General features: G+C 67.8%; 55 protein-coding genes, 3 tRNA genes and 1 rRNA gene (1 of these 59 cut by a window edge). 39 read left to right on the top strand and 20 right to left on the bottom strand.

Features of this window, described 5'->3' with window-relative positions; genetic code table 11:
• The 19 genes from AAEX57_RS05480 to AAEX57_RS05390 form a co-directional block, all read left to right on the top strand.
• A tRNA-Gly gene (locus AAEX57_RS05480) sits at positions 1-20 on the top strand; it begins 53 nt to the left of the window's first position.
• Between the two features lie 44 nt (positions 21-64).
• Positions 65-135, top strand: a tRNA-Cys gene (locus AAEX57_RS05475).
• A 1-nt stretch (position 136) separates the two neighbouring features.
• Positions 137-211, top strand: a tRNA-Val gene (locus AAEX57_RS05470).
• Positions 212-398: 187 nt separating this feature from the next.
• Entirely contained in the window at positions 399-2,417 is a 2,019-nt protein-coding gene (gene thrS, locus AAEX57_RS05465; protein WP_342091508.1) for a threonine--tRNA ligase, read from the top strand.
• 2 nt (positions 2,418-2,419) lie between these two features.
• Positions 2,420-2,995, top strand: a complete 576-nt coding sequence (locus AAEX57_RS05460; protein ID WP_342091509.1) for an HIT family protein — start codon at positions 2,420-2,422, stop codon at positions 2,993-2,995.
• A 7-nt stretch (positions 2,996-3,002) separates the two neighbouring features.
• On the top strand, positions 3,003-3,719 hold the full coding sequence (gene pgsA / locus AAEX57_RS05455) for a phosphatidylinositol phosphate synthase (RefSeq protein ID WP_342091510.1): 717 nt from the start codon (positions 3,003-3,005) through the stop codon (positions 3,717-3,719).
• Positions 3,720-3,724: 5 nt separating this feature from the next.
• The gene (locus AAEX57_RS05450) at positions 3,725-4,555 is read left to right on the top strand and encodes an LpxL/LpxP family acyltransferase (protein ID WP_342091577.1); all 831 of its coding nucleotides are present in this window, start codon (positions 3,725-3,727) and stop codon (positions 4,553-4,555) included.
• Positions 4,556-4,565: 10 nt separating this feature from the next.
• Entirely contained in the window at positions 4,566-5,816 is a 1,251-nt protein-coding gene (locus AAEX57_RS05445; protein WP_342091511.1) for a glycosyltransferase family 4 protein, read from the top strand.
• Positions 5,813-6,442: a CDP-alcohol phosphatidyltransferase family protein gene (locus AAEX57_RS05440; protein ID WP_342091512.1), complete on the top strand. Its 630-nt coding sequence runs from the start codon at positions 5,813-5,815 to the stop codon at positions 6,440-6,442. The genes AAEX57_RS05445 and AAEX57_RS05440 overlap by 4 nt, the downstream gene beginning before the upstream one ends.
• The gene (locus AAEX57_RS05435) at positions 6,439-7,236 is read left to right on the top strand and encodes a DUF881 domain-containing protein (protein ID WP_342091513.1); all 798 of its coding nucleotides are present in this window, start codon (positions 6,439-6,441) and stop codon (positions 7,234-7,236) included. Before AAEX57_RS05440 ends, AAEX57_RS05435 begins: the two co-directional genes overlap by 4 nt.
• Positions 7,237-7,284: 48 nt before the next feature.
• A complete protein-coding gene (locus tag AAEX57_RS05430) occupies positions 7,285-7,617 on the top strand; it encodes a small basic family protein (RefSeq protein ID WP_342091514.1) in 333 nt (110 codons plus the stop codon).
• Positions 7,610-8,353, top strand: a complete 744-nt coding sequence (locus tag AAEX57_RS05425) for a DUF881 domain-containing protein (RefSeq protein ID WP_342091515.1) — start codon at positions 7,610-7,612, stop codon at positions 8,351-8,353. Before AAEX57_RS05430 ends, AAEX57_RS05425 begins: the two co-directional genes overlap by 8 nt.
• A 108-nt stretch (positions 8,354-8,461) precedes the next feature.
• Positions 8,462-8,848: a glycine cleavage system protein GcvH gene (gene gcvH / locus AAEX57_RS05420; RefSeq protein ID WP_342091516.1), complete on the top strand. Its 387-nt coding sequence runs from the start codon at positions 8,462-8,464 to the stop codon at positions 8,846-8,848.
• Between the two features lie 121 nt (positions 8,849-8,969).
• On the top strand, positions 8,970-9,479 hold the full coding sequence (locus AAEX57_RS05415) for an FHA domain-containing protein (RefSeq protein WP_342091517.1): 510 nt from the start codon (positions 8,970-8,972) through the stop codon (positions 9,477-9,479).
• On the top strand, positions 9,479-10,192 hold the full coding sequence (gene ftsR / locus AAEX57_RS05410; RefSeq protein ID WP_342091518.1) for a transcriptional regulator FtsR: 714 nt from the start codon (positions 9,479-9,481) through the stop codon (positions 10,190-10,192). Before AAEX57_RS05415 ends, ftsR begins: the two co-directional genes overlap by 1 nt.
• Before the next feature lie 35 nt (positions 10,193-10,227).
• On the top strand, positions 10,228-10,707 hold the full coding sequence (locus AAEX57_RS05405) for a bifunctional nuclease family protein (protein ID WP_342091519.1): 480 nt from the start codon (positions 10,228-10,230) through the stop codon (positions 10,705-10,707).
• Between the two features lie 216 nt (positions 10,708-10,923).
• Positions 10,924-11,517: a MerR family transcriptional regulator gene (locus tag AAEX57_RS05400; RefSeq protein ID WP_446721101.1), complete on the top strand. Its 594-nt coding sequence runs from the start codon at positions 10,924-10,926 to the stop codon at positions 11,515-11,517.
• A 61-nt stretch (positions 11,518-11,578) separates the two neighbouring features.
• Complete coding sequence (gene gcvP / locus AAEX57_RS05395; RefSeq protein ID WP_342091520.1) at positions 11,579-14,443, top strand: aminomethyl-transferring glycine dehydrogenase; 2,865 nt, start codon at positions 11,579-11,581, stop codon at positions 14,441-14,443.
• A 234-nt stretch (positions 14,444-14,677) separates the two neighbouring features.
• Positions 14,678-15,742 carry a YhjD/YihY/BrkB family envelope integrity protein gene (locus AAEX57_RS05390; RefSeq protein WP_342091521.1) on the top strand — a complete coding sequence of 355 codons (1,065 nt, stop codon included), beginning with the start codon at positions 14,678-14,680 and terminating at the stop codon, positions 15,740-15,742.
• A 262-nt stretch (positions 15,743-16,004) separates the two neighbouring features.
• Here AAEX57_RS05390 and AAEX57_RS05385 read toward each other — a convergent pair whose 3' ends face one another.
• On the bottom strand, positions 16,005-17,237 hold the full coding sequence (locus AAEX57_RS05385; protein WP_342091522.1) for a pyrophosphate--fructose-6-phosphate 1-phosphotransferase: 1,233 nt from the start codon (positions 17,235-17,237) through the stop codon (positions 16,005-16,007).
• Positions 17,238-17,371: 134 nt separating this feature from the next.
• Between AAEX57_RS05385 and AAEX57_RS05380 the strand changes: the two genes are divergently transcribed.
• The 5 genes from AAEX57_RS05380 (at position 17,372) to AAEX57_RS05360 (ending at position 22,344) form a co-directional block, all read left to right on the top strand.
• On the top strand, positions 17,372-17,773 hold the full coding sequence (locus tag AAEX57_RS05380; RefSeq protein WP_342091523.1) for a hypothetical protein: 402 nt from the start codon (positions 17,372-17,374) through the stop codon (positions 17,771-17,773).
• A 63-nt stretch (positions 17,774-17,836) separates the two neighbouring features.
• Complete coding sequence (locus tag AAEX57_RS05375) at positions 17,837-18,757, top strand: hypothetical protein (protein ID WP_342091524.1); 921 nt, start codon at positions 17,837-17,839, stop codon at positions 18,755-18,757.
• Positions 18,750-19,622 (top strand): hypothetical protein, encoded by an 873-nt coding sequence (locus tag AAEX57_RS05370; RefSeq protein WP_342091525.1) that lies wholly within the window; start codon positions 18,750-18,752, stop codon positions 19,620-19,622. The genes AAEX57_RS05375 and AAEX57_RS05370 overlap by 8 nt, the downstream gene beginning before the upstream one ends.
• Positions 19,623-19,641: 19 nt before the next feature.
• Positions 19,642-20,265, top strand: a complete 624-nt coding sequence (locus tag AAEX57_RS05365) for an L-threonylcarbamoyladenylate synthase (RefSeq protein ID WP_342091526.1) — start codon at positions 19,642-19,644, stop codon at positions 20,263-20,265.
• Positions 20,266-20,289: 24 nt separating this feature from the next.
• Positions 20,290-22,344, top strand: a complete 2,055-nt coding sequence (locus AAEX57_RS05360; protein ID WP_342091527.1) for a M3 family metallopeptidase — start codon at positions 20,290-20,292, stop codon at positions 22,342-22,344.
• Positions 22,345-22,469: 125 nt separating this feature from the next.
• Here AAEX57_RS05360 and AAEX57_RS05355 read toward each other — a convergent pair whose 3' ends face one another.
• Both AAEX57_RS05355 and AAEX57_RS05350 read right to left on the bottom strand, forming a co-directional pair.
• Positions 22,470-23,345, bottom strand: coding sequence for an HpcH/HpaI aldolase/citrate lyase family protein (locus AAEX57_RS05355; protein WP_342091528.1), 876 nt, complete (start codon positions 23,343-23,345; stop codon positions 22,470-22,472).
• Between the two features lie 98 nt (positions 23,346-23,443).
• Positions 23,444-24,091 carry a cation transporter gene (locus AAEX57_RS05350; protein ID WP_342091529.1) on the bottom strand — a complete coding sequence of 216 codons (648 nt, stop codon included), beginning with the start codon at positions 24,089-24,091 and terminating at the stop codon, positions 23,444-23,446.
• A 32-nt stretch (positions 24,092-24,123) separates the two neighbouring features.
• Between AAEX57_RS05350 and AAEX57_RS05345 the strand changes: the two genes are divergently transcribed.
• On the top strand, positions 24,124-25,062 hold the full coding sequence (locus tag AAEX57_RS05345; protein WP_342091530.1) for a GNAT family N-acetyltransferase: 939 nt from the start codon (positions 24,124-24,126) through the stop codon (positions 25,060-25,062).
• On the opposite strand, the gene AAEX57_RS05340 is transcribed toward AAEX57_RS05345, so the two are convergent.
• On the bottom strand, positions 25,055-25,459 hold the full coding sequence (locus AAEX57_RS05340; RefSeq protein ID WP_342091531.1) for a DUF4870 domain-containing protein: 405 nt from the start codon (positions 25,457-25,459) through the stop codon (positions 25,055-25,057). The two genes, AAEX57_RS05345 and AAEX57_RS05340, sit on opposite strands and share 8 nt — an antisense overlap.
• A 135-nt stretch (positions 25,460-25,594) precedes the next feature.
• Here AAEX57_RS05340 and AAEX57_RS05335 point away from each other — a divergent pair, with 135 nt between their 5' ends.
• Entirely contained in the window at positions 25,595-25,771 is a 177-nt protein-coding gene (locus tag AAEX57_RS05335) for a hypothetical protein (protein WP_342091532.1), read from the top strand.
• A 1-nt stretch (position 25,772) separates the two neighbouring features.
• Here AAEX57_RS05335 and AAEX57_RS05330 read toward each other — a convergent pair whose 3' ends face one another.
• From AAEX57_RS05330 to AAEX57_RS05310, 5 genes are all read right to left on the bottom strand, one after another.
• Positions 25,773-26,528: a tyrosine-protein phosphatase gene (locus tag AAEX57_RS05330; RefSeq protein WP_342091533.1), complete on the bottom strand. Its 756-nt coding sequence runs from the start codon at positions 26,526-26,528 to the stop codon at positions 25,773-25,775.
• 92 nt (positions 26,529-26,620) lie between these two features.
• Entirely contained in the window at positions 26,621-26,944 is a 324-nt protein-coding gene (locus AAEX57_RS05325; protein ID WP_342091534.1) for a hypothetical protein, read from the bottom strand.
• A complete protein-coding gene (locus AAEX57_RS05320) occupies positions 26,910-27,809 on the bottom strand; it encodes a DUF4031 domain-containing protein (RefSeq protein ID WP_342091535.1) in 900 nt (299 codons plus the stop codon). The genes AAEX57_RS05325 and AAEX57_RS05320 overlap by 35 nt, the downstream gene beginning before the upstream one ends.
• Positions 27,809-28,228, bottom strand: coding sequence for a hypothetical protein (locus AAEX57_RS05315; RefSeq protein ID WP_342091536.1), 420 nt, complete (start codon positions 28,226-28,228; stop codon positions 27,809-27,811). Before AAEX57_RS05315 ends, AAEX57_RS05320 begins: the two co-directional genes overlap by 1 nt.
• On the bottom strand, positions 28,225-28,914 hold the full coding sequence (locus AAEX57_RS05310; RefSeq protein WP_342091537.1) for a hypothetical protein: 690 nt from the start codon (positions 28,912-28,914) through the stop codon (positions 28,225-28,227). The genes AAEX57_RS05315 and AAEX57_RS05310 overlap by 4 nt, the downstream gene beginning before the upstream one ends.
• A 111-nt stretch (positions 28,915-29,025) precedes the next feature.
• Between AAEX57_RS05310 and tpx the strand changes: the two genes are divergently transcribed.
• Positions 29,026-29,523 (top strand): thiol peroxidase, encoded by a 498-nt coding sequence (gene tpx, locus AAEX57_RS05305; protein WP_342091538.1) that lies wholly within the window; start codon positions 29,026-29,028, stop codon positions 29,521-29,523.
• Between the two features lie 75 nt (positions 29,524-29,598).
• On the opposite strand, the gene AAEX57_RS05300 is transcribed toward tpx, so the two are convergent.
• The gene (locus AAEX57_RS05300) at positions 29,599-30,456 is read right to left on the bottom strand and encodes an acyl-CoA thioesterase (RefSeq protein ID WP_342091539.1); all 858 of its coding nucleotides are present in this window, start codon (positions 30,454-30,456) and stop codon (positions 29,599-29,601) included.
• 66 nt (positions 30,457-30,522) lie between these two features.
• Positions 30,523-32,010: an Hsp70 family protein gene (locus AAEX57_RS05295; protein ID WP_342091540.1), complete on the bottom strand. Its 1,488-nt coding sequence runs from the start codon at positions 32,008-32,010 to the stop codon at positions 30,523-30,525.
• 287 nt (positions 32,011-32,297) lie between these two features.
• Here AAEX57_RS05295 and AAEX57_RS05290 point away from each other — a divergent pair, with 287 nt between their 5' ends.
• Positions 32,298-34,628, top strand: coding sequence for a hypothetical protein (locus tag AAEX57_RS05290; protein ID WP_342091541.1), 2,331 nt, complete (start codon positions 32,298-32,300; stop codon positions 34,626-34,628).
• 4 nt (positions 34,629-34,632) lie between these two features.
• Here the strand turns inward: AAEX57_RS05290 and AAEX57_RS05285 are convergent, their stop codons facing one another.
• Complete coding sequence (locus AAEX57_RS05285) at positions 34,633-35,364, bottom strand: NAD-dependent protein deacylase (RefSeq protein ID WP_342091542.1); 732 nt, start codon at positions 35,362-35,364, stop codon at positions 34,633-34,635.
• A gap of 217 nt (positions 35,365-35,581) precedes the next feature.
• Between AAEX57_RS05285 and AAEX57_RS05280 the strand changes: the two genes are divergently transcribed.
• Positions 35,582-36,706, top strand: coding sequence for a calcium:proton antiporter (locus tag AAEX57_RS05280; RefSeq protein WP_342091543.1), 1,125 nt, complete (start codon positions 35,582-35,584; stop codon positions 36,704-36,706).
• 33 nt (positions 36,707-36,739) lie between these two features.
• On the opposite strand, the gene ppk2 is transcribed toward AAEX57_RS05280, so the two are convergent.
• On the bottom strand, positions 36,740-37,645 hold the full coding sequence (gene ppk2, locus AAEX57_RS05275) for a polyphosphate kinase 2 (protein ID WP_446721102.1): 906 nt from the start codon (positions 37,643-37,645) through the stop codon (positions 36,740-36,742).
• A gap of 209 nt (positions 37,646-37,854) precedes the next feature.
• Here ppk2 and AAEX57_RS05270 point away from each other — a divergent pair, with 209 nt between their 5' ends.
• Entirely contained in the window at positions 37,855-39,072 is a 1,218-nt protein-coding gene (locus tag AAEX57_RS05270; protein ID WP_342091545.1) for a globin domain-containing protein, read from the top strand.
• Positions 39,073-39,177: 105 nt separating this feature from the next.
• On the opposite strand, the gene AAEX57_RS05265 is transcribed toward AAEX57_RS05270, so the two are convergent.
• Complete coding sequence (locus tag AAEX57_RS05265) at positions 39,178-40,581, bottom strand: DUF445 domain-containing protein (protein ID WP_342091546.1); 1,404 nt, start codon at positions 40,579-40,581, stop codon at positions 39,178-39,180.
• A 132-nt stretch (positions 40,582-40,713) separates the two neighbouring features.
• Between AAEX57_RS05265 and AAEX57_RS05260 the strand changes: the two genes are divergently transcribed.
• From AAEX57_RS05260 to ligD, 4 genes are read left to right on the top strand one after another with little or no spacing between them, the layout of a single operon-like run.
• Positions 40,714-42,459 (top strand): oleate hydratase, encoded by a 1,746-nt coding sequence (locus tag AAEX57_RS05260; RefSeq protein ID WP_342091547.1) that lies wholly within the window; start codon positions 40,714-40,716, stop codon positions 42,457-42,459.
• 13 nt (positions 42,460-42,472) lie between these two features.
• Positions 42,473-42,655 carry a hypothetical protein gene (locus AAEX57_RS05255; protein WP_342091548.1) on the top strand — a complete coding sequence of 61 codons (183 nt, stop codon included), beginning with the start codon at positions 42,473-42,475 and terminating at the stop codon, positions 42,653-42,655.
• Between the two features lie 10 nt (positions 42,656-42,665).
• Entirely contained in the window at positions 42,666-43,046 is a 381-nt protein-coding gene (locus AAEX57_RS05250; protein WP_342091549.1) for a hypothetical protein, read from the top strand.
• Positions 43,043-44,008: a non-homologous end-joining DNA ligase gene (gene ligD, locus AAEX57_RS05245; RefSeq protein WP_342091550.1), complete on the top strand. Its 966-nt coding sequence runs from the start codon at positions 43,043-43,045 to the stop codon at positions 44,006-44,008. The genes AAEX57_RS05250 and ligD overlap by 4 nt, the downstream gene beginning before the upstream one ends.
• A gap of 60 nt (positions 44,009-44,068) precedes the next feature.
• Here the strand turns inward: ligD and treS are convergent, their stop codons facing one another.
• From treS to AAEX57_RS05230, 3 genes are all read right to left on the bottom strand, one after another.
• Complete coding sequence (treS, locus tag AAEX57_RS05240; protein WP_342091551.1) at positions 44,069-46,396, bottom strand: maltose alpha-D-glucosyltransferase; 2,328 nt, start codon at positions 46,394-46,396, stop codon at positions 44,069-44,071.
• A 62-nt stretch (positions 46,397-46,458) separates the two neighbouring features.
• A complete protein-coding gene (locus AAEX57_RS05235; protein WP_342091552.1) occupies positions 46,459-47,274 on the bottom strand; it encodes a hypothetical protein in 816 nt (271 codons plus the stop codon).
• A 10-nt stretch (positions 47,275-47,284) separates the two neighbouring features.
• Positions 47,285-48,046 (bottom strand): DNA alkylation repair protein, encoded by a 762-nt coding sequence (locus tag AAEX57_RS05230; protein WP_342097759.1) that lies wholly within the window; start codon positions 48,044-48,046, stop codon positions 47,285-47,287.
• Between the two features lie 73 nt (positions 48,047-48,119).
• Between AAEX57_RS05230 and AAEX57_RS05225 the strand changes: the two genes are divergently transcribed.
• The 4 genes from AAEX57_RS05225 to AAEX57_RS05210 all read left to right on the top strand — a co-directional run bounded on the left by AAEX57_RS05225 (position 48,120) and on the right by AAEX57_RS05210 (position 51,996).
• Positions 48,120-48,497 carry a PAS domain-containing protein gene (locus AAEX57_RS05225; protein ID WP_342091554.1) on the top strand — a complete coding sequence of 126 codons (378 nt, stop codon included), beginning with the start codon at positions 48,120-48,122 and terminating at the stop codon, positions 48,495-48,497.
• Between the two features lie 395 nt (positions 48,498-48,892).
• Positions 48,893-50,161: an extracellular solute-binding protein gene (locus AAEX57_RS05220; protein WP_342091555.1), complete on the top strand. Its 1,269-nt coding sequence runs from the start codon at positions 48,893-48,895 to the stop codon at positions 50,159-50,161.
• Positions 50,162-50,164: 3 nt separating this feature from the next.
• Positions 50,165-51,124 (top strand): carbohydrate ABC transporter permease, encoded by a 960-nt coding sequence (locus tag AAEX57_RS05215; protein ID WP_342091556.1) that lies wholly within the window; start codon positions 50,165-50,167, stop codon positions 51,122-51,124.
• Positions 51,121-51,996 (top strand): carbohydrate ABC transporter permease, encoded by an 876-nt coding sequence (locus AAEX57_RS05210; protein WP_342091557.1) that lies wholly within the window; start codon positions 51,121-51,123, stop codon positions 51,994-51,996. The genes AAEX57_RS05215 and AAEX57_RS05210 overlap by 4 nt, the downstream gene beginning before the upstream one ends.
• A gap of 28 nt (positions 51,997-52,024) precedes the next feature.
• Here AAEX57_RS05210 and AAEX57_RS05205 read toward each other — a convergent pair whose 3' ends face one another.
• On the bottom strand, positions 52,025-52,396 hold the full coding sequence (locus AAEX57_RS05205) for a GntR family transcriptional regulator (protein WP_342091558.1): 372 nt from the start codon (positions 52,394-52,396) through the stop codon (positions 52,025-52,027).
• A 151-nt stretch (positions 52,397-52,547) separates the two neighbouring features.
• On the opposite strand from AAEX57_RS05205, the gene AAEX57_RS05200 reads away from it, so the two are divergent.
• Entirely contained in the window at positions 52,548-53,108 is a 561-nt protein-coding gene (locus AAEX57_RS05200) for a hypothetical protein (RefSeq protein WP_342091559.1), read from the top strand.
• A gap of 46 nt (positions 53,109-53,154) precedes the next feature.
• Here the strand turns inward: AAEX57_RS05200 and mqo are convergent, their stop codons facing one another.
• Both mqo and rrf read right to left on the bottom strand, forming a co-directional pair.
• The gene (gene mqo / locus AAEX57_RS05195; RefSeq protein WP_342091560.1) at positions 53,155-54,705 is read right to left on the bottom strand and encodes a malate dehydrogenase (quinone); all 1,551 of its coding nucleotides are present in this window, start codon (positions 54,703-54,705) and stop codon (positions 53,155-53,157) included.
• A gap of 403 nt (positions 54,706-55,108) precedes the next feature.
• Positions 55,109-55,225, bottom strand: a 5S ribosomal RNA gene (gene rrf, locus AAEX57_RS05190).
• Between the last annotated feature and the right edge of the window lie 3 nt (positions 55,226-55,228).

Here is a 55,228-nt window from a genome sequence, read left to right as displayed (position 1 = left end):
TTCGAATCCCGTCGTCCGCTCGGAGAGGCTCTCGCCCCATCCATCGGTGAGGACTCATCTTCACGGTGGAGTGGCCGAGAGGCGAGGCAACGGACTGCAAATCCGTGTACACGGGTTCAAATCCCGTCTCCACCTCGGGCGGCTGGCGCAGTGGTAGCGCGCTTCCCTGACACGGAAGAGGTCACTGGTTCAAACCCAGTGTCGCCCACCAGCACGAAATGGCTCCTGCCAAGTTGAGAGACTTGGCAGGAGCCATTTCGCATCACCCGCCGGGAGTCCAGGGCCGCCCGGCGGGGCTGCGACGAGCACTCGTCGGGATCGGGCAGAATGAGCACGTCCGAATTCCGGCGCCCGTCCCCAGTCTGGGCGTGCGTCACCGCTGAAAGGAAGTACCCCCCGTGTCAGTCACCATCACCGTCGAGCGAGCAGGTCAGCGAGCCGAGCAGGTGATCGAGACCACCACCACGGGGCTTGACCTGTTTGGTGAGGACCGCTCGATCGTCGCCATGCACGTCAATGGGGAGACCAAGGATCTGGCCGCCCAACTGAACGACGGCGACGTCGTCGAGCCGGTCGAGATGACCAGCGACGAGGGCCTGTCGATCGTGCGGCACTCCTGCGCCCACGTCGCCGCCCAGGCCGTGCAGAACCTCTTCGTCGACGCCAAGCTGGGCATCGGCCCGCCCATCACCGACGGCTTCTACTACGACTTCCAGTGCGATCCGCTCACCCCGGAAGATCTGAAGGCGATCGAGAAGCAGATGCAGCGGATCGTCAAGGAACGGCAGAAGTTCGTCCGTCGGGTGGTCACCGAGGACGAGGCCGTCGAGGCGGAGAAGCGCGAGCCCTTCAAGCTGGAACTGATCCAGGACAAGGGCGGCAGCAATGACGACGATGGCTCGTCGGTGGAGGTGGGCGGCGCCGAGCTGACCATCTACGACAACGTCCGACGCGACGGCAGCGTCGCCTGGTACGACCTGTGCCGTGGCCCGCACGTGCCGCACACCGGCTACATCAACGCCTTCTCGCTGACGAAGTCCAGCGCCGCCTACTGGCGCGGTGACCAGGCCAAGGCCCACCTGCAGCGCCTCTACGGCACCGCGTGGGCAAGCAAGGAAGATCTCAAGGCCTACCAGCACCGGATGGAGGAGGCCGCCAAACGGGACCACCGCAAGCTGGGCGCCGAACTGGACCTCTACTCCTTCCCGGAGACCTTGGGCGCCGGCCTGCCCGTCTTCCACCCCAAGGGTGGCGTGATCGTGCGGGAGATGGAGGACTACGTCCGCCAGGCGCACATCGAGAACGGCTTCCAGTACGTCAAGACGCCGCACATCACCAAGGAAGACCTCTTCTACACCTCCGGCCACCTGCCCTACTACGCCGAGGGCATGTTCCCGGCGATGGACGACGACGGCACCCAGTACCGCCTCAAGGCGATGAACTGCCCGATGCACAACGAGATCTTCCGCAGCCGCGGCCGGTCCTACCGTGAACTGCCGCTGCGCCTGTTCGAGTTCGGCACCGTCTACCGCAACGAGAAGTCCGGCGTGCTGCAGGGCCTGACCCGGGTGCGCTCCATCACCCAGGACGACTCGCACAGCTATGTGGCCGCCGAGCAGGCCCCCGACGAGATCAAGCACCTGCTGAACTTCGTGCTGAAGCTCCTGCGCGACTTCGGTCTGGACGACTTCTACCTGGAGTTGTCCACCCGCGACGAGGATGGCAAGAAGAAGGACAAGTTCATCGGCTCGGATGAGCAGTGGGCCACCGCCACCGAGATCCTGCGCCAGTGCGCCGAGGAGTCGGGTCTGGAGTGCGTGCCGGATCCGGGTGGCGCCGCCTTCTACGGCCCGAAGATCTCCATCCAGGCCAAGGATGCGATCGGCCGCACCTGGCAGATGTCCACCATCCAGTACGACTTCAACCAGCCGGAGCGCTTCGGCCTGCAGTACACCGCCAGCGACGGCAGCCACCAGCAGCCGGTGATGATCCACTCGGCCAAGTTCGGTTCGATCGAGCGCTTCCTGGGCGTGCTGGTGGAGCACTACGCCGGGGCCTTCCCGGTCTGGCTGAGCCCAGTGCAGGTGATCGGTATCCCCGTCGCCGCCGAGTTCAACGACTACCTCTCCGGTGTGCTCGCGGAGCTGGAGCAGCGCGGCGTGCGGGTGGAGATGGACGCCTCCGACGACCGTTTCCCGAAGAAGATCCGCAATGCGACCAAGCTGAAGGTGCCCTTCATGCTGATCGCCGGCGGGGAGGATCGCGACTCGAATGCGGTCAGCTTCCGCTTCCGTGACGGCTCACAGCGCAATGGCGTGCCGGTGGCCGAGGCCGCCGACGAGATCGTGGCGTGGATCTCCTCGCGTCGCAATGACAGCCCGACGGCTGCCGAACCGGCAACGGACGAGCAGGCCTGATCATGGCCGAGGATCCCCGGCTGACGGATGCCCGGCTCGAGTTCTCGGACTCGATGTCGGGCGTCCCCGACGCCTTCCAGCGGCTCTGGACGCCGCACCGGATGGCCTACATCAAGGGCGATTCCAAGCCGGCCGATGCCACCGAGAAGCAGTGCCCTTTTTGCGTGAAGCCGCAGGTGGGGGACAGCGACGGGTTGATCGTGCACCGCGGCGAGACCTGCTTCGTCGTGATGAACCTGTTCCCGTATTCGCCGGGACACCTGCTGGTCTGCCCCTACCGGCACATCAGTTGGTACACCGACGCCAACGAGGCCGAGGTGGCGGAGATGTCCGCGCTCACCCGGACCGCGATGGATGTGCTGATGCAGGTCTCCCACCCGGCGGGTTTCAACATCGGGATGAACCAGGGTGCGGTGGCCGGGGCCGGGATTGCCGCGCACCTGCACCAGCACGTGGTGCCCCGCTGGCAAGGAGACTCGAACTTCCTGCCGATCATCGCCCAGACCAAGGCCGTGCCGCAGTTGCTGGAGGACGCCCGCGTCGCCCTGGCCGAGGCCTGGCCCACCACGAAGGACTGATCCACCCATGGTTGAACGCCTGCGCAAGGGCTATGCCGCCGCCATGACCCCCGCCGCCCGGCTCTTCATGGCGCTGCGGATGACGCCGGACATGGTGACCTGGCTGGGCACCCTGCTGGTGGTCGTCGTCTCGCTGTGGCTGGTGCCAGCGGGCTACCTCTGGCAGGGCGCGCTGGCCATCACCTTCTGCGTGCTGACCGACGGCGTCGACGGGCAGATGGCCCGGATGATGAACCACAAGTCGGCCTACGGCGCCTTCCTGGATTCGACGCTGGACCGGGTGGCCGACGGCGCGATCTTCGGCGCGGTGGCGCTCTACTACGCCGGCCAGGGCGATTCGGTGCTGTGGAGCGGGCTGGCGCTCGGCGCCCTGGTGATGGGGCAGGTGACCAGCTATGCCAAGGCGCGTGGCCTGGCGCTGGGCTTCAAGGTGTGGGGCGGGCTGGCCGCCCGCGGCGACCGGCTGCTGGTGCTGCTGGTGGGCATGTTGCTGGCCGGTCTGGGCGTGCACCGGGCGATGCCGATCGCGCTGTGCTATCTGCTGTTCGCCAGCAGCTGGACGGTGCTGCAGCGGATGGGGCAGGTGAAGAAGCAGGCCCGGGAGGCGGAGGCCGCGGGGATCGAGATGGTGGATCCGCAGGCCACCGTCGCCGCGGAGCATGCCGACCAGCAGAGCCTGCACCTCAAGGAGCGCGCCGCCCGCCGGGAGCGTGGCTCGGCGTGAGCCGGATGAGTCTGGCGTTGGCGGTGGCGGGCCGGATTCCGTCCGCCGCCTGGCGCCCGACCACCCGGGCGGCCGCGGCCCTGGCGGCGCGACGCCCACCGAAGGCGCTGCGTCAGTGGCAACTGAATGCGCAGGCCGCGACCGGCATCTTCCCGAGCCGACGCGAGACCGCCGAGGCCGGCGCCTCCTGGGCCCGCAACCTGTTTGAGTCCGCCCAGTTGGAGCGCTGGAGCAACGACGACGTGCTGCGCACCGTGCTGATCTCCGACGCCGACCGTCAGCGGCTGGTGGGGGCGCACCGCAACGGCGGCGCGGTGATCGGGCTGCCGCACATGGGCTCCTGGGATCTGGCCGGCGCGTGGGCCTGCCTGAACGGGCTGCCGGTCTCCACCGTCGCGGAACAGATCCCCGAGTTCGACTACTTCGTGCGGGTGCGCGAGGTGCTGGGGATGAGGGTCTACGGCCACCGGGATCGGCAGGCCGTCGCCAAACTGGAGGCGGACCAGCGAGCCGGACGGATGGTCTGCCTGGTCACCGATCGTCGGGTCGGGCGTGGGGGAGTCCCGGTGCTGTGGCCGACGCCGTCCGGGCCGCTCGAGGTGCGGATGCCGGCCGGGGCCGCCCGGCTGGCGCTGGAGACCGGCTCCACCCTGCTGGGGATCGCCTGCCACTACCAGGGGGATCGGATGCGGCTGGTGGTCTCCGAACCGCTGGTGGGCGACGACGCGCAGGCCCTCACCCAGCAGCTGGCCGACTTCTTCGCCGGCCAGGTGCGGCAACGCGTCGTGGATTGGCATGTGCTGGTGCCCTTCTTCCCCGAGGTGGTCGCATCATGAACGTGTCACGATGAGCGACAGCCTGCGGGTGGGGCTGGTCTGTCCCTATTCCTTCGATCGGCCCGGCGGAGTGCAGAACCACATCATCGGGCTGGCCGGCTGGCTACGCGCCCACGGGCACAGCGTCGGGATCCTGGCCCCGGGACGGGCCGAGCCCGGTGTGCTGGAGCGGGCCGGGGTGCGCGCGGAGGACTTCACCTCGGCCGGGCCAGCCTTCCCCGTCGCCTACAACGGATCGGTGGCGCGGATCAACTTCGGCCCGTCGGTGGCGCTTCGGGTGCGCGAATGGCTGGCCGACGGTTATTTCGACCTGGTGCACCTGCACGAGCCGATGACCCCGTCGGTCTCCCTGCTGGTGCTGGGCCAGACCCGGTTGCCGGTGGTGGTCACCTTCCACACCGCCACCCCCGGCTCGCGCGCCATGGAGCTGGCCTACCAGGTGCTGCCGCAGGCCGCGAGCCGGATCGACGAGGCGATTGCGGTCTCCCCGGCCGCCGCGGAGGTGGCCGAACGCTATTCGGGCCTGCGCTGCACCGTGATCGGCAATGGGATCGACGTGGCCAGCCATCCCTGTGCCCCGTGCGACGGCCTGTGGCGTGGCGGGCAGCGGCCCCGGATCACCTTCATCGGTCGTTATGACGAGCCCCGCAAGGGGTTGCCGGTGCTGCTGGAGGCACTCCCGGCCATCCGACGCCTGCATCCGGATCTGGACGTCCTGGTGATCGGGCAGGGCACGCACCGCACCGTGCCCGGCGTCCGTTTCGTCGGCCCGCTGCCGGACGAGCAGCGCAATGCCGTCCTGGCCAGCAGCGACGTCTATGTCGCGCCCCAGACCGGCCGGGAAAGCTTCGGCATCGTGCTGCTGGAGGCCATGGCCTCCGGGGCGCCGGTCGTAGCCTCCGGGCTGGCCGCCTTCCGGGACGTGTTGACCGACGTGGATGGGCAGATCGGGGAGATTTTCGACGTCAATGACCCCGACGATTTGGCGAGGGCGGTACTGCGCAGCCTCGCCCGGCCCCGCGACGACCAGCTCCAGCGCGGGCGGCGACGGGCGGAGGCTTTCGGCTGGGATGCCCTGGCCCCCCAGATCCTGGAGGTCCACCACCGCGCCATCGCCGAGGCACCGCCCCGGGCCAGCACCCGCAGCCTGGTGCACCAGGCGCTGCGGGAGGGTGTGGCTCCCGCCCGGGTCAGCGTTGCCCGCACGCGTCAGCTGACCCACCGTCGTCGCTTGCACCGATCGCCTAGGCTGTGGCCGTGAGCAGCCCAAACCGCGTCCCCGACGACGTCACCACCGTCGGGCCCAGCTACGACACCGACCGGGTGCTCACCATCCCCAACCTGCTGAGCTTCCTGAGGCTGATCGGGGTACCGCTGTTCGTCTGGCTGATCCTGGGCCCGCACGCCGACGGCTGGGCGGTGGCGTTGTTGATGTTTGCCGGCTTCAGCGACTGGCTGGACGGCTACCTGGCGCGCGCCTGGCACCAGACGTCGCGGCTGGGGCAGATGCTGGACCCGGTGGCCGACCGGCTCTACATCGCCTCCACCCTGGTGGCCCTGGCCATTCGGGACATCATTCCGTGGTGGCTGGTGCTGCTGCTGGTCGCGCGGGACGTGCTGATGGTGGGTCTGGTGCCCTTGCTGCGCACCCGCGGCTACACCAGCCTGCCGGTGCACCTGATCGGCAAGGCCGCCACCTTCTGCCTTCTCTACGCCTTCCCGATGGTGCTGCTGGGGGAGGGCGACTCCCCGGTCAGCCTGGTCTGCAAGGTGCTCGGCTGGGCCTTCGCCATCTGGGGCACCGCACTGTACTGGTGGGCCGGGCTGCTCTACGTCCGCCAGACCTGGCACCTGATGCAGACGCCGCGCGCGCCCCGCCCGTCATGACCACGCCGACGGTGACCGGCCAGCCTCGCCGTCCGGACGCCAGCATGGACCTGCTGGCGGTGATCCAGCGCAATGCGGTGGATCCGGACTACCACCGCGCCGCCGCCAGCGGAAGATCCCCGGCCAGGCCGGGGCTCCGCGCCGTCGGGCTGGGCCTTGCCGCCGCACTGATTGCGATGGCAGCGGCCCAGACCCACAGCTCGTTGCCCGGAGCCCAGCAGGAACGCGCCGAACTGATCCAGCGGGTCCGCACCGCGGAGAGCAGCCAGGACGCGCTGCAGGAGACCGTCGCCCTGCAGGATGCCGAGGTGCGTGAGCTGCAGCGGTCTGCCCTGCCCCGCGGTGCGGAAGACGTCGGCCTGCAGGTGCGCTCGGGCTCGGTTCCGGTTTCGGGGCCGGGGATCAGCATCAGCATCGACGACGCGGAACCCGCCGGCCACGCCGAGCCCGCCCGGGTCACGGACCAGGACCTGCGACGTCTGGTCAATGGCCTGTGGCAGGCCGGCGCCGAGTCGATCAGCATCAACGACCACCGGATCACCTCGCGGACCGCGATCCGTTCGGCCGGCTCCGCGATCACCGTCGACTACCGTTCGCTCCAGCACCCCTACCGGGTGGAGGCGATCGGTGATCCGCGCAGTCTTGGCTCCGCGTTGGCCAACACGCCCGGCGGTCAGTGGTGGAGTTTCCTCAAGGACAACTATGGCCTGCGCTACCGGGTGAGCACCGCGGAGCGGCTGACGCTGCCGGCTGACCCCGGTCTGGCCGTGGAGCTGGCGCGCGTGGAACGGTGACATCCTTGGCGTGGACAATGTGGCAGACATGGTGAACGGAGAACAAGGATGATTGCGCTGTTGGGGCTGCTGGTGGGTGTGGCCTTGGGCCTGTGGCTGGAGCCCAGCCTGCCCGCGGCCCTCCAGCCCTACCTGCCGATCGCCATCGTCGCCTCGCTGGATGCCCTCTTCGGTGGTCTGCGGGCCTATCTGGACGACGTCTTCTCCGACCGGGTCTTCGTGGTCAGCTTCATCTCCAATGTGCTGATCGCCGCCCTGATCGTGTGGGTGGGTGACCTGATCGGCGTCGGATCCCAGCTGTCCACCGCCGTGGTCGTGGTGCTTGGGATCCGGATCTTCACCAATGCGGCCGCCATCCGACGGGCCCTGATCCATGCCTGAGCGTCCGCCGGGGCGGCAGGCCTCCGTCTGGCACCGGATCGGGCGAGACCTGTTGCGCCCCAGTCGCAGCCAGTTCCTGGTCGCCGGTGTGCTCTGCCTGAGCGGGCTGTTGGTGGTCACCCAGCTCACCGGGGTCGATGACCAGGACACGTACTCCAGCATGCGCCGGCAGGATCTGGTGCAGCTGCTCGACCAGCTCAATGCCGAACACGACCGGCTGACCGATGAATCCCAGCGCCTGGAGCGGACCAAGGAGAAGCTGGTCTCGGGCGCCGACGCGCGACGGGTGGCCGCCGCCGAGAACCAGAAGCGACTGGACCAGATGGGGATCCTGGCCGGAAGCCTGGCCGCCAAGGGGCCCGGCATCCGGATCACCATCGTCGACCCACAGCAGAAGGTGGGCCCCGACGTGCTGCTCGACGCCGTGGAGGAGATGCGTGACGCGGGGGCCGAGGCGATCGAGATCAATGACCAGGTGCGGGTGGTGGCCCAGACCTGGTTCTCCCGCAGCGGCCAGCAATTGGTGGCCGACGGTCAGCCGGTGAACAGCCCGATCACCATCGACGTGATCGGCGAGCCACATGCGCTCGAGGAGGGTGCGCGCTTTCGCGGCGGTCTGGTAAGCCAGGTCCAGGCCGAGACCGTGGGCGGCAAGGTGGCGATCTCCCGGCTCGACGAGGTGCAGATCGGCTCCTTGCGCCAGACCACCACGCCGCAATGGGCCAAGCCTGCCTGACCAGCCCGAATGGCTGGCCCAATGCTCGTGCCGACGGCCCGGGAGCGTTAGGCTAGGCCTCGCCACTCCCGGCCACAGCCGGGGAGACCTTGCGAAGGAGCGATCTCGATGTCCCGTTTTCCGGAGGATCTGAAGTACAGCGAAGACCACGAGTGGGTACGCGCAGGCAACGGCTCGACCGTGCGGATCGGCATCACCGAATACGCCGCCCAGGCCCTGGGCGACATCGTCTACGTCTCCCTGCCGAATGTGGGCGAGGAAGTGGCCGCGGGGGATTCCTGTGGTGAGCTGGAGAGCACCAAGAGCGTCTCCGACGTGTTCACCCCCGTCGCGGGCGTCGTCACCGCGACCAACGAGAGCCTCAGCGATGCTCCGGAGACCGTCAATGCCGATCCCTATGGCGACGGCTGGCTGTTCGAGATCGAACTCGTGGCCGATTCCGACACCGATTCCCTGATGGACTCGGACGCCTATCAGGAGTTGGTCGGCGAGTGATCCGGGGGAGTGTCCCCGCAACTGACACAATGACCCTGTGGCCTGCCGGTAGTCTTGGCACGCCCAGTAGAGCCCGACTTCCGTGACGCGCGTCGCGGACAGGCAGATGGAGAGCTGAGACATGGAATGCACCCGTTGCGGCCATCAGGTTGAGTCCGACGCAAATTTCTGTTCGAACTGTGGCGAGCGAGTCGTCACCCGCGACGGCGCACCGGCCGAGGTTCCCGGTGACAGCACCCGGATGATTCCCGTCGTGACCGAGGTCACCAGCACCTTGGAGCTGGGCCCCGACGATCTGGCGGCCGTCAGCGCGCTGCCCGTCGAGCACGCCCTGCTGATCGTGGAGCGTGGGCCGGGCGCCGGCGCCCGCTACCTGCTCGATGCCGACGAGGTCAGCGTCGGCCGGCACCCCGATTCGGACATCTTCCTGGACGACATCACCGTCTCCCGGCACCACGTCAAGTTCCTCAAGACCGATCAGGGCTGGTCGGTCGCCGACCAGAACAGCCTGAATGGCACCTATGTGAACCGGACGCTGGTGGACGGTCAGGCGCCGCTGCGTCAGGGCGACGAGGTGCAGATCGGCAAGTTCCGGATGATCTTCTTCGTGAGTGAGCCTGGTCTGCGCTGATGGCCCAGCCCCTGCGATCCATTGGTCAGGTGCTGGCCATCCTGAAGGTGGAGTTTCCCGACGTCTCGATCTCCAAGATCCGTTTCCTGGAGAGCGAGGGGCTGCTCGCACCCGAACGGGCACCATCCGGTTACCGTCGCTATGCCCAGAGCGACATCGACCGGTTGCACTACATCCTCACAGTGCAGCGTGACCACTACCTGCCGTTGAAGGTGATCCGGGAACACCTGGAGATGATGGATCGCGGAGAACAGCCCCCCAATCTGGAGGCCCCCGCCCCGGCGGCGCCGCCAGCACCCTTGTCCGACGTGCCGACCACCCGGCCCGAGGCAGTGGGCAACCGCCCCAAGGGGGGTCGCAAGCCCATCCGGCTGACTCGTCGGGAACTGATCGCCGCCTCCGGCATCAGCGAACAGATCCTGCTGGATCTGGAACGTCAGCAGCTGGTGCTGCCGCGCCGGCAGTCCAGCTTCTACGGCCGGGAGGCGCTCACCATCTGCGTGGTCGCCCGCAAGCTGCAGCTCTACGGCCTGGATTCGCGCCACCTGAGGGCCATCAAGCAGTCGGCGGAGCGGGAGGCTGGCCTGGTGGAACAGGCCGTGCAACCCTTCCTGCGTCGGCACAACAGCCAGGCGGCGGAAGCGGCGCGCGAGGTCACCCAGTTGGTGATCCACGCCCACGCCGCCATGATGCACTCCTTGATCGAACGCTGATCCGCCTCCACGACCGGCGAGCTAGGGTGAGGACCATGCGGGAACTTGACGTGATCGGCGTCCGGGTGGACGTCCCCTCCAATGCTCCGATCCTGCTGCTGCAGGAGGTGGGCGGCAGCCGGGTGATCCCGATCTGGATCGGCGCCTCGGAGGCGTCCGCCATCGCCAACGCCCTGGAGGGCGTGGTGCCACCGCGCCCGCTGACCCACGACCTGCTGGCGGAGATCCTCGCCGCGCTGGGGCACACTCGGATCAGTGCCCGGATCACCCAGATGGAGGAGGGCCCGGAGGACGGCGGCATCTTCCACGCCGAGTTGGAGATCGACGGCCATGTCATCTCCGCCCGGCCGTCGGACGTGGTCGCCCTGGCCGTGCGCAGCGGCATCGTGATCACCGCACCGGAGGAATTGTTGGAACGCGTGGGGGTGGAGCTGGAGCAGCCCGCGCAGGACGAGGTGGAACGTTTCCGGGAATTCCTCGATTCGGTCACCCCGGATGACTTCGAGGAGTCATAACCGCTGGCCACAGGCCACTCTCAAGCCCCACTTGAGCCCGCAGTCGGATCATCGCCCCTAGTCATCGGCCCTCCAGGGAAAGTCTCAACCCACTCTCAACCATTCGGCGTGTTCGTTGCCCCGCCCCCGCCCGGCGCATTAGCGTCGGGGCCACAGACGTGAAACTACAGCGCTGTCGGCAGCTCGGCATGGTCGGTGGTGAAAGGGCGGGACGTGATGAACCAGGCGGACGACAGTTCGGCGCTGCGGGATGCCGCGTTCGGCCAGGATGACCTGTTCGCACAGGAGGCGCTCTTCGACGGTGATTTCTCGCCCCTGCCGGAGGATCTCGGTTTCCGCGGACCCGTCGCCTGCAAGGCCGCCGGGATCACCTACCGCCAGTTGGACTACTGGGCGCGCACCGGCCTGGTTGCCCCGGAGATCCGGGGAGCGGAGGGATCCGGCACCCAGCGGCTCTACTCCTTCCGCGACATCCTGATGCTCAAGGTGATCAAGCGCCTGATCGACGCCGGGATCTCGCTGCAGCAGATCCGCGTCGCCATCGACCACCTGCGCCAGCGTGGGGTACAGGATCTGACCCAGGTCACGCTGATGAGCGACGGGATCAGCGTGTACGAGTGCACCAGCGACCACGAGGTGGTGGACCTGCTGCGCGGCGGGCAGGGCATGTTCGCCATCGCGCTTGGCGGAGTCTGGCGAGACATCGAGGGCAGCCTGAGCGAGCTGCCCACCGAGCGGGCCGAAGAGAACGCGTCGGCGTCCGCGCCCGATGAAGTGCCTCACCAGCGCCCTGTTCTGCGCGCCGTCTGAGCCTACGCACGGGTGCCGGGGCGGCCTGTTGGTGACCGGGGGCAGCCGCTAGTGTGAGGACATGGTCACCAACCCTTCGGCACACATCTTCAGCACCCGGCACATTGGCCCGAATGGCGAGGAACAGCAGCAGATGCTGGCCGCCTTGGGGCTCGAGAACCTGGAGGACCTGGCGCAGGCGCTGCCCGAACGGATCCGGCTCGACGCGGAGCTGGACCTGCCTCCGGCCTACACCGAGAGCGCGGTGCTCGACGAACTCAGGGCCCTGTCCGAGCTGAACAACCCCCGGCGCGCGATGATCGGCATGGGCTACCACGGCACCATCACCCCGCCCGTCGTCCGGCGCAATGTGCTGGAGAATCCGGGCTGGTACACCGCCTACACCCCCTATCAACCCGAGATCAGCCAGGGCCGGCTGGAGGCCCTGATCAACTTCCAGACCATGATCAGCGATCTCACCGGAATGGCCATCGCCGGCTCATCGCTTCTGGATGAGGGCACCGCGGTCGCGGAGGCCATCGGGGTGGCTCGTCGCGCTTCCCGCAAGGGCGGTGTGGTGCTGCTCGATGCCGACCTCCTGCCCCAGTCGGCGGCGGTGGTTCGCACCCGCGGATCGGCTCTGGGCTGGCAGGTGGAACAGGCCGACGACCTGGTGGCCGCTCTGCAACAGCACGAGGCCTTCGCCGTCGTCGTCCAGGTGCCCGGCACCAGCGGCCGGATCCGCACCCCGGAAGAACTGACAGCCATCGCCGACAAGGCGCACGAGAATGGCGTCACCGTGATCGCCGCCGCGGATCTGCTGGCCCTGACCCGGCTGGAGTCGCCCGGCCACTGGGGAGCGGACGTGGCCGTCGGCTCCAGCCAGCGCTTCGGCGTACCGCTCTTCTACGGCGGCCCGCACGCCGGTTACATCGCGGTGCGCGCCGGGCTGGAACGCTCCTTGCCCGGCCGGCTGGTCGGCGCCTCGGTGGATGCCGATGGCACCACCGCCTACCGGCTGGCCCTGCAGACCCGCGAGCAGCACATCCGTCGGGAGAAGGCCACCAGCAACATCTGCACCGCCCAGGTGCTGCTGGCCGTCACCGCCAGCATGTACGCCGTCTACCACGGCCCCCACGGGCTGCGTGGCATCGCCGACGCCATCCACGCCAACGCCCGCAGCCTGGCGGCCGGCCTGCGCCGGGCCGGCTTCGAGCTGGCCACCGAGCACTTCTTCGACACCCTCACCGTGAGCACGCCCGGCCGAGCCACCGAGCTGGTGGCCGCCGCGCGGGAGAAGTGGGTGCACCTGCGGCTGGTCGACGCCGACCACGTCGGGATCAGCGTGGGGGAGGACACCGACGAGGGCACCCTGACCGCCGTCGCGGAGGTCTTCGGGGCGACGCTGGCCGAGGAGGGGCTGGGGGACCTGGCCGGTCACCAGCGCGCCGAGGACTACCTGCTGCACCCGGTCTTCAACAACTACCACTCCGAAACCCTGATGCTGCGCTACCTACGCGCCCTCAGCGACCGGGACTTCGCGCTGGATCGCGGCATGATCCCGCTGGGCTCGTGCACCATGAAACTCAATGCCGTCGCCGAGATGGAGCCGATCAGCTACCCGGGTTTCGCCAACCTGCACCCCTTCGCCCCCGCCGAGGACGCCCGCGGCTATGCCGAGATGATCGGCCGACTGGGGCACTGGCTGGAGACCATCACCGGGTACGACCGCGTCAGCCTGCAGCCCAATTCCGGTGCGGCCGGCGAGTATGCCGGACTGATGGCGATCCGCGGTTACCACCTGTCCCGCGGCGACGAGCAGCGCACCGTCTGCTTGATCCCGTCCTCGGCGCACGGCACCAATGCCGCCTCCGCCGCCATGGCCGGGATGAAGGTCGTCGTGGTCAAGGCCCTGGCCGACGGATCGATCGACATGGCTGACCTGCGGGCCCAGGTGGACAAGCACCGCGACGAGTTGGCCGCGATCATGGTGACCTACCCGTCCACCCATGGCGTCTACGAGGACACCATCACCGAGCTGTCAGAACTGGTGCATCAGGCCGGCGGCCAGGTCTACGTCGACGGCGCCAACATGAATGCGTTGACCGGGCTGGCCCGTCCGGGAAAGTTCGGCGGCGACGTCAGCCACCTCAACCTGCACAAGACCTTCGCCATCCCGCACGGCGGCGGTGGCCCCGGCGTCGGCCCGATCGGTGTTCGGGAGCACCTAGCGCCCTTCCTGCCGAACCATCCCCTGGTTGCCGAGGCCGGGCCTGCCACCTCGATCGGTCCGGTGTCCTCCGCACCGTGGGGCTCGGCCGGCGTGATGCCGATCTCCTATGCCTACATCGCCATGATGGGTGCCCAGGGGCTGCGCGAGGCCACCCTCACTGCCATCCTGAACGCCAATTACATCGGCAAGCGCCTGGAGGGGCACTTCCCGGTGCTCTACGCCGGGGCCGACGGCCGGGTGGCGCACGAGTGCATCCTTGACCTGCGGCCGATCACCAAGACCAGCCACATCAGCGTCGACGACGTGGCCAAGCGCCTGGTCGACTACGGCTTCCACGCCCCGACCATGAGCTTCCCGGTGGCCGGCACCCTGATGGTGGAACCCACCGAGAGCGAGAGCAAGTACGAGCTGGATCGCTTCTGCGACGCGATGATCGCCATCCGCGACGAGATCGCCACGGTGGAGTCGGGGGAGTGGGATCTGGCCGACAACCCGCTGGTCAACGCCCCGCACACCCTGGCCCGGGTGACCGCCGACGAGTGGAACCACCCCTACAGCCGTACGGTGGCCGGCTATCCCGCCGGACGGCACACCGGGCCGCTGGCCGGCGTCGGGCAGGACAAGTACTGGCCCGCCGTCGCGCGGATCGACGGGGTGCAGGGTGACCGGAACCTGGTCTGTTCCTGCCCACCGATCGAGAGCTACCAGGACTGAGAAGCTGCGCCTGAACCTGCCAGGTCAGCCCTCTACAGGCTCGGGGAGCGCGGTTCGACAGGCTCGGGAACCGCGGTGACGCAACCACGATGGCCGAGCCTGTCGAGGCCCCTCTTTCCGGCTCGGTCGGCGCGTGGAAGATGAGCCGACGCCGCGGGCCCGCTACCCTCGTGGGGACGATGTCTTTGCAAACCCCGCCAGGGTGCGGGCGGTTGGTCGGCGTGAGGGGGCTCGATGGGGCTGTGGAGGTGGCTGAAGCGCACCGCGTGGTCGGCTCACCTGATCCGCGCCAATGACCGCTTCCAGAACCGCATGGGCAACCAGCTGGCCGGTGGCATCACCTACTTCTCGGTGCTGACCCTGGTACCGGCATTGATGTTCGCCTTCAGTTTCCTGGGCTGGACCCTGACCGTGTACCGCACCGACTGGCTGGTGAAGCTCACCAACCGGGCGGTGCAGGAGGTGGGTGCCATCGCCGGCGGCAAGCTGGCGATCAACCAGATCAACCGGGCCCTGAACAACTGGCCCAATGTGCTGTTGATCGCCGTCCCGGTGGCCGCCTATTCCGGGTCTGGTTGGATGGGCAACCTGCGCGGCGCCGTGCGAGCCCAGTGGCGCCCCGAGTTCGACATGAGCCCGCCCGGCCGCAACTGGTTGGCGGAACGCTTCGTGAACCTGATCTACTTCCTGGCGCTGATCGGGGCTCTGGCGGTCTCCTTCACCATCGTCACGCTGGCCGGCAATTTCGCGGATCGGGTGCTGGTGTGGCTCGACGTGGAACAGTCCTCGCAGGTGGCCACCGGACTGAAGCTCGGCGCCATGGCCCTGACCGTCGTGCTTTCCACCCTGCTCTTCTGGTTCCTCTTCCACGTCCTGCCGCAGTACCAGGCCCCGCTGAAGGACCTGCTCAAAGGCTCGCTGATGTCCGGCGTCGCCATGACGGTGCTGCTCTACGGCACCACCCAACTGATCGGCTGGTTCAGCCAGAGCCTGTCCACGGTGGTCTTCGGCAACATCATCATCGTGATGCTCTTCTTCAACCTGTTCGCCCGGCTGATCCTGTTCGCGGCGGCGTGGATCGCCACGAGCTACCAGCCCGCCATTCCGCGCAAGTACTCGGAAGTGGACCTGCCGCTGCGTCGTCGCTCCGACGTCATGACCGTTCCCGGCCATTGGGAGGCCGCGGAGGCCGCCCGGCTGAGCGACGAGAAGATCAAGCAGCGGGAGAAGCTGGCCCGGGAAGAGGCCAAGCGGCTGGAGAGCGAGCACAAGCGGCACCGCAAGATCTTCAAGGTCTGAATCCGGGGCCTCGACAGGTTCGGCCACCGTGCTGGCGTCCCTGCTCAGCTCACGCCGCCCCAAGTACCGATCCGATTCGGTGAGGAACGAACCGTGAGCTTCCCGGGCAAGCAGGCGACGAAGGAGCCGGTGCGCTTGCCCGGAAAAGGCAGGAACGGAGCGAAGCGACTCCAGAAAAAAGAGAACCCGGCCACCGGAGAACCGGCAGCCGGGCACTCTCACCACCATGACTCAGGGGGTTGGGGGCGGAACGCCCCCAATGTCAGTGCTCGGGCAGGTGCTGCACCGGCTTGGGCTCGCCCTGACCGATGGTCGTCAGCATCTCGACGAACCAGGGCTGGGTGATGTCGAAGGCCTTGCCACCCTTGATCCGCTTGAAGTCGATGGCGCTCAGCACGTCACCGGCCTCCTCGTCCTGGCCGATCACGCCGGGCTTGCCAGCCAGGGCGGAATCGACGGCCAGATCGGTGCACTGCTTGATCAGGGTCAGATCGGCGTCGTTGGCGGCGGCGGCGCGGCTGTAGTAGCCGGACTTCTGCACCATGACCTTCTCGGCCTTGAGCAGCTTGGCGAACTGGTCACCGAACCACTTGCCGGGGTTCACCTTGTCCAGCTTGACGTGGCCGAAGGGGTCACGCGGCACCTCTTCGCCGGCCTTCTCCATCTCGGCAATGATCGATTCCAGACCGGCCCCCTCGGAGAGGAAGATGGTCACATTGCCCACCTCGTCCATCACCTTGTTCAGCCGCTCCGCTTCCGCGGTCAGATCGATCTCGGCCTCCGGCACGTACACGGCGTGCACATCCCAGGCTTCCTTGGACAGGCCGATCTCCGGCACCCAGGTCTCGACCGAGTCGAGCCACTCGCGGTACTTCTGGGCGGTGGCGGCGGTCAGCCAGCCACAGTTACGCCCCATCACCTCGTGCACGATCAGCATCCGGGAGCCGGAGTTGTGCTCGCCGATGATGTTGCGGGCGAAGCCGGCGCCCTGCTCGGCGGCGGTCCAGGCACCCAGCGACTGCTTGATCGGGATGACGTCGTTGTCAATGGTCTTGGGCAGGCCGACGACGGTCAGCTCGTAATTGTTCTCGTGCAGGAAGGCGGCCAGGTCGGCGGCGGTGGTGTTGGTGTCGTCGCCACCGATCGTGTGCAGCACGTCGACGCCGTCTGCGACCAGCCGGTCGGCGGCAACCTTCAGCGGGTCCTCGCCCTCCTTGACCAGGCCGCGCTTGACCAGGTCCGCGGCATTGGTCAGCTTGACCCGGGAGTTGCCGATCGGCGAGCCACCGTACTGGTGCAGGATGGCGGCGTTCTCACGAACGGCGGGGGTCACGGTGAAGTAGTCACCCTTCAGCAGGCCCTGGTAGCCGTGCTTGTAGGCGATGATCTCGACGTCGGGGGCAACCTCGGTGTAGCGCTCGATGAGACCGCCGACGGCAGACGACAGACACGGGGCGAAACCGCCCGCGGTGAGCAGCGCAACCTTCTTGACCATGTTGGTCCAGACCTTTCGTAGAAGACTTGTGCCCTCAGCCTAGCCGCCGCCGGCCGCACGCACAGGCGCAGGGCCGGTCCGCCTGACACCCCTGAGACTCGTCATAGCGCACCGGACGCTGCCAGACTCCGCGCATGGACAGGACTCGCCGACGACACGACGATCGGGGCGTCAGCATCTCGGTGCTGACCACCGCCGTGATGATGGCCGTCTTCCTGGTGGCCGGGCTCGTGGTGGACGGCACGGCGCAGGTGCGGGCGCATCGACAGGCCGAGGTGGTTGCGGCTCGGGCCGCGCGTTCCGGAAGTGACGCCGGCGCGGCCTATCGGCTGGTCGGCCAGGCCGGTACCGCCGAGGCCGTGACGGCGGCGCGAGCGGTGCTGGCCGCCGAGGGAATCGAGGGTGACGTGTCCGCCCACGAGGGCCGGATCGTCGTCGATACCAGGGTGAGAACCGCCACCACTTTCCTGTCCCTGCTGGGCATCGGCAGCCTCTCCGCCGAGGGCAGCGCCAGCGGCGAGCTCAAGCGGGTCTGAGCGTCGGTCCATTGCCCGGAAGGCCCGGTAGGTTGCGCGGCCGGGCGGTGAGAGGATGAAGTCATGCCCGCACGGCCCCGAAGGAGCGATTCCGATGAGCGCGACAAGCGATTTTCCGCCGCACTCGGGGCAGCCATCGCCCGGCAGACGCTGACCCTGGAGCAGATCACCTCCCAGCTGCAGACCCAGGGCACCCCGGTCTCGCAGGCCACCCTCAGCTACTGGCAGCGGGGCAGGTCCTTGCCCACCAAGGAGAGCTCCCTGGAGGCGATCGCCAATCTGGAGCAGATCCTGCGGGTTCCCGTCGGGCATCTGCGCAGTGCGCTGCCCCATGACGCCTTCAGTCGGTGGGATTTCATCGACGCCCTGCCCTTCTCCGACCGGGCGCGCGCAATGGTGGACAGCATGGGGATCGACCCGCTCTATGACTTCGACACCCTCTACGTCCAGGATGACGTGCGGGTGCTGGCCGACGACCGGACTCGCGTGGAGACCACCCACGAACTGGTCCGCGCCAACCGCGACGGGTTGGAGCGCACTGCCCTGCTCTTCCTGCGCACCGATGGCGATCCCGAGCTTCCCCTGATCGAACCGGGGATCGGGTGTGAGCTGGGGCGGGTGGTTGATCTGGACCGTTCGGGGATCCTGCTGGTGGAACTCCTGCTGTCGCACCGGCTGGACGAGGGAGACCACTTCATGCGCAGCTCCACCGTGCACTGGGCCCTCGCGCAGCCCCGAATGGGTGCCGATGTGCAGCGAGTCCTGGCCAGCAGCGTCCCCTTCGTCGTGCTGGAGGCCAGCTTCGAGGGCACGGCGCCGGTCACGGCCCACTACGAGACCACCCCCTATGAGTTCGCGCCTGACCAGGAGAACAATCGATTGCGGCAGGCGCTGCGCTCCGGCCCGCACCTGCAGGTCTGTCTCTCCGACCCACCGCCGGGGTGGCACCTGCTCACCTGGGACTTCGGTGAGGCCGATGACTGACCGGCCCCAGCAGCCCACCACCCACACCAGTTTCGCCCAGGTGCTGTCGGAGAGCCTTGCGGCGCACGACTTCACCCTTGACCAGCTCAGCCGGGAGCTCGGCAGGTTGGGGACGCCGCTGTCCACCGCCACGCTCAGCTACTGGTGCACCGGCCGTTCGGTTCCGGCCCGACCCAAGTCCAAACTGGCCGTGGCCCACCTGGAGCGGCTGCTGGATCTGCCGCCGGGGCGGCTGGTGAGCGCGCTGCCCAGCGAGCTCAATGCCCGGTGGAGCCCGACCGTCGGCGTGGACGATCTCGGCCCGGCACAACGGGTGGCGGCAGGTTGGGGGCTGGATCTGGGCCGTCACGTCGCGGTGAAGGTGACCACCGACCATGCCCTCGTATCGGCCGACCGGCGACGTTTGCGGGAGGAGTCCCTCCAGCTGCAACGGGGCGAGGACGCGGTGGTCGAACGAATGCCGATCGGGCTCCGCCGCCCCGCTCCCGGCGCCGAGCCCGTCGAAATCATGGCGGACCACGGCTGCCGGGTCGGCCGGACGACCCTGTTGGCGGACCTGTTGATGGTGGAGATCCTGCTGGACGTGCCGCTCCTGCGGGCAGACCTGCGCCAGATCCGCTACGGGGTGGACTGGCGCTCGGAAACCCCGATCAGCTCGCACGTGCGCCGAGTGCCGCTGGTGATGAACCAGCTGGCCCTGGCGGTCACCTTCGAGGGGACCCCACCTCGAACGGCGCAGTACCGGCTGACCCAGGCGCGCGGGGCTGAACCGACAATCGTCGATCTCCAGCCGGGCGCCCACCTGCAACGCGTCATGATCAACGCACCCGTCGGCGTCCACCAGTTGACCTGGCAGGATTCCTGACAGCGACTAGGCTCGATCCATGGCTCGCTATCTGGATGTTCATCCCGCCAACCCGCAGCCCCGTGCCCTGGCCCGGGCCGTCCAGGTGATCCGCGACGGTGGCTTGGTGGCCTATCCCACCGACTCCGGCTTCGCGCTGGGTTGCCAGATGGGGCACCGCGACGCCCTGGAGCGGATCAAACGGCTGCGCAAGCTGGACGACAAGCACCACTTCACCCTGGTGGTCAGCGAGTTCGCCCAGTTGGGGGAGTGGGTGGAGATGGACAATTGGGAGTTCCGGGCGATCAAGGCCGCCACTCCCGGGCCCTACACCTTCATCCTGAAGGCCACTCGCGAGCTGCCGAAGGCGATGCTGCACCCGAAGAAGAAGACCGTCGGGGTGCGCATCCCGAACCATGTCACCGCCCGGGCGCTGCTCGACGAGTTGGGCGCGCCGCTCACCTCGTCGTCGCTGATCCTTCCCGGCGCCGACGAGCCGCTGACCGAGGGCTGGGCGATCGCCGACGAGTTGGCGCACGAGGTGGATTTGGTGCTGGATTCCGGCGACGTCGGGACTGGACCGACCACCGTGGTGGACTTCACCGGCGACGACGTCGAGGTGGTCCGGGTGGGCTCCGGGGACCCGGCTCCCTTCGAGGCCTGAACCCCGCCGACTAGCATTCGGGGCATGGTCAACCCGATTCTTGTGCCCAGTGACCGCGCCTACGGCCTGCCCGACTTCTGTTCGATCACCACCGAACACCTTCGGGAGGGCTTCGAGGTGGGTCTGACCGAACAGTGCAGCGAGGTGGAAGCCATCGCCGGTTGCGCCGATGCCCCGACCTTCGACAACACCGTGCTTGCGCTGGAGGCCTCGGGCAGGACGTTGCGGCGGGTCGGCCGGGTCTTCTTCACCCGGGTCAGTTCCGCCTCCGACGAATCGGTGCGCAGCCTGCAGACGGAGATGGCACCCCGGCTGGCCGCGCACCAGGACCGGATCCTGCTGGACTCCACCCTGTTCGGCCGGGTCCAGGCGATTCGCGACGCGCTGCCGGGCTCGGCCCCGGATGAGGAGTCGGCCCAGCTGGTACGGCGCACCTGGCGACGCATGCAGTTGGCCGGCGCCGGGCTCGCGGAGGACGACAAGCAGCGCCTACGGCAGGTCAACCAGGAATTGTCGTCCCTGACCACCCGCTACCAGGAGAACCTGCTGGCGGAGACGAATGACAGCGCGGTGCTGTTCGATGACGCGGCCGAGCTGGACGGGCTGAGCGAGGGGCAGCTCTCGGCCTGTGCCGCGGCCGCCGAGGAGCGGGGAGAGTCGGGCAGCTATCTGGTCACCCAGATGCTGTTCACCGACCATCCCTTGCTGTCGCAGCTGACCCGGCGGGAGAGTCGGGAGCGGATCTACCGGGCCTCGGTGGAACGCGGCAACCGTGGCAATGAGCACGACAACAACGATCTGGTGCGCCGGATCACCGCCCTGCGCGCGGAACGCGCCGGACTCTTGGGCTTCGAGCACCACGCGGCCCTGGTGGCCAGCGACGGCACGGTGGGCAGCACCGACGTGATCGACCAGGTCATCTACCCGCTCGCCGCACCCGCACTGGCGAACCTCCGGCGGGAGGCCGCGGCCCTGCAGGAGATGATCGACGCCCACCAACGCGATCTGGGCGAAGCCAGCTACCAGCTGCAGCCGTGGGACTGGTCCTTCTGGGCGGAGCGGCTGCGCAGCAGGCTGCACGAGGTGGACACGGCGGCGCTGCGACCCTGGTTCGAGTACGAGCGGGTGCTGGTGGACGGCGTCTTCTGGGCGGCCACCCAGCTCTACGGGATCAGCTTCGTCGAACGGCCGGAGCTGGTCGCACAGCACGCCGATGCCCGAGTCTTCGAGGTCTTCGACGAGGACGGGTCACCCCTGGCGCTGTTCGTCCATGATGTCTTTGCCCGCGACAGCAAGCGTCGGGGCGCGTGGATGCACAACCTGGTGGAGCAGAGTCGGCTCTTCGATGAGCGTCCGGTGATCTCCAACACCCTCAACGTGCCCAAGCCAGCGCCGGGTGAGCCCGTCCTGCTGAGCTTGGACGAGGTCTCCACCATGTTCCACGAGTTCGGTCATGCGCTGCACGGCATCTTCAGCGACGCCACCCATCCGAGCCTGTCCGGCACCAGTGTGCCGCGCGACTTCGTCGAATTCCCCAGCCAGGTGAACGAGATGTGGATCACCTGGCCGGAGGTGGTCGCCCACTTCGCCCGGCACCACCTGACGGGGGAGCCGCTCGATCCCGAGGTGGTGGATCGGTTGAGCGCCAGCGGGAGCTTCAACCAGGGCTTCGAGACCACGGAATACCTGGCCTCGGCACTGCTGGACCAGGAATGGCATCGGCTGGCTCCCGGCACGGTGGTGGAGGATGTGCAGGCCTTCGAGGACGACGCCGTTCAGCGGATCGGCCTGGCCAATCCCTTCGTGGCACCCCGCTACCGCAGCACCTACTTCTCGCATGTTTTCGCGGGTGACTACGACGCCGGCTACTACTCCTACCTCTTCTCCGAGATCCTGGACGCCGACACCGTCGAGTGGTTCCGGGAGAACGACGGCCTGACCAGGCAGAACGGCCAGCGTTTCCGCGACGAGGTGCTGTCGCGTGGCTTCACGCGAGACCCGCTGGCCGGCTTCCGCGCCCTGCGCGGCCGTGACGCGGACATCACCCCGCTACTGAAACGCCGTGGTCTGGCTGGTTGAGGGTCTCGGTCAGCACCAACCAAACCGCGGTCCTTGAGCCCGTCGGGGGGCCACATCCGACCCGAAGGCCGGGCAGGATCCCAACCCCACCGGGAGGCGCGGGGGACGAAGCCCCCCGATGGATGTCAGCAGTGGTAGGTGTCGCTGGGGGCGGGGAAGTGGTGGTAGCCGTCCGGCGGGGTCATCCCGAAGCTCTTGGCCAGCGAGAGGATCTTGTTGGCACGGGCCAGCCGCGGGAGGTCGGAGCCATTACGGATCTCGCCGCCGGCCTCGTTGAACTCCTTGAGGAAGTCCAGCGCCCAGGACATGTCATTGATGCTGGGGGAAAGGATCTCGTTGACGATCGGGGTCTGCTCGGGCATCAGGCAGATCTTGCCGGTCATGCCGAACTGGCTGGTGACTCCGGCCGAATCGGCCAGTTGCACGCCGGTGGCGCCGACGGCGGGGCCGTCAATCGGGCCGGGCAGTCCGGCTGCCTTGGCGGCGATGGTGAACTGGCTGCGGGTGTAGGCCAGGGTCGTGGGGTCGTCCGCGAAGCCGGTGTCGCGACGGTAGTCGCCCAGCCCGAAGGCGAGGCGGAAGGTGTTGCGGCTGGCGGCGATCATCGGCAGGTGGGTGATGCCGCGGGCGGTGTCCACCAGCGCGACGATCGGCTTGCCGTCGGGCAGCAGCGCCGCGGTCCGGATCACGTGTTCGGGGCCCTCCACCATGGCCAGGAAGATGCCGTCCAGCCCGGGCAGGTTGGCCAGGGCCTTCAGGTCGCCCTCCCACCATTCGGTGCCGAAGCCGTTGACGCGCACCCAGGCGTGGTTCTGCCCGCTGCTCAGGTATTCGACGACATTGTCCCGGGCCTGGACCTTGTTGGCGGGCGCCACCGCGTCCTCGATGTCCAGCACCACCACATCGGCCTGACCGACGTGTCTGTACCGGTCGGTGTGCAGGGCGTTGACGAGCAGCCACGATCGGGCGAGCTCGGGGCCAATGGCGGGGGCGTCGGTCACGGTGGTGCCTTTCTGCGCTGAACGGGCGGCTAGCGCAGAGGCTATCGCCGGTTCGTGGCGCCCAGCGGACAACGTTTCATCTTGCGAGACAATCCGTCTCAGTCATCGTCGATGTCTTCCCCGGCCAGTGCCCGGGCGGCCAGGCTCTCACTCTCGGCGACCTCCCAGACCTCGCGCGCCGCGGTGACGTTGAGCGCGACGATGATCAATCCCAGCGCAATGTCCGGCCAGCCGGAGCGGGTGGCCCAGGTCAGAGCGCCCATCGCGATGATGGCCAGGTTGGCGACGACGTCATTGCGCGCGGCCAGGAAGGCGGCGGCGGTCATCGAACCGCCGTGGTGGCGCCAGCGGGCCAGCAGCCAGGTGCAGGCGATGTTCACCACGATGGCACCACCCGCGGTCAGCACCAGGGAGAGCACCTCCGGCGGTTCCGGGTTGCGGAACTTGCTGATCGCCTGCCAGACGGCCGCCAGGGCCGGCAGCAGGATGATCCCAGCCATCACCTTGCCGGCCACCGCCCGTCGGGACAGGCTCCAGCCCAGGGCGAGCGCGATCAGGCTGTTGACGGCGAAGTCCTCGAAGAAGTCCACCGAATCGGCGAACAGGCTGACCGAGCCGATGGCCAGCGCCACCACGCCCTCGATGAAGAAGTAGGCCAGGTTCAAACCGGCCACCAGCAGAACGGTGCGGCGCAGGCTGGAACGCAGGGCGGGGGAGTCGTCGAGTCGCGGGGAGTCTTCGGTCACTCGGTGAAGTGTAGAGCCAGTACTGTGGCGGTATGCATCATGCAGAGCCGGCGCCGCACCGGGTGTCCATTCGGCGGGTCGGCGCCGACGGTGAGGCGCGCGACCTGGTGGGTGACCTGGTCAGGGCCGACGAACAGGCCCTGGTGTTGCTGCCCGCCGGGCGCGGGCCGGTGACGGTGCCCCGCGAGGAGATCCGGGCGCTGCGAAAGGTGCCGCCACGGGTGGTGCGCCCCAGTTCCGGCGTCGACGACCTGCAGCGCTTGATGGCGCTGGGCTGGCCGGGCGTCCAGGTGGTCCGGATGGGCGGCTGGAGCCTGCACGTGGGCGACGGGCTCTCCCGGCGCGCCAATTCCTGCCTTCCGACGGGGAACCCGGAGCGCGAGCTGGGCCGGGCGGTGGACGATGTCGCCGGTTTCTACCGTGATCGCGGCCTGCGGCCCTGCTTCCAGCTGGCCGCACGTTCCTGGGCGGTCGACGAACCGGGCACGGCGCTGGACGACGCCCTGGCCGAACGTGGCTGGACGGTTGCCGAGCCATCGCAGGCCTTGGTGCGCGATCTGCGCTCCGCGCAGCCCGAGTCTCCGAACACGCTGGAGGGCCTGCAATGGGCTGGCCATCCCAGTAAGGACTGGCTGGCCGTGGAGCCGTCGTCGGCCGCTCGGGAGCGGGTGGCCACCGTCGTGCCAGCGCACTACGCGACCCTTCGGCGCGCCGGCGCGGTGATCGCCGCAGGGCGACTCGTGCTCACCCAGGACTGGGCCGGGTTGAGCTGTCTGGCCGTGACCCCGCACCTGCGTGGACGGGGACATGGCCGTGCCCTGACCATCGGCTTGATGGCCAGGGCACGTGAGCTGGGCGCCAGGTTCTGCTACCTGCAGGTGGCCGACCACAACGATTCAGCCCGGGGGCTGTACCAGTCGTTGGGTTTTGTCGAACACCATCGCTACCACTACCGGGAACGCGTCAGCTGAGGATCCGGGTCTGGAAGGGGTAGCGGTAGTCGCTGCCATTGAGCGACTTCAGGGTTGCCCGGAGGTGGCACCAGACCTGCATGACGGTGGTGACCAGGAAGATGAAGGCGGCAACCGGGATGCCGATCACGGTGAAGATCAGGATCCACGCGACGATGTTGGCCAGGGTCAGCCAGATGTTGAAGTTGAAGGCGCTGGCCGCGGCGCGCCGCACGTACTGCGAACGGTCCTTGTACAGCAGCCACATCACCAGCGGCCCAAGGAAGGGCAGGGAACCGACGCTGAAGACCAGCGCGATCAGGGTGGAGCCGTGTGCGAGCGCGGCCGCGGTGCGGTCCTCGGTGGGGATCAGGTAGGTGTCCTGGTTCTGGTAGCCATAGGGGTAGTTGTTGCTCATGACTCCATGGTGGCCTACTCCCGGTCCGGGTGGGCGGGAAGACAGGGCGCGTCCGGGGTGGGCTCAGGGTCGGTTCCGGGCCGCCCGCGCGTCGTTGCCCGCCCCATGAACTGTGCGCTGGTTAGGGTGTTCCGCATGACAGGAATGCTGGTCTTCGAGCTCGCCGCCATCTTCCTGCTTGCCCTGCCGCTGATGGTGCTGCTGGTGTGGGCCGTGGCCCGCGAATCCCGGCTGCGGTCGGAACAGCGCGACCGAGCCCTGGATGCGGCGCAGCGACTGGTCGACGTGGAGATCCGCAAGGACCTGACCTGAGTCAGAGCTTGTTGCGGAGCCGGTGGCGCACCTCGTCATCGATTCCCAGACCGTCGCGCAGGTAGCCGTCCAGGCCACCAAACCTGGTCTCCACCTCATCCAGCCCGGCCTGCAGGAAGGCCACGTCGACCATGTTCATCGGGCGGTTGCGCAAGGCCAGGTTTCGGCCCCCGCGCAGCAGGTCGGTGCGCCAGCGAAGACGCAGCATGTGATCCACCAGCGGCTGGCTGGCCAGGTAGTCGGCGCGGATCTGCGCCATCGAGTCGCCGTGGATGAACTGCAGCAGCACCGCGATCCAGCCGGTGCGGTCCTTGCCGTCGGTGCAGTGGAAGAGAACGGCGCCCGGCTCGTCGGCGATGGCGCGCAGGGTCTGGCCGATCCGCTCGCGCTGGCCCTCGTCGGTGACCATCCGACGGTAGCGGGCCCTCATCGCCTCGATCGTGTCGGCCTCGGTCACTCGCTGCCCCGGAGTGGAATGCCCGGTGCCGTGCAGGTCGATCAGCCGGTAGCGGATGCCCTCGATCCTCGGGTCGGGGAAGTTGGCGGCCACCTTCTGGGTGCGCAGGTCGATCACCAGCCGGATGCCCAGCTCGTGCAGTCGTCGACGGTCAGCGGCGTTCGCGCCCCACAACAGCGACGACCGGTAGACCCCGGTACCGGGCTTGGTGGTGGCCGTCACGGGACGCAGGTTGTAGACGCCGAAGGGGACATTGGCTCGCTGGGTGACGGCACGCAGCACGGGCAGGGCGGATGGCATGGCACGAGCCTATGGCTTGGCCACCAGCTGCAGAACGACGACACGTCCCCGGCCCGCGGCGGGGCACAGGGACGTGTCGGCGATCAGGGCAGTCAGCGGGCCTTGACCCAGTAGACCTTCTTCACGGTGCTCTTGCCCTTGGTGCCGCAGTAGTAACCGGTGACCGTGACCTTGTACTTGCCCGGCTTGGCGTAGCGGTGCTTCTGGTTGGCGGTGCGGGTCTTGAACTTCGCGACTTGGCCGGAGGGCAGGCAGGTGGAGCCACCCGTGCCATTGCCGCCGTCGCTGTGGCCGTCGCCGAAGTCGATGAAGTAGCCGGCGGAGCTGTGGTTGGACCAGACGCGCTTGGCTGCCCACCCCGGAGCCAGCTTCAGCTCACCTTCAGGAAATGGGCAGGTGGGCCAGTTCGTCGGCAATGTTGCGCCGGGCGGCCTGCTCGAACCGGGCCTGGCCGTGCCGAGTGGCATAGAGGCGCTGTGTGGCCAGGAAACCGCGCAACACCTGGCCGCGCCCGGCGGACCAACGCTCGTCGTCCAGCACGTCGTACTCGACGCGGATGTCTCGCACCGAGACGTGGTAACGGCCCGGTGCGCTGCCCAGGATCGCCATGTCGGCATCGCCCAGCCGTGCTCCCGGCTCGTCGCTCGGATCGGCCGCGTGCTGGATGGTCAGCAGCACCAGCCGCTCCACCTCGGCGATCTCGGCGGAGGGCAGGCCGACGATAGTCAGGTCCTGCACCGCCAGCGCGGCCGAATCCCGTTCATCCTGCCCAGGGACACCCCGATAGACGGCGTCATGCCAAGCGGCCGCGAAGACCTCGGTCCGGTGCGGGGCGGGCAGGCCCGCCTGCTCAGCCAGGGACTGCTGGGTGGCGAGCATCTCGTCGAGATGTCGGATGTCGTGGTAGCGGCGTTCCTTGGCCAGGTAGCGATCCAACAGGCGATCGACGATGTCGTCGTGGCCGCCCAGCGCCGCCAGCAGGCGTTGCCGCACCCGACGGTGTGCCGCCGGGCGTCGGGGTGCGCGTTGAGCGGGCAGGATCCGCAGCCCGCTGGTGCGCAGCCTTTCCACCAGCTCACGTTCGTGCACCTGGTGGGCCCCGGCCGCGATCGCATCCGGCACCCGGTCGGCCCGCAGGTCGTAGTGGTCGTGGTCGAAGGCCAGTGGACTGAGCCCCATGGCTCGGGCGGCGTCGTGCAGTTCCCACAGACTGGCGTCGCTGACCATGTGGCCGTAGATCTCACCATGGGCGGGCCAGCGTGGTTCGTCGATCAGGATCATCAGAACAGTCCGTTCACCCAGTGCTCCAGGCCCGCGCAGGCACAGGCCCACAGGACGCTGACGAAGGTGCCGATGATGAAGCGTTCGGCCGCGCCGCTGGTGGTGGCCTTCAACTCGGGGTAGCGGGCCAACCCCTTCACGGCCAGACAGATCGCAATGGCCTCCGGGTAGTGCGCCACCAGACCGGCGTAGATCGCCAGCCGTTCCAACCGACCGATCCACGAGCCGCCTTTCAACTGGCTGGCCGCGGCAACCACACCCGTGGTGGGAACGCCAGCGGTCGGGGGGCGTCTGCGCTGCGCCTGCCGATCGACGCGCTTGAACAGGGCCTGCACCAGCGGACCACCGGCCAGCACCGCGACCAGGGCGAAGACCAGCACCACCAGGGCTCGCAGGGCATCGTGCAGGATCGGATTCATGGAGCCGCCCCCTCGGTGGCACGGGCGGTCTGCAACTCGGCGAGCAGGCCGACACACAGCTCGCTTGCCCTTGTCCCGAGCTCGCGGCCGGCCCGCTGGTGACGTTGGCTGGCGGCCGAGGCGCTGATCCCCAGTCGGGCGGCGGCCTCGCCCACCCCGAGCCCCTGGTCCAACAGGTCCACGATCTGCCATCCTTCCTCGCTGCGTCGTGCGAGCACCTCCTGCAACAGCCACAGGCCGGTCTCCGCCCGTCGGGCAAGCAGCTTGCACCGACTGCCTTCAGCGTAGGGCGCGGCTCCGACAGTTTTGGGCTGCTGGGTGGCTGCCAGTTCCAGGGCCAGGCCGAGCGGCGCGCCATGGGCACGCTCCACCGCGCTGCGGGCGGCAAAGTAGGCGGGGCCGCGAGCCTCGCGGGTGGATTGCGGGAGGGGGTGGTCCACCGCGCCGACGCCGATCCCGATCCACCACTGACCCTGGCGGGTGAGGGCGGTCACGGCATCGACCACGGCAGCCGGATCGTCCAGCAGGCACTGGACCTCGTCACCGGCCGTCCGCTCCGGGGGCAACAGCATGCGCCCGGCCAGGGCCACGTCCAGCGCCGCCAGGCCCTCGGGTACACGATCCGTGCCGGATCGGGAGCGCTGCTGATCCATCGTAAGGGCAAAGATGAAGTCGCTGTCCTTCATTGCTCAATGGTAAGCCAAATGCCTTAATTGCGGGAATGTTAGGTCTCAAGCTTCAAGCGAACGAGGGGCGCGACCATTTCCGAATACCGCACGCTGTGCTAGACAGTGGGCATGGCTACTACCGCTTTCAAGGGCACCCCTGTCACCACCTCCGGCAATCTTCCCGGCGTCGGCACCGCCGCACCGGCCTTCTCGCTGGTGGGCAAGGATCTCTCCGACGTCACCTCCGACCAGTTCAGCGGCAAGCGCGTCGTGCTGAACATCTTCCCCAGCGTCGACACCGGCGTGTGCGCCGCCAGTGTGCGCAAGTTCAACGAGCTCGCCTCCGGCCTGGAGAACACCGCCGTGGTCTGCGTCAGCAAGGACCTCCCCTTCGCCCAGGCCCGGTTCTGCGGCGCCGAGGGTCTGGACAATGTCCAGGTCGGCTCCGACTTCCGTGGCACCTTCGGCGAGGACTTCGGCCTGGTGCAGACGGAGGGCCTGCTGCAGGGTCTCCTGGCCCGCGCCGTTGTCGTGCTCGACGAGCAGGGTGCCGTGAAGTACACCCAGCTGGTCGACGAGATCACCAGCGAGCCCGACTACGACGCCGCCGTCGCCGCGCTCAGCTGATCCGGTTCGCCGCCGTTCCATCGTGGCCCGCTCCAGTTTGGGGTGGGCCGCGCCCTTCCCGGGGCCAGTTGACGGTCAGTCAGGAACCCGGATCAGACCCTCCTGGCTGCAAGAGGCCACCAGGGTGCCGTCCTGCAGCAAGCGGCCGGTGGCAAAGCCCAGACCCTCGCTGGCGGCGGGGGAGACCATGTCGTAGAGCAGCCATTCATCCACCCGGACCGGCCGGTGGAACCACATCGCGTGATCCATGCTGGCGGCGACCACGTCGTCGCGCTTGAAGGTGCGCTCGTGCGGGATCGTGATGGCGCTGAGCAGTGTCATGTCGCTCAGGTAGGCCAGCACCGCCTGGTGCAAGGCGGGATCATCGGGCATGGCCTGGGCGGTGCGGACCCAGACCCGGGTGTGCGACGAATGCACCTGCGCCGCGATGCTGCCGTCCGGCCCGGAATCGCCGGCGAAACGCACGTCGAGCGCCTCCCATGTCTTCCAGAGCGGCGAAAGCTCACCGAAGCGCTCCGCCATCACCTCCGAGAGTGGGCGGCAGGTCTTCGGAGCGGGGACGCCGGTGGGCGGCAGATCGGAATGCTCCAGCCCGGCCTCGGAGACGTGGAAACTGGCATTCATCGCAAAGCTGACCTTGCCGCCCTGGCGTGCCACGATCCGACGGGTGCTGAAACTGCGACCTTCCCGCAGGCTCTCCACGTCGTAGATGATCGGCCTGAGCGGGTCGCCGGGGCGCAGGAAGTAGGCGTTCAGCGAATGGCAGCGCCGATCGTCCGCGACGGTGCGCTGCGCGGCCACCAGTGCCTGTGCCAGCACCTGACCGCCGAAGGTGCGCTGCATGTGCGTGTCCGGCTGCGCACCCCGGAAGAGCCCCACCTCGATCTCTTCCAGATCCAGCAGGTCCACCAGTTCGGCTGTGGTGTTCGGCACGGCGACAGCCTTTCACTCGCTGGGACGCCCCCGCCAGAGGGGTGCCAGCATGCGACCGGTGGCGCGTCAGTTCAGGCTGTTCGCCAGACTGAAACCGCTGTCCAGATCCGTGATCCGCACCGTGATGATCCCGTGCGGATCAATCGTGTACGTCTCCTCGACCAGGGGGCCATGGTCCAACCGGTCGACGGGCACCTCCGCCAGCTCGGCACCCGATTGCAGGGCCCGATCGAAGGGGAAGACCACCTCGCCCCGCGGCGAGAGCTCACCGACGGGCTGGCCCTGCTCGTCAAGCCGGCCGTACTCCACGAAGCGGAACCAGCCGATGTTGTGGGCTGCCCGGTAGCGACGGGTGACCACCACCTCGTCGGTCAGGCTGACCCGGTGATCGGGCGCCAGGATCGCGTCCAGCCGCACCTCCCGGCCCCCCTCGGCTTCACGGAAGACACCGAAGCCGCGGGAGAGTTGGTCGGCCAGGGTGTAGCCGGCGTCGGGATCGGCGGCGATCGCCAGGCCGATGGCGGTGGAGGCGCCGGGGTAGGGGGAGCGGTGCACCCGTCGCCCGAAGCGTTCCCGCAGAACGCGGGGGACCAGCGGCAGACTGGACGAGCCGCCCACCAGGTAGATGCCGGCGATGTCGGAGCCACTGCCCTCCAGCCCGTCGACCAGCGGCTCCATCGCGGCCAGGCTCTGCTCCACCAGGGGAGTGGCGGCGGTGTAGTAGTCGGCCACGTCCAGCGCCACCATGGCGCCGTCCAGCTCGACGGCCAGCCGGCGGGTTTGCGGGGTGAGCCCCTCCTTGGCGCCGCGGCACTGCTCCACCAGCTCGTCCAGCGCCCGCTCCGGCAGCGACTCCTCGGCGACGCCGGCCCTGGCCAACACGCATTCGGTCAGCAGCAGGTCGAAGTCGTCGCCGCCCAACCGGTTGATGCCAACCGAGCCCAGCACCTCATGGTCGGCGTTCTCCACGCTCACCAACGACGCATCAAAGGTGCCGCCGCCCAGGTCATAGACCAGCACCCGGTTGCGCCGGGACGTGACGGTGCGACGCTGGCGATGGGTGTACTCGAAGCCGGCCGCGCTGGGTTCGTTGACCATGGCGGCGACGGTGAAGCCGGCCCGGCGGAAGGCCTCCAACGTGAGCAGCCGCTGCGCCGTGTGGGCATGGGCGGGGACGCCGATCACCACCGGATCGGAGAGCTCGTCCTCACCCAGCGTCGACGCGCCCAGCAGCGCCTCGCGCAGGGCACCAAGAAAGCCGGCGACCAGATCCAGCAGCACCATTCGCTGACCGGCCACCTCGATGCTCGATTCCAACGTCAGGTCGGGGGCGGCCAGATGCCGCTTGACCGAGCGGATCAGCGGGGCATCGTCGCGGGCGGCCGCCTGGGCGGCGAAGCCGTGCACCATCCTGCCGTCCACCAGCGCGCTCACGGTGGGGAAGTGGTCGTGGAAGTCCCCGTCGACGTCCAGGAAGTCGATCACGGGGTAGTTGCCGCGATCCGCGAGGGCGACGACGGTGCGGGTGGTGCCAAAGTCAATGCCAAGATGCATGCGCCAAGCCAATCACGCCCGCGCGGGCCGTGCCCACTTCGCCTTGTCCGCGGACGATGCAGGGCGCGCCCACCGGCTTGTGCCTCGGCATCGCCCCGCCAGGACGCTGACCACTGACCCCGACACTCCTGGAGCCGTCGTGAGGGGACGGTGCACGTCGCAGTGCCCTGGGCACGTGTTGCAGCAGCTGCCCGAGGCAGTCCGACGTGCACCGTGTGGGGCGGGGAGTGCCGGCCTGCCGGGGACACCACGCAGGTGGGCGCCCAAGAGCTGACAGAATGGGGCGCATGGCAGACAACCAGCCCCGCGATGACCACGCCAAGCAGCTCAAGCAGAGCATCTCGAAGGTGAAGCAGTTGCGGGGTTGGGTTTCCAGCGATCCGACGCGCACCGAGGAATTCGTCGACGCCCTGAACGAAGCCACCGGCTTGCGACTGCTCTCCCGGGCGTGGGGCGAGGCCGCCCCGGAGGCGACGGAGGCGGTCGCTGCCGCCCACAAGCTGGTGGCTTCCCGCGGGCCGATCGGCCCCTATACGCCGCTGGTGGATGCCGGGCGCTATTTCACCGCCCTCACCCACGTCGCCACGCTCCAGTTGGGAATGAACCTGCCCGAGCCGGCCGCCAACACCATCGGCGCCGCCTTCGGCTGGAAGGATCAGCTCACCCGCGATGGACTGGCCGATGAATTGCTCGCCCGTACCGCCGTCTGGGCGTTGCTGGCCACCGCCCGGGGCGCCCTGATCCGGGGCGATCTGGCCCAGGCCAATGCCCAGGCTGACGCCACCCTCAATCGGGCGCGCGAGGCCAACCTGGTTGCCGACGAGACCCCGGTGCTGCTGGATGCCCTGCGGAACTGCGCGGATGCCCGCTTCGCCGTCGGGCTCACCGATCAGTCGATTGACCTGCTGCGGGAAGCCGTGCAGCTCTGGAAGGGCTGGACCGCGGCGGATCTGGCGCAGTTCCCGCGGATGGCCAAGCCGCATCTGGAACGCCTGGTCTCCCCGGCCAGCGGCCTGATGCGTGACCTGGCCGACCGGCTGGCGACGGCCGGGCGGGTGGACGAGGCCCTGCAGGTGCGCGACGAGCTGGCCACCCTGCTGCACCGCACCGCCGGACGCCGCGGTGAACCGGGACGGGTGGAGCTCGCCCTGGCCCGGGCCGACCAGGTCTGGACGTTGACCGACGCCGGACGGGCCTCCGAGGCGCTGCGAGCCGGCGAGGACGCCACCCAGGCGCTGCAGGCCCTGTACAAGAGCGAGAAGCCGGTGGGCGCGCATCTGCCGACGCAACTGTTGGTGGCACCTGCCCTGGCCCGCGCCGAGCTGGCCGCCGGACGCGGCGAACAGGCCGGGCGATTGCTGGACCAGGTCTTCAACCGGATGCAGGCGCACCGGAGCATCACCGTGGCCCCGGCGGCCAAGGGGCTCGCCCTGCTGGTGCGTGCCCAGGTGCAGGAGGCGGCGGGCGATGCGGCGTCGGCTGCCTCCCGGGCGGAGGCGGACCAGATCCTGGCCGAGCTGCGATCCGGCCAGGCCGATCAGGCGCACCATTCCCAGGCCGATCCGCTGACCTATCTGCACGCCCGGGCCAGGGGAGCCGTCCTGACCAGTCAGCAGCCGACGCCGCACTGGGAGGTGCCCGACGCCCGCGCGACGCTGCTCCCCGGTACCGCGCGTCAGCTGGCCGAGCATCAGGTCAGCGACGAGGAGGCCATGCGCCGGATCGACGAGGTGCGCGAGCAGGAGGCCCGGGAGCGTGCCGTGGCCGAGCTGCGCGAGTCTGCCCAGCGAGCCGAGCGGGAACGCGAGCAAGCCGAGCGACGCGCTGCGGCTCGCGCCCAGTTCGAGCGCCAGGAGGCCGAACGTCGGGCCGCCGAGGAGGCCGAGCGCGCCGAGGCCGAGCGGGCGGCCGCTGAGCAGGCGGAACAGGAGCGGCTGGCTGGCGAGCGGGCCGAACGAGAGCGTCAGGATCGCGAGGCGGCGGAGCAGGCCGAGCGGCTGCGACGGGAAGCCCAGCAGCAGGAGAGTGCTCGTCTGGAGCGGGAGCGTCTCGTGCAAGAGCGTGCCGCACAGGAACTGCTGGCCACCGAACAGGTCGAACGCGAAGCTGCGGAGCGGGCCGAGCAGGCCGAGCGGGAGCGTCAGGAACGCGAGGCGCGGGAGCGGGGGAATGCCCGGCTGGAGGCGGAGCGCGTGGCAGCCGAGCAGGAACGAGAGCAGCGGGCAGCCGCCGAACGCGCCCAGGCCGAGCGAGTCGAGCGGGAACGCTTGGAACGCGAGGCGGCCGAGTTCGCTGCCGCTGAGCAGGCAGCCCGTCAGGAGGCCGAGCGGCTGGCCCGGGAGGAAGCGGAGCGTGCCGCCGCGCAGCAGGCGATCGACCCGCTGGAGGGCCTGCGCGATGCGGCGCGGGATGCTGTCGCCTCCGGCAACAAGGAGCGGATCATCGCCAGCCACGAGGCCCTGGTTGCTGCGCTCGAGCCCCGGGCCCACGCCGAGCCGCAGGCTCTGGGCCGCGAACTCGTCGCGACACTGCAGCAGCTCTCCGAGGCACAGGGCTGGTGGGGTGGCCGGGCCGCCGGCAAGCAGGCCAAGCAACTGGCCAAGCAGTGGGGCTTGTAGGCGATCAGGTAAGCGCCTGATCGACGGCGACGCCCAGCACCTGGCCCAGCGAATCGTGCACGACCAGCGACGCCACCCCGTCGAAGGGGGTGGCGTCGCGGTTGACCAGCACCAGGTGCTTGCCGCGGAAGAAGCGCACCAGCCCCGCTGCGGGGTACACATTCAGCGAGGTACCGCCGACCAGCAGGACGTCGCAGCCCATGATCGCCTCGATCGCCTCGTCCATCAGGTTGTTGTCCAGGACCTCGCCGTAGAGCACCACGTCCGGGCGCACCATTTCTCCACAGTCGGGGCAATTCGGCACGCCGGTGGTGCCCAGCATCCACATCATGTCCTGCCGGGCACCGCAGCCGACGCAGCTGTTGCGCTGCGCTGAACCGTGGATCTCCAGCACCCGACGCGAACCAGCGGCCTGGTGCAGCCCGTCTATGTTCTGGGTGATCACCGCGCTGAGCTTGCCCGCCTCCTCCAACCGGGCCAGCGCCAGATGTGCCCGGTTGGGTTCCGCGCCCGGGTGCAGCAGGGCGGTCCGGTGGAAGTCGAAAAAGGCCTCCGGGTCCTGCACCAGGCAGTCATGGCTCAGCAGGTATTCCGGGCGGGGTGCGTCGGGGGTGGCCTGCGCATACAGCCCGGCCGATGAGCGGAAGTCCGGGATCCCGCTCTCGGTGGAGATCCCCGCCCCGCCGAAGAAGACGATGTTTTCAGCTTCGCGCAGGATGGTGGCCAAGGTGTCCATGTGACCAGTCTTTCACCGCCCGGCCCGTTGTCGTTGTCATCCAATTCACAGACCGTCTGATAGAATTCATCACGAGTGGCCGGGCCCGGCTCCCGCTCAATTCTCGTCCTCACGACGAACGACCCCCTTGGTCTCGTCTGGGTGCCGTGCCTAGACACACCTCCTGGTGGCGCCTCGGGCGCCCATGGGACATCAGCGAAAAGTCTGGAGTAGCCCTGTGCAATTGACCCTGCCCGCCCCCATCCGCCCGCTGCTGGACTGGCACAACAGCGCACCGCTGCTGGCCCTGACCCTGATGCTGGCCACCTGGGGCTCCAAACCCGGGCTCGCCCTGGATGCCCTGTTGGTGGTGGCGCTGGTTGGCGCCATCCTGGCCGCCGTCCACCACGCCGAGTTGATTGCCGAGAAGATCGGTGAACCCTTCGGATCACTGTTGCTGGCCGTCGCGGTGACCGTGATCGAGGTGGGACTGATCGTGATGCTGATGGCTGGCGGGGGCGCGCCGACGCTGGCCCGGGACACGGTCTTTGCCGCCGTGATGATCACCTGCAACCTGATCGTCGGGCTGGCAATCATGGGTGGCGTCGACGCCAATCGCAAGCGCACCGGCAAGGCCGGCTCGGCCTGGTTCAACCCGGAAGGTGCCGGGGGAGCGCTGGCAACCGTGCTGACGGTGACCGTGCTCTGCCTGGTGCTGCCGTCGGTGACCACCTCCGAGCCCGGCCCGGTCTTCACCGAACCCCAGCTGGCCTTTGCTGGCTTCTTCTCCCTGATCGCCTACGGCCTGTTCGTTGTCACCCAGACCGTCAAGCACCGCGACTTCTTCCTGCCGGTGGATCGCAATGGGGACAACATTCCCGACGAGGAACACCACACTCCGCCGAGCAGCCGCGCCGCGCTGGCCAGTCTGGGGCTGTTGTTGGCTGCACTGGTCAGCGTCGTGGGCCTGGCGAAGTTGATCTCCCCGGCACTGGAGAAGGGGGTGGCGTCCGTGGGGCTGCCGCATGCCTTCGTCGGTGTCGTGATCTGCCTGGTGGTGCTGGCGCCCGAGACGCTGGCGGCCGTGCGCAATGCCCGCAGTGGGCGGCTGCAGATCAGCCTCAACCTGGCCTACGGCTCCGCTATGGCCAGCGTGGGGCTGACCATCCCGGTGCTCGCCGTGCTGTCGGTCTTCGGCGGGCTGGAGCTCACCCTTGGTCTGAGCTCCCTGCACATGGTGCTGCTGGCGCTGACCGCGGTGGTCAGCATCCTCACCGTGATGCGGGGCCGGGTGGTGCGACTGCACGGCGGCCTGCACCTGGTGATCGCCGCCGCCTTCATCTTCCTCTCGGCGATGCCCTGATCCGGCCTCGGACGCCCTCCCTATTGACCGGGCTCAGCCCAAGGTCTCCTTGCCGCGGGTGACGATCAGGGGATCCGCTTCGTGCACGACGGAGGTGTCCTTGCCCTCGTAGTCGAACTGGTTCAGGAAGAAGCGCATCGCATTGATCCGGGCGCGCTTCTTGTCATTGCTCTTGATGCTCCACCAGGGCGCTGTGTCGGTGTCCGTCGCGGCGAACATGGCGTCCTTGGCGGCACCGTACTCGTCCCACTTGTCCAGGCTCTCGATGTCCATCGGGGAGAGCTTCCACTGCCGCACCGGATCCAGCTGGCGGATCGCGAAGCGGGTGCGCTGCTCGCCCTGGGTGACGGAGAACCAGAACTTGGTGAGCGAAGTGCCGGAGTCGGTGATCATGGTCTCCAGCAGGGGAGTCTGGCGCAGAAACTGCTGGTACTCGGCCTCGGTGCAGAAGTCCATCACCCGCTCGACCCCGGCCCGGTTGTACCAGGAGCGGTCAAACAGCGTGATGTCGCCGGCGGTGGGGAAGTGCTGCACATAGCGCTGGAAGTACCACTGGCCCTGCTCGGTGGTGGTCGGCTTGTTCAGCGCGACGGTGTGCAGGTGCCGCGGGTTGAGGTGCTCCTCGAAACGCTTGATGGTGCCGCCCTTGCCCGCGGCGTCGCGCCCCTCGAACAGGATGATGTGCCGGGCGCCGGTCTCCTGCGTCCAGTACTGGAACTTCAACAGCTCCACCTGCAGGGCGTACTTCTCCTGCTCGTACTCCTCGCGGTCCATCCGCTCTTCGTAGGGGTAGTCATCGCGCCAGGTCTCGACGGCGGAGCCGCCCGGGTCGATCAGGTCGGGATCGCTGCCGGCAGTGTCGGGCAGGACGGAGTAGCCCTCGCCGCGCAGCCGGTCGATGTACTCGCGGAAGTCCCCGATGATCTTGAGCATGAACATTCCTTCAGGTGGGTCGACATCTGCCTCTCGATCCTAGGGATCGGGGTCAAGTCATGATCGCCGAGGAGTGGTCCTGCACCGAGAGTTGTCCGAACGGCCACGTTCGCGTCACCGTGAGGCATCAGCCCTTTTGTCACGGGATATTCCAGTTCAAATGCTAGATTCGCTGTGCGGGTCACGCGTCCCTATCCCCGCGGAACGAGGAAACCATGATCTTCACTCCCGAGCAGCTCACCGACGAGCATGCCGACACCATCCGCGCCACCCTGCCTCTGGTGGGCTCCAAGATCGATGAGATCGCGCCCAACTTCTACCGACGGATGTTCGCCGCCCACCCTGACCTGTTGCGCGACACCTTCAACCGCGGCAACCAGGCCCAAGGAGCCCAGCAGAAGGCCCTTGCCGCCTCCGTCGCCACCTTTGCCGCCATCCTGGTGGACCCCGAGGCTCCCAGCCCCGACGATCTGCTGAGCCGTATCGGTCACAAGCACATCAGCCTGGGCATCACCGAGGACCAGTACCAGATCGTCCACGACAACCTCTTCGCCGCCATCGTCGAGGTGCTCGGCGCCGACGTGGTCACCGCCCCGGTAGCCGAGGCCTGGGACGAGGTCTACTGGATCATGGCCCGCTGCCTGATCCGCTTCGAGCATGAGGGTTACCGGGCTGTCGGCGTCGAGCCCGGCAAGGTCTTCCTCACTGCCACCGTCACCCGCCGGATCGAGCAGGGCGACGGCGTCGCCACCTTCGAGCTGGTGGCCCGCGACGGCGAACCGGCGCTGCGCAGCTTCCTGCCCGGCCAGTACATCTCCGTGCGTCGGACCATGGCCGACGGCGCCGGCCAGCTGCGCCAGTACAGCCTGTGCAATGCCCCCACCGAGGGTCGCTGGCAGTTCACCGTCAAGAAGGTGGCCGGCAATGGCGCGCCCGATGGCGAGGTCTCCAGCTCCATCATCGACGGCCTGAAGGAGGGCGACGAGCTGGAGGTCACCCTGCCCACCGGTGACCTGGTGCTGGACCAGGCCAGCGACGCCCCCGTGGTGCTGGTCAGCGCCGGGATCGGCGCCACCCCGATCCTGGGCATGGCCCGCGCCCTGGCCGAGGAGAAGTCCGAGCGCACCGTCCTGGTGCTGCACGCCGACCAGGACGCCGCCGGCGCGGCCCTGGTGGACGAGCTGACCGAGGCCGTCGAGCAGCTGCCGAATGGCCAGCTCAAGCTGTGGTTCGAGCAGGGCGAGCACGAGTTGGCCACCGCCGGACTGATGAACTTGGACGCTGTTGAGCTCCCGGAGGGCGCCAGCTACTACCTGTGCGGCTCCAACGGCTTCCTGCAGGCGGTGCGCGCCCAGCTGCTGGCCAAGGGCGTCGCCGAGGATTCGGTGCACTTCGAACTGTTCTCCCCGAACGACTGGCTGCTGCCCAAGTGAGCGTGGCCGATCATCGGCCTGCCGACGGGCGCGAGCCGCAGCCCCGAAGGCTGCAAGCACAAGCGGCCGCGACCCCAGCCCGGGGTCGCGGCCGCTTGGGCATTCTCAGACCAGTTGGCTGACGGCGTGGATCACCAGACCGGCCAGGCAACCCACCACCGTGCCGTTGATCCGGATGAACTGCAGGTCACGCCCGACGAACAGTTCGATCCGCTCCGAGGCCTCGTCGGCATCCCAGCGGTCGACGGTGACGGAGATGACGGTGGCGAGTTCCTCTCCGTAGGTGTCCACCAGGAAGCCGACGATGTCCACCACCCGGTCATCCAGCCGGTCACGCATCGCCTGATCTCCGGCCAGGTGGGTGGCGGCGTCGGCCAGCCACTGGTCGGCGCGGCGCCACAGGGTCGAGTCGTCGTCGTCCAGCGCGGTCGCGATGGAGTCGCGTACGCTGCCCCACAGCTCCACCACGGCCGGGCCCACCGACGGGTTGTCCAGCAGCCGTTCCTTGAGGTGCTCGGCCTTCGCCATGATCGCCGGGTCGTGGCGCAGGTCCTCGGCCAGCTTGGCCAGGTAGGTGTCGACGGCCTTGCGGAAGGGGTGGTTGGGCTGCATCCGCACCGCCATGGACCATTCCAGCGCCTGCTGGTAGCCGAAGCCGGAGACCTGCTTGTCGATCCAGCGCGGGCTCCAACTGGGCGCGCGTTCACCGATCACGTGCCGAGCCGCATCGGGGTTGCGCTCCAGCCAGGCATGCAATTCCTTGGCCAGCACGTCGACCACCTGCTGGTGGGAGCCATCCTTGACCACGTCGGCCAGCAGGTTGCCGGCCAGGGGGCTCATCTGCTGCTGGCGCAGGCGGGGGAGCACGGTGTCGGTGAGCATCCCCTCGACGTCCTCGTCGCGCACCCGGTTGAGAAGTTCCCGCAGGCCGCGGACCAGTTGGGCCAGCGCCCGACGCCGGTTCTCGGGGCGTTGCAGCCAGTCGGCGATCCGTTGCGCCACCTGTGCGTCGCGGACCCGCTCCCGGAAGATGTCGGCGGTCAGGAAGTTATTGGTGACGAACTGCTGCAGGCTACGGCCCAGTTCGTTCTTGCGCTTCTTCACCAGTGCGGTATGCGGGACGGGGATGCCCATCGGGTGCCGGAAGATCGCGGTGACGGCAAACCAGTCGGCCAGCGCGCCCACCATGGCGGCCTCGCTGCCGGCATTGACCCAGCCGATCCAGCCGACCCGGGCGTCGCGCAGGGTCAGCAGGTAGAGCACGGCGGCCAGCACCAACAGGCTGGTGGCCAGCAGGCGCATCTTCTTGAGATCCGCCCGGCGCTCGGCATCACCGGGGGCATCGATCATCAGACTCACCGCTCCAGTGTGGCCCATCCGGCCAAGCCGGGCCGCACCCTGGCGGGGTGTTCGCCCCGGGATGATCCCGGAGATCTGGGTGGGCGTGGCCAGGTTGCGCTCGCTTCCCTCCGTGAGCAGCGTGGTGGCCGGGGTGTCGGCCAGTGCCACCAGCCGGCCCCGCCGCTAGGGGTCAACCTGGCGGGGCGGCACCACCCGCGATGCCTTGAGGGCCTCCCGCCGACGAGCCCGCTTCCTGCACCGACTAGTCTCAATTCATCGGACAGCCAATGGAGGCACACCATGTACTACAGCAATGGCAATTACGAGGCATTCGCCCGGCCGCGCAAGCCGGAGGGCGTGGATGACAAGTCCGCCTGGATCGTGGGCGCTGGCCTGGCGTCGCTGGCCGCGGCCGTCTTCCTGGTGCGCGACGGCCAGCTGGACCCGCACAAGATCACCATTCTGGAGGCCATGCCGATTGCCGGCGGAGCCTGCGACGGGATCGAGGACCCGTCGAAGGGCTTCCTGATCCGCGGAGGCCGGGAGATGGAGAACCACTTCGAGTGCCTGTGGGACCTGTTCCGCTCCATCCCGTCGCTGGAGACCCCCGGCGCCAGCGTGCTGGACGAGTTCTACTGGCTGAACAAGGACGACCCCAACTACTCGCTGATGCGCGCCACCGTGGACCGCGGGCAGGATGCCCACACCGACGGCAGGTTCACGCTGAGCAACAAGGCGATGGCCAGCATCATGAAGCTCTTCTTCACCAGGAACGAGCACCTGCAGGACAAGAAGATCACCGACATCCTGCATCCCAGCTTCTTCGAGTCCAACTTCTGGCTCTACTGGCGCACCATGTTCGCCTTCGAGGACTGGCACTCGGCGCTGGAGATGAAGCTCTACTTCCAGCGCTTCATCCACCACATCGGCGGGCTGCCGGACTTCAGCGCCCTGAAATTCACCAAGTACAACCAGTACGAGTCGCTGATCCTGCCGATGGTGACCTGGCTGCAACAGCAGGGCGTGGTCTTCCAGTACAACACCCGGGTCACCAATGTGGTCTTCGACATCACCGCGCAGCGCAAGGTGGCCCGTCGGATCGAATGGATCCGCGACGGCCAAGCCGGGGGAGTGGACATCGACGCCAACCAGCTGGTCTTCGTCACCAACGGCTCCTGCGTGGAGAACTCGGTGTGGGGTGACCAGCACACCGCCCCCGCCTTCGACGCCGAGATCAAGCAGGGTGGCATCTGGAGCCTGTGGCGCAACATCGCCCGGCAAGATCCGTCCTTCGGCCGGCCGGACAAGTTCTGTTCCACCCCGGAGCTGTCCAACTGGGAATCGGCGTCGCTGACCACCCTGGACGAGCGCATCACGCCCTATCTGGAGAAGATCTGCCAGCGCGACCCGCACAGTGGCCGGGTGGTGACAGGCGGCATCGTGACCGCCAAGGACTCGTCGTGGCTGCTGAGCTGGACCATCAATCGCCAGCCGCACTTCAAGAGCCAGCCCGACGACAAGCTGGTGATCTGGATCTACGCCCTGTTCACCGATCGTCCCGGTGACTACGTCACCAAGCCGATGCGGGAGTGCACGGGCGAAGAGATCACCCAGGAGTGGCTGTACCACTTGGGCGTGCCCACGGACCAGATTGCCGACCTGGCGGCCACCTCGGCCGTCTGCCTGCCGTGCATGATGCCCTTCATCACCAGCTTCTTCCTGCCGCGCACCGCGGGGGACCGGCCGGATGTAGTTCCCGAGGGCTGCGTGAACTTCGCCTTCCTGGGCCAGTTCGCGGAGACGGTGCGCGACACCATCTTCACCACCGAGTACTCGGTGCGGACCGGAATGGAGGCCGTGTACCGGCTGCTCGACGTCGACCGGGGAGTGCCGGAGGTGTGGGGATCGGTCTATGACGTGCGCTGCCTGCTGGATGCCACCATCAAGATGCGCGACGGCAAGCCGCTGCCCGTCCCCAAGCCGCTGGTGAAGAAGCTGGACAAGACCATCGTCGGGCCGTTGCTGCGCCGCTACGGCGCCATCTGACATCCTTGACAGCGTGAAGTCATCCACCCTCGCCGGCCTGGTCGGCCTCGTCCTGGCACTCGTCCTGCTCTGGCTTGCCATGCAGGGCTTCCATGTGGTCCGTTGGCGGATCCGGTACATGATGCCGGCCTTCGTCTCCGGACTGCTGGTGGGCGTGCTCGGGACGCTGGCGCTGACCGGCGGCCGACGGGGGTAACCTGTCCGTCATGTCTTCGCCTGCCGCTCCCGCCGCTGACGCTCCCGAGGGTACCTGGGCGGTGGTGGTCTCCGCCTTCGCCGTGATCACGACGACGCTGGCCTCCGGCGTGCTGTTCAAGGGTTACCTGGATCTGGCCAAGATCCCCGGGCCGACACCGGCCATGGACCAGATCCCCGACACCCCGGCCGCCCAGTCGGCCCTGCAGTGGATGCAGATCGGCGGCGGCATCTACATCGTGGCCGCACTGCTGGCCATCATCGGGCTGGCCGCCGGCATCCACTTCGCCCGTCGCCCCCTCGGCTTCGGCAGGGGAGTCTGGGCGATCGCCCTGGCCGCCTGCACCCCCGTGCTGGCCATCATGCTGCTCACCGGGATGGGCGCGACGTGAGCCTGGCGGCCGGTTCTGTTCCCGAATGGGAGCCGATGCTGGCCACCCTGGGCAGCGTCGACGCTGTCTCGGCGCGGCCAACCGACTACCACTACGAGGTGAAGTGGGACGGCTACCGCGCCCTGGCCCACTGCGATCCAACCGGTGTTCGGTTGCGCAGCCGCGGTGGGCTGGAACTGGCGGTCAGCTACCCCGAGCTGCGCGAACTGGACGATCTGCTGAGCGGCCACCGAGCCGTGCTGGATGGGGAGATCGTCGCCCTCACCGATGATGGCCGCTCCGACTTCGAGGCCCTGCAGAACCACGGCCAGCCGGGCGCCCGGGCCGCTCACTACATGCTGTTCGACCTGCTGCACCTGGATGGCCATGACCTGCTGCAGGTGCCCTACCTGCAGCGTCGCGATCTGCTGGAAAGCCTGGTCGGGGCCGGCACCGGGCACGTCCACCTGCCGTCCACCTTCGGCGATGACCTGGAGGTCGCGCTGGGTGCGAGCGCTCAGCTCAGGCTGGAGGGGCTGATCGCCAAGCGCACCACCAGCGCCTACCATCCGGGCCGACGCAGCGAGGTCTGGCTCAAGATCAAGAACTTCTACACCCAGGACGTCGTGGTGGTCGGCTGGAGCCGGGGGAGTGGCAACCGTTCGGGCAGCCTGGGTTCACTGCTGCTGGCGGTGCCCGACGACGACGGCCAACTGGTCTGCGTCGGCGCGGCGGGCAGCGGTTTCACCGCCGCGGCGCTCGACGAGGCGATGACCCGCCTCGCGCCCCGACAGCTTGCCAGCAATCCGGGCGTGGTCGGCCTGAAACCGGCGGAGCTCCGGGCAACCACGTGGGTGCGCCCGGAGCTCTGCGGTGAGGTCTCCTATGGGATGTGGACGGCATCGGGCCGGCTGCGCCACCCGGTCTGGCGGGGGTGGCGCGACGACCTTGACCCCGGCCAGATCCGGCGCGACGAGGGCTGACCCCGTCGGCTGGGCTGTCCAGGCCGTCGGCTGGGCTGTCCAGGCCGTCGGCTGGGCTGTTCAGGCCGTCGGCGTGGTGGGTTCGCGCACGATCATCGCCAGGCCGCCGAAGGGCGGCAGCGTGACGCTGAAGCCGCCCAGGTCGTCCACATTGTCCACCTTGCGACGAGTGGACAGGTCGAAGACCCGTCCGGCCGGGATGTGATCGGACTGCACCCGCGCGACGATCTTCTCCGGCCCGAAGTTCAGGGCGGTGATCTGCACCGCGCCGATCTCCAGCTTGTTGACCAGCACCAGCAGTGCCTTGTTCGCCACCTCGGGAATGTCGAGCAGCTCGCCGGAGGCGATCCCGTTGCGCTTGCGCACCTTGAGGACCTGGGCCAGTCGCGACGCGAAGGAGTTGGTGCTGGCCAACTGCTCGGGCAGCGGGCCGTAGAGCGCCGTCGCCTTGGGCATGCCCGAGGCGGATCCCTTGGCGTCGGGGTTGGAGCCCAGCAGGTCGTAGGCACCGCGTTCGATCCAGCGGGTATCGCCGGATTCGATCAGCTTGCTCACCTGCTCGCGGGGCAGGGGGAGTGCTCCCACCAGGTCCCATCCGGACAGGGCGAAGACGCCCGGCTGCCAGGCGTTGTACATGCACAGCAGCAGGTGGGCATTGGTGATCCGCTTGACGTCGGCCTCGGTGATCTCGTCCAGGTCGGTGATCCCCAGGCTCGCCGCGATCACCGACGCGGTGGTGCAGGCGATGCCGTTCTGGGTGAAGACCGAGTTGTACGGCCCGGCCTCGCCGGTGAGCTTCTGCCGCATGGTCTCGCGGATGTGCTCGCTCATCTCCGCCCCGGTCCAGTCGCGACCGGCCAGGTGGTAGATGTCGTCGCGATGGTTGTTGGCAAAGTGCACCAGCTCATAGGTGAGCTCGTCGTGGTTCTGCAGGGCGTGCACCAGCGAGGCCTGGTCGATGCCGATGGCGGCGGCCTCCCGCAGCGCGAGGCGCAGGAACTCGGTGTCGCCGGTGGCCATGGCGTACTGGTAGGCCGGGCGGGTGACGAAGTCGTAGCTCAGGTCCGGGCCGACGCTGCCGGTGTTCTTGATGTCGTCCATGCCCAGGTTGAGCTCCTGGAAGGTGAAGCCGCCCACCTTGCGCACCATCGAGCCGATCAGCTGGTTGGCGGCCTGGCTCAGCGGGTGCCCCTCTGACCAGGCCGGGGTGGCGTCGACGGTCTTCTCCACGCCCAGGAAGCCGTTGGCGTCCAGTCGCAGACCGCCGGAACCCAGGTCCAGCAGAGAGTGCAGCGCGTCGCCCATCACCAGCCGCATGCCGGCGAAGGTCGGATCGAGCCAGTTGATGGAGGGCTGGCCCTCCTTGAAGTAGTGCAGGTAGACCCAGCGACGCTTGGTGCCCTGGTAGTCGTAGATCTCCGGGGTGCAGGACCAGTTGGTCTCCTTCACGCCGGGCTCGTAGAAGATCACTCGCTGCAGCTCACCGATGATGTAGCCGGCCTCGGCCAGCGCCCGTTCGGCCTCGGGAGTGAGGTTGACGGCGTCGCGACCCGGGGGGACGTCGGGCAGCAGGTGCCAGGCCTCCTCGGGGATGTCGATCATGTGGTAGATGCCGGGGTAGTCGTGGTAGTTGAGCTCCGCCAGCCGGAAGTCGGCGCCCTTGCCGGTGTGACCGGGGATGATGTCGTCGATGATGGTGCCGCCGTGGCGCGACGCGTTCTCGCACATCGTGCGGAACTCCGCCTCGGTGCCGAAGACCGGGTCCATCGCCATGCTGATCCGGTCGAAATGGCCGTCGATGCTGGGGGTGGGCTGCCAGCCGGAAAGGCCACCGGCCAGCTTCACCGGGCCGGTGTGGACGGCGTCGATGCCCACCGTGGAGAAGGCCTCCCAGAGCTGTTCGGAGCCCAGCGCGCCCAGGAAGGACTGCCCGTTCTCGTTGATCATGCTCAGCGGGTAGGCGGTGAACCAGACCGACGCGGTCTGCAGGGCCGCGCGCGGGTCGGGGTGCGCAAAGGGGTTCTGCCACATCTTGTGTTCACCGGCCAGCTGCCGGGCGACGACGGTGGCATCGTGCAGCATCGACTGGCTCTCCAGCCAGTCGACGTAGGCACGGTTGCGGCCGTCGGCCTCGAAGGGGGGCGTCAGCGGGCTGGACTGCTTGCCGGCGCGATGCCGGCTGGCGCGAGGGCGCACCAGGTGCGGGCGGGCCGCGAAGCGCTGCTGCTCGAAGCTGATCTCGGGAAGGATGTCCTCCAGGGGCACGCCATCCGCGGTGACCTCCTCGGGGTCCAGCGCGGGCGCCTCGGCCGGAGTCTTCGACTTCGTCTTGTCTGCCTTGCTGCCGGACTTCTCGGGGCGCGGGCTCTTGGATTCGGGATTGCTCACGCAGACAATCTAGTGGTAGCCGCCCAAGGATCGTGCACTTTCGCAGAGAGCCGACCGAGTGCTCAGCGCCGGTTGCGCAGCTTCATCAGTTCGCGACGTTGGGAGGCGCTCAGCGAGTCCATTCCCTTGGCGCTGATCTGGTCGAGCAGCTCGTTGAGCCGGTCGTCGTCCTTGGCCCGGGCGGCCTGCCGCTTGGCCTGTTCACGGGCGGCCTTGGTGGGCTTGCCCGGCTTGGGTGCGGCCTCCCGGCCCGGGATCCAGGCGAAGTCACGCAGCAGGCCGAGGCGTCGGGCGAAGATGGCGACGAGTGCGAAGGCCAGCAGCATCGACAGCAGGGCGACCAGGTTGCGTGCGGCCAGCAGCTGCAGGGCCTGGACGGCAACGAGCACTGCCCCGATGATCCATGCGGGGATGCTGAAGAAGAAGGGGCGGTGCGGGTTCTCGGCAATCCACAGCAGCAGGACGACGAACTGCACCAGGCCGATGCCCATCAGGCCGGCCCACTGGCTCAGCAGCAGCCCCAGCACGGCCGAGGACAGGGTGAGGCTGGCCCAGATGCCCACCAGCAGCTGCGCCATCTTGTTCTTGCCCAGCTGCTGTTCCAGTTCGGTGCCGAAGATCCAGAAGAAGAACAACGACAGCACGCCCCACAGGCTGATGCTCTCGGCGAGCGGCCAGGTGAGGGCACGCCAGACCTCTCCGGCCAGCAGGTGCCCGCTGGTGAAGTAGAGCAGCGCGGGCAGGTTGGGGGCGATCACCGAGGCGATCCAGGACAGCACGACAGCCCCGACGACCAGCAGGGTGCTGCCCACCTCGACCCGCCCGATCTTGAACCAGTGGTCGCGCAGGTCGTTTCCCATGGAGAAGTATCCGCTCACCCCACCAACGCTACCGTGACGCGGAAGGCCCACCGCGCATGAAACGGGCTCGATCTGCCGGGTCGTGCTTCTCCAGCGCGTAGCGCAGCGCCGTGCGCGGCATGGTGGCGGCGTGCCGGTTGAGGAAGACGTCCAGCGCCGCCCGGTCGACAGCTCCGACTTCCCGCAGCATCCAGCCGACGGCCTTGTGGATCAGGTCATGCTCGTCGTCGAGCAGTTGTTCCGCCACCCACAAGGGCAGATCGACGTCCCCGGCCCTGATCACGGCCAGCATGGAGACCATGGCAATCCGACGTCGCCAGAGCAGCGGGTCACGGATCAGGGGGAGCAGCTGGGCACGTTGCTGGCCGGGGGAGAGCGATGCCAGCCACGGCCCGGTCACGTAGGGGGCGACGGTGTCCACCAGATCCCAGTTGTCCAGGCATTCGGCGTGAGCGAGCACCAGGTCAACACAGCGTTGCCTGACCGCTGGGCTGGTGCGCTTGGCCTTGCACAGGTCGGAGAGCAGGATCGCGGCCAACAAGCGCACTTCGTGCACCTCATGGAACAGCAGTGCCTCGATCACCGTGAGGCTGGGGGAGCGGGGTGACTCCCGCAACCAGGCCTTGGCGATCTGGCGCAGTTGGGGAACCCGCACCCCGATTACGACGTCGCCCTCGGCATAGCCACCGGGGATGGCCTTCAGGTAGGCCGCCTTGGCCGGGGCGTCGTCCGGATTGCCGGCGGCCAGAACCATGGTGACCAGTTCGGTGGAGTCCGGTTGTGAGCCCATGCCAGAACTCTAGCGGCCATCCAATACTTGACGATGGGCAAAATTCCGGCCACAAGCAGGCAAAATGACGATCATGAGCGACGACATACTGCTGCGGGCACTCCATCAGGCCGGCGACGCGATCATCGTGATCGACCGGGACGGACTGGTCCGTGGCTGGAATGAGCACAGCGAGAAGCTGTTCGGCCATCGAGCTGACGACGTGATGGGCCAGAGCCTGGACTTCATGATCCCGGAGCGACTGCGGACGGCCCACGACAAGGGCTTCGGCGCAGCAATGGAATCCGGTCACCTGGCATCCGACGGCAAAGCCCGCCGAACCAAGGCACTCAAGCCCGACGGGTCGAACGTCTTCGTCGAGATGACCTTCGCGGTGATCAACGACGACGACGGCACGGCCATCGGTTCGGTTGCCGTGGCCCGCGAGTGGGTGCGCGAACCCAAGGCCTGACAGCGGCGGGGCAGCGAAGTCCCGCCGAATCCCACGCCATATTTTCATAATGTTGCTTATCGGACTAATTGGTGAACGGAGAACCGGGCAGCGAAACCGACGACCACCCGCAACGACATGCAGGAAACCAGCAGGCCAGCGGCTGGAACTGGCCCTCGCTGGTCATGATCGCCGTCAACACCTCGGCCTCCTCACGTCCATTGCCACGATGCTAGACCGGTGCTCTGGAAGCGCTCCAGCGATTTCCAACGCGAGAAAGTGTTCACCCACCGCTCATTGCCGGTGATCACTTGTTGACTAGGGCATGTGCCGGCGCGACCCTGCCCGGGAGCATGTGTATGCTCGTCTGGTTCGGTGACGCAACGGGGCGTCCGAACGATCTGAGGAGAATCGTGATGAACATCTCTCGTCGTGCTTTCACCGCAGGGCTGGCCGCAGCAGCCGTCGCCATGACCGGCTGTGGCGGAGGCAGCGGAGCCGGAACCGCTGGCGGTGGTGCCAGCGGCGGCAGCGGTGAGAAGGTCAAGAGCATCAAGCTGGTGGCCGCCGAGTACAGCAAGGACAACACCAAGGCCTTCTGGGACGCGTTCGCCAAGACATACAAGGAGAAGTCGGGCTTTGACCTGGAGGTCCAGGTGGTCAGCTGGGACAACATTGACCAGCAGTCCTCCACCATGATCCAGAACAACCAGGCGCCGGACATCCTGAACCTGAATGCTTTTGCCTCCTATGCCAAGGACGGACTGCTCTACAGCGCCGACGAAGTACTGCCCGACGCCCACAAGGCGGACATCCTGGATGCCTTCGTGAAGTTCGGCAGCTACGAGGGCAAGATGTACGGCTTCCCGGATCTGGCCAGCGCGCGCGCCTTCTTCTACAACAAGGAGCTGTTCAAGAAGGCCGGCATCGCCAACCCGCCCAAGACCTGGGCCGAGTTCGAGGATGCCGCCAAGAAGATCACCGCCCTGGGTGGCGGCGTCGTCGGTTACGCCATGCCGCTGGGCCCGGAGGAGTCGCAGGCCGAGTTCTCCATCTGGACCTTCAACAATGGTGGTGCCTGGAAGGATGACAAGGACTGGACCATCAACTCGGAGAAGAACGTCGAGACCCTGACCTTTCTCAAGAAGCTCGCGGTGGAAGACAAGGTCACCCAGAACAATCCAGCCAAGACCAACCGCGCCGACGCCTTCGACCTGTTCAAGTCCGCCAAGGCCGGCATGGTGGTGGGCTTCAGCCCGCTGGCCGCGGCGCTGGACAAGGAGGCCAAGGTCTCCTACGGCGTCGCCCCGATGCCCACCAAGGACGGCGGCGAGGCCCAGACCTTCGGCGTCACCGACTACCTGATGGCCTTCAAGAAGCCCGGCAACCAGGAGGCGGTCAAGGCCTTCTATGACCTCTACTACCAGAAGGACCAGGTGAACACCTTCATCAAGGCAGAGGGTTTCCTGCCCGTCACCGAGACCGGTCTGGAGTTCTTCAAGGACGACCCCAAGCTCAAGGTCTACCTGGACACCCTGCCCAACGTCCACCTCACCCCCACCGACGATGCTCGCTGGGACAAGGTGAAGCTCGCCGTGCAGCAGAACCTGGGGGCCGGGGTGACCGCGTCGGGCGACCCGAAGAAGGTCCTGGATGACCTGCAGGCCCAGGCGACGGCAGCCTGACCGATGAGCACGACGAGTGAGGCGGCCCCGGCCGCCGCAATGAACCGCCCGACCAGGCGTCGGCACCGGTCCCGCAACCAGATGTCGGTAGGCCAGGCCCTGCTGTGGATCGGCCCCTCGCTGGTGCTGATCTTCGGCGTGGTGCTCTTCCCCGCCGTCAAACTGGTGCAGGCCTCGCTGGGGCGCTATTCCATCACCGGTCTGCGCACCGGGGACGCCGGCGGCCGCAACTATCGCGCCGTCGCCGAACACCCGATGTTGGGCACCGTGCTGACCAACACCCTGGTCTGGGTGGTGGCCGTCGTCGCCCTGACCATCCTGGCGTCGTTGGCGATGGCCCAGTTTGTCAGCAAGGATTTCCGGGGACGCCGGATCGTCCGCACCGCGCTGATCATCCCGTGGGCCGCCTCACTCGTCATCACCTCGCAGTTGTTCGTCCTGATCTACGACTTCAACTACGGCAAACTCAACCCGCTGCTGCTCAAGCTGCGCCTGATCAAGGCCCCGATCGACTGGCTGGGCAATGACAGCTGGACCATGGCGTCGATGATCCTGGTGGGCGTCTTCGTCTCCATCCCCTTCACCACCTTCGTCTTCCTGGCCGGGCTCTCCTCCATCCCCGACGACGTCAACGAAGCCGCGACGGTGGACGGCGCCTCGCCCTGGCAGCGCTACCGGCACGTCACGCTCCCCCTGCTGCGGCCAGCCATGCTGATCGCCACCGTGCTGAACACCATCTACGTGTTCAACTCCTTCCCGATCGTCTACACGCTCAATGACCGCAACCCCGGCTACGGGCACGACACCACCATCACCTTCATGTACAAACTGGCCTTCAAGTCGCAGGAGAAGGACGTCGGCATGTCCGCCGCCGCGGGCGTGCTCAACGTGCTGATGATCCTGGCCGTCGTGCTGGTCTACCTGAAGCTCGTCGACCCCCGGAAGGACGAGTCCCTGTCATGAGCGCCGTCACCGTCACCACCTCCAACAAGGCCGTCTCCCGACGCGGCGCCTGGCACGGCATCCGGCCGTGGGCGATGCCCGTGATCGGGCTGGCTCTGGCCCTGATGTTTGCCATGCCCTACGTGATCATGGTGCTCGGATCGCTGCGCACCTCACAGGACAACAAGGCCACACCCAGCACCTTCCTGCCGCGGGAATGGCAGTGGAACACCTACTCCCAGATCCTGGGCGACGAACGTTTCCTGAACTGGCTGAAGACGTCGCTCCTGGTTGCGACGGCCTCCACCGCGATTGTCGTGCTGATCGCGATCCCCGCCGCCTACGCGACCGCCCGCTTCCGGTTCAAGGGCCGGATGGCCTTCCTCTTCCTGGTGCTGGTCACCCAGATGTTCGCCCCCACCTCCCTGGTGGTGGGCCTGTACCGGGAATTCTTCGAGCTCAACATGGTCAACACCTACGGGGCGCTGATCCTGACCAATGCCGCCTTCAACCTGGCCTTCGCGGTCTGGATCCTCAACGGCTTCTTCACCTCCATCCCCAAGGAGGTGGAGGAGGCCGCGGAACTCGACGGTTCCAGCAAGCTGCAAACCCTGCTGAAGGTGATGCTGCCGCTGACTGCCCCGGGCGTGGTGACCGCGGTGATCTTCACCTTCATTGCGGCCTGGAATGAGTACGTCGTCGCCCTCACGCTGATGATCGACGACGAACGCAAGCCGCTTACCGTGGGCATGCGCACCTATGTCACGGGCTACGTGCAGCACTGGGACCAGCTCTTCGCAGCCGCCACCATCGCCGTGATCCCGGTCGCGATCCTGTTCACCCTGATCGAGAAGCACCTGGTGGGTGGCCTGACCGCCGGATCGGTCAAGTAGCCCGGAACGCTTGGGTGACGCTCGCGGACTACCAGCTGCGACGGATCTCCCCCACCAGCTCATCCAGGCTCAGCCCGCGGGCCTTCGCGGTCTGCACCAATCGCGCGACGGCCGAGGTGATCTGGTCGTGGGCGCCCTGCCCCAGCACGACGGTGCCATTGCGCCCGCGGGTCTCCACCTGCCCCTCGGCCTCCAGCTGCTTGTAGGCCTTGGCGACGGTGTTGGCCGCCAGCCCCAGCGTCGACGCCAGCTGGCGGACCGCCGGCAGCTTGGCCCCGGCAGCCAGATCACCGTCGCGGATGGCCGAGGTGATCCGGTTCACCAGCTGCGCATAGGGCGGCTCCGTCAGGGCGTCGTCGATCACCAGAGTCCACTCCCCCACCTGAGCTTCCCGAACCATCCCAGTCCCTTCCCTTGATCTTCGGCCCCCGGCAGGCTCTCGGCTGAACAACACATGCCGATCAGACCAACGCAGAGCCCAACCCCAACCAGTCTGGCCCGTAGTTGCCGATACTGGAGCCATGACTCGGGGGATGTCTGCCATTGGGCCCATGTTCACTGCCGCGGTGTGCTTCCTGGCCACCGCGCTCATCCGCTGGTGGCCGTGCCTGCAGGACGGCGTCGGCACCGACGCGTGCTTCTCTCACGAGGACGACTCCTACGAGGCCCTGCTATGCAACACCTGGTCTCCCCAGCTCCTCCTGATGACGGCTGGGTACCTGTGCCTGACCCTGGGCATCGTGCAAGTGGGCCGGATCGCCCGGTCACGGTGGTGGCTGACCGTCGGCATGATCATCGCTCCGCTGATCGCGGCCGCAGCCACGTGGCATTCGCCCTCTCGACTTCCGGCCGTCCTGATGACCACGTCCTGGCTGCTCACGCCATTGCTGGCTGCCTTCCAGACAGCCGACTCGCACATCCCCCGGTGGAGCCGCATCTGCTACTCCGTCGGATTGACGCTGACCATCCTCTACGTCGACGCCGTCCTGATGGCTCCCCTGTTGGCGGGTGGTTACCATTCCCACGACACAACGTCGTACACCTATGTCGGCACCGGCCTGGGGGCGTTCCTGGCGGCATCGGCAGTCTCGGTATGCCTCGCCCGGACGTGACGAGGGCGCCACACCTGCGGTGTGACGCCCTCGTCGGTTGACTTGGTCAGGCCTTCTCGATCTTCACCGGAGGGGCCAGGTTCAGCACCTCGGCGGTGTGCTTCATGATCTCGTAGGCACGCTCCGGGTTGTCGGAGAGCTTCTCGCCGTAGGACGGGATGACCTCCTTGAAGCGCGGGCCCCACTCCCCCATCTTGTCGGGGAAGCAACGGCTCAGCACGTCGAGCACGATCGGCACGGCGGTCGAGGCGCCCGGGGAGGCACCCAGCACGGCGCCCAAGGTGCCGTCGGCCGTGGTGACCACCTCGGTGCCGAACTCCAGGCTGCCACCCTTGCCTTTGGCGTCAGTCTTGATGATCTGCGCGCGCTGGCCGGCCTTGATCATGTGCCAGTCGGTCATGCTGGCGCTCGGGGCAAAGGCCCGCATCTCGGCCAGCTTCTGCGCCGGAGTCATGAAGATCATCGTGGCCAACATCTTGATCAACGGAATGTTGTCCTTGGCGACGTTCAGCACGGCGCCCAAGTTGTCCGTACGGATCATCTTGGGCATGTCCAGCATGGAGCCATACTTCAGGAAGCGTGGGTCGATGCCGGCGTACGGGCCGAACAGCACGGAGCGGCTGCCGTTGATCACGCGGGCATCCATGTGCGGGTTGGACATCGGCGGCGCCCCCACCGGAGGCTTGGCGTAGACCTTCACCTTGTGATTGTTGACCACGTCGGGATCGTCGGTGGACATGAAGGCACCGGTCACCGGGAAGAGCGCATAGCCTGCAACCTCGGGGATCTTGGCCTTCTGCAGCATCTTCAGAGCCCAACCGCCGGAACCGTTGAAGACGAACTTCGCGCGGACGAACTTCTCGCCGGACTTCTTGCCACCGATCTCGCCACGGTCGACGATCCGCAGCGTCCAGGTACCGTCGGTGTTCTGCTTCAGGTCGGTGACCTCCTTGGAGGTCTCGACGTTCACGCCGTGGAAGGCCAGGTAGTTGAAGATCTGCGTGGTGATCGAGCCGAAGTCGACGTCGGTTCCGGTGGGATCGTAGGTGACGGCGATCCGGTCGCTCGGGTCGCGGCCTTCCACCAGGAAGGGCGCCCACTCGCGGATCTTCTCCTGGTCGTCGCTGAACTCCATCGCGGCGAACAGCGGGTTGGTGCGCAGGCTCTCCCACCGCTTGCGGAGGAACTCGATGTCGTCCTCGCCGTGCACGATCGACATGTGCGGGCAGGCATTGACGAAGGTCTCCGGGAGACCCAGGATCCCCTTCTCCACCAGGTGCGCCCACAGCTGCCGGGTCTGCTGGAACTGTTCGTTAATCTGCACCGGCTTGTCGTTGTTCATGGTGCCGTCAGGGCGTTCCTTGGTGTAGTTCAGCTCACACAACCCGGCATGCCCGGTACCCGCGTTGTTCCACGGGTTCGACGACTCCTTGGCCACCTTGGCCAGCCGCTCGTAACCGACGATCTTCCAATCGGGCTGCAGCTCGTGCAGCACCAGCCCGATGGTGGCACTCAGCACGCCACCGCCGATCAGGGCAACATCAACTTCCTCGGCCTCAACGGGCCACTTGCTTGGCTTCTGCTTCGCCAGTACCACGGCATCTCCTCAGATATTGTCCGCAACACGTTCGATTGGCCGTGGCCGGCGCGAAGACCGGTGCGCAACCTGCAGCGCAGTCCCGTGCGACCCGTGGCCGGCGACTGCGACGACGCGCGACCAACGAACTCCCTCCACCGTATTGCGTTCAACCTCTTTGCACCAGTCGTAACAACCGATTGTCCCGCTTCTGACTAGCAGGAACCGCTGGTTCTGCGCCCGGCGTAGTCTGGCTGCGCGGCCTCGCGCGCAACCGCTCGTCCGGCCCGGCTTCCCTGGTCGCCAATGACGACAGGCCGACGTACCATACCGGGCTCCCCGGCAGGCGCCGTAGAGCAGCCTTTCGGAATGTGAAAACACCCCTTGGGTTGATCATTGCTGATCACCCAAGGGGTGTTTGTAAGTCCGGCGGTGTCCTAGTCTCCCACAGAGTCCCCCCTGCAGTACCATCGGCTCTAAAAGGCTTAACTTCCGGGTTCGGAATGGGACCGGGTGTTTCCCTTTTGACATGACCACCGAAACA

Origin of the sequence: Luteococcus sp. H91, assembly GCF_038433135.1 — a bacterium.
GTDB lineage: Bacteria > Actinomycetota > Actinomycetes > Propionibacteriales > Propionibacteriaceae > Luteococcus.
This window is presented reverse-complemented; position numbering and strand designations above follow the sequence as displayed.

Excerpts from the sequence above, each read along its gene's own strand:
- AAEX57_RS05295 (WP_342091540.1), bottom strand. The coding sequence starts at position 32,010 with ATGCATCTTGGCATTGACTTTGGCACCACCCGCACCGTCGTCGCCCTC.
- AAEX57_RS05225 (WP_342091554.1), top strand. The coding sequence starts at position 48,120 with ATGAGCGACGACATACTGCTGCGGGCACTCCATCAGGCCGGCGACGCG.
- AAEX57_RS05415 (WP_342091517.1), top strand. The coding sequence starts at position 8,970 with ATGGAATGCACCCGTTGCGGCCATCAGGTTGAGTCCGACGCAAATTTC.
- pgsA (WP_342091510.1), top strand. The coding sequence starts at position 3,003 with ATGGTTGAACGCCTGCGCAAGGGCTATGCCGCCGCCATGACCCCCGCC.
- AAEX57_RS05220 (WP_342091555.1), top strand. The coding sequence starts at position 48,893 with ATGAACATCTCTCGTCGTGCTTTCACCGCAGGGCTGGCCGCAGCAGCC.
- AAEX57_RS05390 (WP_342091521.1), top strand. The coding sequence starts at position 14,678 with ATGGGGCTGTGGAGGTGGCTGAAGCGCACCGCGTGGTCGGCTCACCTG.
- AAEX57_RS05425 (WP_342091515.1), top strand. The coding sequence starts at position 7,610 with ATGCCTGAGCGTCCGCCGGGGCGGCAGGCCTCCGTCTGGCACCGGATC.
- AAEX57_RS05400 (WP_446721101.1), top strand. The coding sequence starts at position 10,924 with ATGAACCAGGCGGACGACAGTTCGGCGCTGCGGGATGCCGCGTTCGGC.
- AAEX57_RS05385 (WP_342091522.1), bottom strand. The coding sequence starts at position 17,237 with ATGGTCAAGAAGGTTGCGCTGCTCACCGCGGGCGGTTTCGCCCCGTGT.
- AAEX57_RS05200 (WP_342091559.1), top strand. The coding sequence starts at position 52,548 with ATGTTCACTGCCGCGGTGTGCTTCCTGGCCACCGCGCTCATCCGCTGG.
- AAEX57_RS05250 (WP_342091549.1), top strand. The coding sequence starts at position 42,666 with ATGTCTTCGCCTGCCGCTCCCGCCGCTGACGCTCCCGAGGGTACCTGG.
- AAEX57_RS05340 (WP_342091531.1), bottom strand. The coding sequence starts at position 25,459 with ATGAGCAACAACTACCCCTATGGCTACCAGAACCAGGACACCTACCTG.
- AAEX57_RS05405 (WP_342091519.1), top strand. The coding sequence starts at position 10,228 with ATGCGGGAACTTGACGTGATCGGCGTCCGGGTGGACGTCCCCTCCAAT.
- AAEX57_RS05345 (WP_342091530.1), top strand. The coding sequence starts at position 24,124 with ATGCATCATGCAGAGCCGGCGCCGCACCGGGTGTCCATTCGGCGGGTC.
- tpx (WP_342091538.1), top strand. The coding sequence starts at position 29,026 with ATGGCTACTACCGCTTTCAAGGGCACCCCTGTCACCACCTCCGGCAAT.
- AAEX57_RS05370 (WP_342091525.1), top strand. The coding sequence starts at position 18,750 with ATGACTGACCGGCCCCAGCAGCCCACCACCCACACCAGTTTCGCCCAG.
- gcvP (WP_342091520.1), top strand. The coding sequence starts at position 11,579 with ATGGTCACCAACCCTTCGGCACACATCTTCAGCACCCGGCACATTGGC.
- AAEX57_RS05270 (WP_342091545.1), top strand. The coding sequence starts at position 37,855 with ATGATCTTCACTCCCGAGCAGCTCACCGACGAGCATGCCGACACCATC.
- AAEX57_RS05320 (WP_342091535.1), bottom strand. The coding sequence starts at position 27,809 with ATGATCCTGATCGACGAACCACGCTGGCCCGCCCATGGTGAGATCTAC.
- AAEX57_RS05450 (WP_342091577.1), top strand. The coding sequence starts at position 3,725 with ATGAGTCTGGCGTTGGCGGTGGCGGGCCGGATTCCGTCCGCCGCCTGG.
- gcvH (WP_342091516.1), top strand. The coding sequence starts at position 8,462 with ATGTCCCGTTTTCCGGAGGATCTGAAGTACAGCGAAGACCACGAGTGG.
- AAEX57_RS05290 (WP_342091541.1), top strand. The coding sequence starts at position 32,298 with ATGGCAGACAACCAGCCCCGCGATGACCACGCCAAGCAGCTCAAGCAG.
- AAEX57_RS05360 (WP_342091527.1), top strand. The coding sequence starts at position 20,290 with ATGGTCAACCCGATTCTTGTGCCCAGTGACCGCGCCTACGGCCTGCCC.
- AAEX57_RS05230 (WP_342097759.1), bottom strand. The coding sequence starts at position 48,046 with ATGGGCTCACAACCGGACTCCACCGAACTGGTCACCATGGTTCTGGCC.
- AAEX57_RS05285 (WP_342091542.1), bottom strand. The coding sequence starts at position 35,364 with ATGGACACCTTGGCCACCATCCTGCGCGAAGCTGAAAACATCGTCTTC.
- AAEX57_RS05215 (WP_342091556.1), top strand. The coding sequence starts at position 50,165 with ATGAGCACGACGAGTGAGGCGGCCCCGGCCGCCGCAATGAACCGCCCG.
- AAEX57_RS05445 (WP_342091511.1), top strand. The coding sequence starts at position 4,566 with ATGAGCGACAGCCTGCGGGTGGGGCTGGTCTGTCCCTATTCCTTCGAT.
- AAEX57_RS05205 (WP_342091558.1), bottom strand. The coding sequence starts at position 52,396 with ATGGTTCGGGAAGCTCAGGTGGGGGAGTGGACTCTGGTGATCGACGAC.
- AAEX57_RS05430 (WP_342091514.1), top strand. The coding sequence starts at position 7,285 with ATGATTGCGCTGTTGGGGCTGCTGGTGGGTGTGGCCTTGGGCCTGTGG.
- ftsR (WP_342091518.1), top strand. The coding sequence starts at position 9,479 with ATGGCCCAGCCCCTGCGATCCATTGGTCAGGTGCTGGCCATCCTGAAG.
- AAEX57_RS05315 (WP_342091536.1), bottom strand. The coding sequence starts at position 28,228 with ATGAATCCGATCCTGCACGATGCCCTGCGAGCCCTGGTGGTGCTGGTC.
- AAEX57_RS05435 (WP_342091513.1), top strand. The coding sequence starts at position 6,439 with ATGACCACGCCGACGGTGACCGGCCAGCCTCGCCGTCCGGACGCCAGC.
- AAEX57_RS05460 (WP_342091509.1), top strand. The coding sequence starts at position 2,420 with ATGGCCGAGGATCCCCGGCTGACGGATGCCCGGCTCGAGTTCTCGGAC.
- AAEX57_RS05310 (WP_342091537.1), bottom strand. The coding sequence starts at position 28,914 with ATGAAGGACAGCGACTTCATCTTTGCCCTTACGATGGATCAGCAGCGC.
- AAEX57_RS05380 (WP_342091523.1), top strand. The coding sequence starts at position 17,372 with ATGGACAGGACTCGCCGACGACACGACGATCGGGGCGTCAGCATCTCG.
- AAEX57_RS05210 (WP_342091557.1), top strand. The coding sequence starts at position 51,121 with ATGAGCGCCGTCACCGTCACCACCTCCAACAAGGCCGTCTCCCGACGC.
- ppk2 (WP_446721102.1), bottom strand. The coding sequence starts at position 37,645 with ATGTTCATGCTCAAGATCATCGGGGACTTCCGCGAGTACATCGACCGG.
- AAEX57_RS05260 (WP_342091547.1), top strand. The coding sequence starts at position 40,714 with ATGTACTACAGCAATGGCAATTACGAGGCATTCGCCCGGCCGCGCAAG.
- AAEX57_RS05375 (WP_342091524.1), top strand. The coding sequence starts at position 17,837 with ATGCCCGCACGGCCCCGAAGGAGCGATTCCGATGAGCGCGACAAGCGA.
- AAEX57_RS05335 (WP_342091532.1), top strand. The coding sequence starts at position 25,595 with ATGACAGGAATGCTGGTCTTCGAGCTCGCCGCCATCTTCCTGCTTGCC.
- AAEX57_RS05365 (WP_342091526.1), top strand. The coding sequence starts at position 19,642 with ATGGCTCGCTATCTGGATGTTCATCCCGCCAACCCGCAGCCCCGTGCC.
- AAEX57_RS05330 (WP_342091533.1), bottom strand. The coding sequence starts at position 26,528 with ATGCCATCCGCCCTGCCCGTGCTGCGTGCCGTCACCCAGCGAGCCAAT.